General features: G+C 55.1%; 56 protein-coding genes (1 of these 56 cut by a window edge). 39 read left to right on the forward strand and 17 right to left on the reverse strand.

Going from position 1 to position 56,923, the window contains the following annotated elements; translation table 11 throughout:
* Positions 1-36 precede the first annotated feature (36 nt).
* Both PMI17_RS15645 and rsmD read right to left on the reverse strand, forming a co-directional pair.
* Complete coding sequence (locus PMI17_RS15645; RefSeq protein ID WP_008109883.1) at positions 37-306, reverse strand: DUF1145 family protein; 270 nt, start codon at positions 304-306, stop codon at positions 37-39.
* The gene (gene rsmD, locus PMI17_RS15650; RefSeq protein WP_009128516.1) at positions 296-895 is read right to left on the reverse strand and encodes a 16S rRNA (guanine(966)-N(2))-methyltransferase; all 600 of its coding nucleotides are present in this window, start codon (positions 893-895) and stop codon (positions 296-298) included. The genes PMI17_RS15645 and rsmD overlap by 11 nt, the downstream gene beginning before the upstream one ends.
* 231 nt (positions 896-1,126) lie before the next feature.
* Here rsmD and ftsY point away from each other — a divergent pair, with 231 nt between their 5' ends.
* From ftsY to rpoH, 4 genes are all read left to right on the forward strand, one after another.
* Complete coding sequence (ftsY, locus tag PMI17_RS15655; protein ID WP_009128519.1) at positions 1,127-2,578, forward strand: signal recognition particle-docking protein FtsY; 1,452 nt, start codon at positions 1,127-1,129, stop codon at positions 2,576-2,578.
* Positions 2,579-2,583: 5 nt separating this feature from the next.
* Positions 2,584-3,252 carry a cell division ATP-binding protein FtsE gene (gene ftsE / locus PMI17_RS15660; protein ID WP_009128521.1) on the forward strand — a complete coding sequence of 223 codons (669 nt, stop codon included), beginning with the start codon at positions 2,584-2,586 and terminating at the stop codon, positions 3,250-3,252.
* Positions 3,242-4,225 (forward strand): permease-like cell division protein FtsX, encoded by a 984-nt coding sequence (gene ftsX, locus PMI17_RS15665; protein ID WP_009128523.1) that lies wholly within the window; start codon positions 3,242-3,244, stop codon positions 4,223-4,225. Before ftsE ends, ftsX begins: the two co-directional genes overlap by 11 nt.
* A gap of 239 nt (positions 4,226-4,464) precedes the next feature.
* Positions 4,465-5,322, forward strand: a complete 858-nt coding sequence (gene rpoH / locus PMI17_RS15670; RefSeq protein WP_009128524.1) for an RNA polymerase sigma factor RpoH — start codon at positions 4,465-4,467, stop codon at positions 5,320-5,322.
* 173 nt (positions 5,323-5,495) lie between these two features.
* Here rpoH and panM read toward each other — a convergent pair whose 3' ends face one another.
* A complete protein-coding gene (gene panM, locus PMI17_RS15675) occupies positions 5,496-5,882 on the reverse strand; it encodes an aspartate 1-decarboxylase autocleavage activator PanM (protein ID WP_009128526.1) in 387 nt (128 codons plus the stop codon).
* A 401-nt stretch (positions 5,883-6,283) separates the two neighbouring features.
* Here panM and PMI17_RS15680 point away from each other — a divergent pair, with 401 nt between their 5' ends.
* The 10 genes from PMI17_RS15680 (at position 6,284) to ugpQ (ending at position 16,328) form a co-directional block, all read left to right on the forward strand.
* Positions 6,284-7,411 carry a branched-chain amino acid ABC transporter substrate-binding protein gene (locus tag PMI17_RS15680; RefSeq protein WP_009128528.1) on the forward strand — a complete coding sequence of 376 codons (1,128 nt, stop codon included), beginning with the start codon at positions 6,284-6,286 and terminating at the stop codon, positions 7,409-7,411.
* Between the two features lie 66 nt (positions 7,412-7,477).
* Complete coding sequence (gene livH / locus PMI17_RS15685) at positions 7,478-8,404, forward strand: high-affinity branched-chain amino acid ABC transporter permease LivH (protein ID WP_008109897.1); 927 nt, start codon at positions 7,478-7,480, stop codon at positions 8,402-8,404.
* Positions 8,401-9,672: a high-affinity branched-chain amino acid ABC transporter permease LivM gene (locus tag PMI17_RS15690; RefSeq protein WP_009128532.1), complete on the forward strand. Its 1,272-nt coding sequence runs from the start codon at positions 8,401-8,403 to the stop codon at positions 9,670-9,672. The genes livH and PMI17_RS15690 overlap by 4 nt, the downstream gene beginning before the upstream one ends.
* Positions 9,669-10,436, forward strand: a complete 768-nt coding sequence (livG, locus tag PMI17_RS15695; protein WP_009128534.1) for a high-affinity branched-chain amino acid ABC transporter ATP-binding protein LivG — start codon at positions 9,669-9,671, stop codon at positions 10,434-10,436. Before PMI17_RS15690 ends, livG begins: the two co-directional genes overlap by 4 nt.
* Before the next feature lies 1 nt (position 10,437).
* On the forward strand, positions 10,438-11,151 hold the full coding sequence (gene livF, locus PMI17_RS15700; protein WP_009128538.1) for a high-affinity branched-chain amino acid ABC transporter ATP-binding protein LivF: 714 nt from the start codon (positions 10,438-10,440) through the stop codon (positions 11,149-11,151).
* Between the two features lie 252 nt (positions 11,152-11,403).
* Positions 11,404-12,720 (forward strand): sn-glycerol-3-phosphate ABC transporter substrate-binding protein UgpB, encoded by a 1,317-nt coding sequence (gene ugpB / locus PMI17_RS15705; protein WP_009128540.1) that lies wholly within the window; start codon positions 11,404-11,406, stop codon positions 12,718-12,720.
* A gap of 64 nt (positions 12,721-12,784) precedes the next feature.
* Positions 12,785-13,672: a sn-glycerol-3-phosphate ABC transporter permease UgpA gene (ugpA, locus tag PMI17_RS15710; RefSeq protein ID WP_009128542.1), complete on the forward strand. Its 888-nt coding sequence runs from the start codon at positions 12,785-12,787 to the stop codon at positions 13,670-13,672.
* Positions 13,669-14,514, forward strand: a complete 846-nt coding sequence (ugpE, locus tag PMI17_RS15715) for a sn-glycerol-3-phosphate ABC transporter permease UgpE (protein WP_009128544.1) — start codon at positions 13,669-13,671, stop codon at positions 14,512-14,514. Before ugpA ends, ugpE begins: the two co-directional genes overlap by 4 nt.
* Positions 14,515-15,588, forward strand: a complete 1,074-nt coding sequence (locus PMI17_RS15720) for a sn-glycerol-3-phosphate import ATP-binding protein UgpC (protein ID WP_009128546.1) — start codon at positions 14,515-14,517, stop codon at positions 15,586-15,588.
* Entirely contained in the window at positions 15,585-16,328 is a 744-nt protein-coding gene (ugpQ, locus tag PMI17_RS15725; protein ID WP_009128548.1) for a glycerophosphodiester phosphodiesterase, read from the forward strand. Before PMI17_RS15720 ends, ugpQ begins: the two co-directional genes overlap by 4 nt.
* Here the strand turns inward: ugpQ and PMI17_RS15730 are convergent.
* Positions 16,325-16,609 carry a DUF2756 domain-containing protein gene (locus tag PMI17_RS15730; protein WP_009128550.1) on the reverse strand — a complete coding sequence of 95 codons (285 nt, stop codon included), beginning with the start codon at positions 16,607-16,609 and terminating at the stop codon, positions 16,325-16,327. The two genes, ugpQ and PMI17_RS15730, sit on opposite strands and share 4 nt — an antisense overlap.
* Before the next feature lie 206 nt (positions 16,610-16,815).
* On the opposite strand from PMI17_RS15730, the gene ggt reads away from it, so the two are divergent.
* Positions 16,816-18,567 carry a gamma-glutamyltransferase gene (gene ggt / locus PMI17_RS15735; RefSeq protein ID WP_009128553.1) on the forward strand — a complete coding sequence of 584 codons (1,752 nt, stop codon included), beginning with the start codon at positions 16,816-16,818 and terminating at the stop codon, positions 18,565-18,567.
* A 293-nt stretch (positions 18,568-18,860) separates the two neighbouring features.
* Here the strand turns inward: ggt and PMI17_RS15740 are convergent, their stop codons facing one another.
* Positions 18,861-20,432 (reverse strand): AbgT family transporter, encoded by a 1,572-nt coding sequence (locus tag PMI17_RS15740; RefSeq protein ID WP_009128555.1) that lies wholly within the window; start codon positions 20,430-20,432, stop codon positions 18,861-18,863.
* A 173-nt stretch (positions 20,433-20,605) separates the two neighbouring features.
* Between PMI17_RS15740 and gntR the strand changes: the two genes are divergently transcribed.
* From gntR to gntU, 3 genes are all read left to right on the forward strand, one after another.
* The gene (gene gntR, locus PMI17_RS15745; protein ID WP_009128557.1) at positions 20,606-21,601 is read left to right on the forward strand and encodes a gluconate operon transcriptional repressor GntR; all 996 of its coding nucleotides are present in this window, start codon (positions 20,606-20,608) and stop codon (positions 21,599-21,601) included.
* Positions 21,602-21,743: 142 nt separating this feature from the next.
* The gene (gntK, locus tag PMI17_RS15750) at positions 21,744-22,280 is read left to right on the forward strand and encodes a gluconokinase (RefSeq protein ID WP_036621490.1); all 537 of its coding nucleotides are present in this window, start codon (positions 21,744-21,746) and stop codon (positions 22,278-22,280) included.
* Positions 22,281-22,282: 2 nt separating this feature from the next.
* Entirely contained in the window at positions 22,283-23,623 is a 1,341-nt protein-coding gene (gene gntU, locus PMI17_RS15755) for a gluconate transporter (RefSeq protein ID WP_009128561.1), read from the forward strand.
* Between the two features lie 82 nt (positions 23,624-23,705).
* Here the strand turns inward: gntU and PMI17_RS15760 are convergent, their stop codons facing one another.
* The 6 genes from PMI17_RS15760 to PMI17_RS15785 all read right to left on the reverse strand — a co-directional run bounded on the left by PMI17_RS15760 (position 23,706) and on the right by PMI17_RS15785 (position 30,012).
* Positions 23,706-25,331, reverse strand: a complete 1,626-nt coding sequence (locus PMI17_RS15760) for a Na/Pi cotransporter family protein (RefSeq protein WP_009128565.1) — start codon at positions 25,329-25,331, stop codon at positions 23,706-23,708.
* A gap of 110 nt (positions 25,332-25,441) precedes the next feature.
* Positions 25,442-26,434 carry an ABC transporter ATP-binding protein gene (locus PMI17_RS15765; protein WP_009128567.1) on the reverse strand — a complete coding sequence of 331 codons (993 nt, stop codon included), beginning with the start codon at positions 26,432-26,434 and terminating at the stop codon, positions 25,442-25,444.
* Positions 26,435-26,436: 2 nt separating this feature from the next.
* On the reverse strand, positions 26,437-27,222 hold the full coding sequence (locus PMI17_RS15770) for an ABC transporter permease (protein WP_009128570.1): 786 nt from the start codon (positions 27,220-27,222) through the stop codon (positions 26,437-26,439).
* 10 nt (positions 27,223-27,232) lie between these two features.
* The gene (locus PMI17_RS15775; protein ID WP_009128572.1) at positions 27,233-28,078 is read right to left on the reverse strand and encodes an ABC transporter permease subunit; all 846 of its coding nucleotides are present in this window, start codon (positions 28,076-28,078) and stop codon (positions 27,233-27,235) included.
* Entirely contained in the window at positions 28,078-28,887 is an 810-nt protein-coding gene (locus tag PMI17_RS15780; RefSeq protein ID WP_009128575.1) for an alkaline phosphatase family protein, read from the reverse strand. Before PMI17_RS15780 ends, PMI17_RS15775 begins: the two co-directional genes overlap by 1 nt.
* 63 nt (positions 28,888-28,950) lie before the next feature.
* Complete coding sequence (locus PMI17_RS15785; RefSeq protein WP_009128577.1) at positions 28,951-30,012, reverse strand: ABC transporter substrate-binding protein; 1,062 nt, start codon at positions 30,010-30,012, stop codon at positions 28,951-28,953.
* Between the two features lie 224 nt (positions 30,013-30,236).
* On the opposite strand from PMI17_RS15785, the gene PMI17_RS15790 reads away from it, so the two are divergent.
* The 4 genes from PMI17_RS15790 (at position 30,237) to ubiA (ending at position 32,919) form a co-directional block, all read left to right on the forward strand.
* A complete protein-coding gene (locus PMI17_RS15790) occupies positions 30,237-30,935 on the forward strand; it encodes a UTRA domain-containing protein (protein ID WP_009128579.1) in 699 nt (232 codons plus the stop codon).
* 70 nt (positions 30,936-31,005) lie between these two features.
* Positions 31,006-31,416: a phosphate-starvation-inducible protein PsiE gene (gene psiE / locus PMI17_RS15795; RefSeq protein WP_008109934.1), complete on the forward strand. Its 411-nt coding sequence runs from the start codon at positions 31,006-31,008 to the stop codon at positions 31,414-31,416.
* A gap of 92 nt (positions 31,417-31,508) precedes the next feature.
* On the forward strand, positions 31,509-32,027 hold the full coding sequence (gene ubiC, locus PMI17_RS15800; RefSeq protein ID WP_009128583.1) for a chorismate lyase: 519 nt from the start codon (positions 31,509-31,511) through the stop codon (positions 32,025-32,027).
* Positions 32,028-32,034: 7 nt separating this feature from the next.
* Entirely contained in the window at positions 32,035-32,919 is an 885-nt protein-coding gene (gene ubiA / locus PMI17_RS15805) for a 4-hydroxybenzoate octaprenyltransferase (RefSeq protein WP_009128586.1), read from the forward strand.
* A 47-nt stretch (positions 32,920-32,966) separates the two neighbouring features.
* Here ubiA and plsB read toward each other — a convergent pair whose 3' ends face one another.
* Positions 32,967-35,390 carry a glycerol-3-phosphate 1-O-acyltransferase PlsB gene (plsB, locus tag PMI17_RS15810; protein ID WP_009128588.1) on the reverse strand — a complete coding sequence of 808 codons (2,424 nt, stop codon included), beginning with the start codon at positions 35,388-35,390 and terminating at the stop codon, positions 32,967-32,969.
* A gap of 126 nt (positions 35,391-35,516) precedes the next feature.
* Here plsB and PMI17_RS15815 point away from each other — a divergent pair, with 126 nt between their 5' ends.
* From PMI17_RS15815 to PMI17_RS15830, 4 genes are all read left to right on the forward strand, one after another.
* Complete coding sequence (locus tag PMI17_RS15815; protein ID WP_009128590.1) at positions 35,517-35,885, forward strand: diacylglycerol kinase; 369 nt, start codon at positions 35,517-35,519, stop codon at positions 35,883-35,885.
* Between the two features lie 105 nt (positions 35,886-35,990).
* The gene (lexA, locus tag PMI17_RS15820; RefSeq protein ID WP_009128593.1) at positions 35,991-36,605 is read left to right on the forward strand and encodes a transcriptional repressor LexA; all 615 of its coding nucleotides are present in this window, start codon (positions 35,991-35,993) and stop codon (positions 36,603-36,605) included.
* Between the two features lie 136 nt (positions 36,606-36,741).
* Complete coding sequence (gene dinF, locus PMI17_RS15825) at positions 36,742-38,064, forward strand: MATE family efflux transporter DinF (protein ID WP_009128596.1); 1,323 nt, start codon at positions 36,742-36,744, stop codon at positions 38,062-38,064.
* A 163-nt stretch (positions 38,065-38,227) separates the two neighbouring features.
* Positions 38,228-38,440, forward strand: a complete 213-nt coding sequence (locus PMI17_RS15830) for a CsbD family protein (RefSeq protein ID WP_009128598.1) — start codon at positions 38,228-38,230, stop codon at positions 38,438-38,440.
* A 73-nt stretch (positions 38,441-38,513) separates the two neighbouring features.
* Here the strand turns inward: PMI17_RS15830 and zur are convergent, their stop codons facing one another.
* Positions 38,514-39,035, reverse strand: coding sequence for a zinc uptake transcriptional repressor Zur (zur, locus tag PMI17_RS15835; protein ID WP_009128600.1), 522 nt, complete (start codon positions 39,033-39,035; stop codon positions 38,514-38,516).
* A 452-nt stretch (positions 39,036-39,487) separates the two neighbouring features.
* Here zur and traF point away from each other — a divergent pair, with 452 nt between their 5' ends.
* The 3 genes from traF to pspG all read left to right on the forward strand — a co-directional run bounded on the left by traF (position 39,488) and on the right by pspG (position 42,363).
* Entirely contained in the window at positions 39,488-40,738 is a 1,251-nt protein-coding gene (traF, locus tag PMI17_RS15840; RefSeq protein ID WP_009128602.1) for a conjugal transfer protein TraF, read from the forward strand.
* Positions 40,739-40,846: 108 nt separating this feature from the next.
* Complete coding sequence (dusA, locus tag PMI17_RS15845) at positions 40,847-41,845, forward strand: tRNA dihydrouridine(20/20a) synthase DusA (RefSeq protein WP_009128604.1); 999 nt, start codon at positions 40,847-40,849, stop codon at positions 41,843-41,845.
* Positions 41,846-42,096: 251 nt separating this feature from the next.
* The gene (gene pspG / locus PMI17_RS15850; protein ID WP_009128606.1) at positions 42,097-42,363 is read left to right on the forward strand and encodes an envelope stress response protein PspG; all 267 of its coding nucleotides are present in this window, start codon (positions 42,097-42,099) and stop codon (positions 42,361-42,363) included.
* Between the two features lie 196 nt (positions 42,364-42,559).
* Here pspG and PMI17_RS15855 read toward each other — a convergent pair whose 3' ends face one another.
* Entirely contained in the window at positions 42,560-43,543 is a 984-nt protein-coding gene (locus tag PMI17_RS15855) for a quinone oxidoreductase (RefSeq protein WP_009128608.1), read from the reverse strand.
* Positions 43,544-43,616: 73 nt separating this feature from the next.
* Here PMI17_RS15855 and dnaB point away from each other — a divergent pair, with 73 nt between their 5' ends.
* The 7 genes from dnaB to PMI17_RS15890 all read left to right on the forward strand — a co-directional run bounded on the left by dnaB (position 43,617) and on the right by PMI17_RS15890 (position 50,315).
* Positions 43,617-45,023, forward strand: coding sequence for a replicative DNA helicase (gene dnaB / locus PMI17_RS15860; protein WP_036621482.1), 1,407 nt, complete (start codon positions 43,617-43,619; stop codon positions 45,021-45,023).
* Between the two features lie 128 nt (positions 45,024-45,151).
* A complete protein-coding gene (locus PMI17_RS15865) occupies positions 45,152-45,643 on the forward strand; it encodes an Lrp/AsnC family transcriptional regulator (RefSeq protein ID WP_008109951.1) in 492 nt (163 codons plus the stop codon).
* A 228-nt stretch (positions 45,644-45,871) separates the two neighbouring features.
* Positions 45,872-46,486: a YitT family protein gene (locus PMI17_RS15870; protein ID WP_009128614.1), complete on the forward strand. Its 615-nt coding sequence runs from the start codon at positions 45,872-45,874 to the stop codon at positions 46,484-46,486.
* Positions 46,487-46,534: 48 nt separating this feature from the next.
* Complete coding sequence (locus PMI17_RS15875; RefSeq protein ID WP_009128616.1) at positions 46,535-47,728, forward strand: amino acid aminotransferase; 1,194 nt, start codon at positions 46,535-46,537, stop codon at positions 47,726-47,728.
* Between the two features lie 178 nt (positions 47,729-47,906).
* The gene (locus tag PMI17_RS15880) at positions 47,907-49,436 is read left to right on the forward strand and encodes a catalase (RefSeq protein ID WP_009128618.1); all 1,530 of its coding nucleotides are present in this window, start codon (positions 47,907-47,909) and stop codon (positions 49,434-49,436) included.
* Between the two features lie 108 nt (positions 49,437-49,544).
* On the forward strand, positions 49,545-49,961 hold the full coding sequence (locus tag PMI17_RS15885; protein ID WP_009128620.1) for a secondary thiamine-phosphate synthase enzyme YjbQ: 417 nt from the start codon (positions 49,545-49,547) through the stop codon (positions 49,959-49,961).
* A 3-nt stretch (positions 49,962-49,964) separates the two neighbouring features.
* Positions 49,965-50,315 (forward strand): MmcQ/YjbR family DNA-binding protein, encoded by a 351-nt coding sequence (locus PMI17_RS15890; RefSeq protein ID WP_009128623.1) that lies wholly within the window; start codon positions 49,965-49,967, stop codon positions 50,313-50,315.
* Between the two features lie 6 nt (positions 50,316-50,321).
* Here PMI17_RS15890 and PMI17_RS15895 read toward each other — a convergent pair whose 3' ends face one another.
* Both PMI17_RS15895 and uvrA read right to left on the reverse strand, forming a co-directional pair.
* Positions 50,322-51,386, reverse strand: coding sequence for an NAD(P)-dependent alcohol dehydrogenase (locus PMI17_RS15895; protein WP_009128625.1), 1,065 nt, complete (start codon positions 51,384-51,386; stop codon positions 50,322-50,324).
* Positions 51,387-51,604: 218 nt separating this feature from the next.
* Complete coding sequence (gene uvrA / locus PMI17_RS15900; RefSeq protein ID WP_009128627.1) at positions 51,605-54,433, reverse strand: excinuclease ABC subunit UvrA; 2,829 nt, start codon at positions 54,431-54,433, stop codon at positions 51,605-51,607.
* A 224-nt stretch (positions 54,434-54,657) separates the two neighbouring features.
* Between uvrA and ssb1 the strand changes: the two genes are divergently transcribed.
* Positions 54,658-55,212, forward strand: coding sequence for a single-stranded DNA-binding protein SSB1 (ssb1, locus tag PMI17_RS15905; RefSeq protein ID WP_009128630.1), 555 nt, complete (start codon positions 54,658-54,660; stop codon positions 55,210-55,212).
* 101 nt (positions 55,213-55,313) lie between these two features.
* On the opposite strand, the gene PMI17_RS15910 is transcribed toward ssb1, so the two are convergent.
* Entirely contained in the window at positions 55,314-55,841 is a 528-nt protein-coding gene (locus PMI17_RS15910; RefSeq protein ID WP_009128632.1) for an isochorismatase family protein, read from the reverse strand.
* Between the two features lie 89 nt (positions 55,842-55,930).
* Here PMI17_RS15910 and PMI17_RS15915 point away from each other — a divergent pair, with 89 nt between their 5' ends.
* Positions 55,931-56,794, forward strand: a complete 864-nt coding sequence (locus PMI17_RS15915; RefSeq protein WP_369751418.1) for an AraC family ligand binding domain-containing protein — start codon at positions 55,931-55,933, stop codon at positions 56,792-56,794.
* Between the two features lie 72 nt (positions 56,795-56,866).
* A protein-coding gene (locus PMI17_RS15920) for a DMT family transporter (RefSeq protein WP_009128636.1) crosses the window boundary here: on the forward strand, positions 56,867-56,923 show its 5' portion. The gene runs 897 nt beyond the window's last position; 57 of the gene's 954 nt are visible here — the first part of the coding sequence; the start codon lies at positions 56,867-56,869; its stop codon lies off the right edge, out of view.

Below are 56,923 nucleotides of genomic sequence, written 5' to 3' on the forward strand. Positions count from 1 at the left end.
CGCCATTAATGGCGACCTGGTCATAAACCGCACTTTCTACATCTTCGGATAATGCTTTTTTTGCCATGCCAGCAGCTCAAACACGCCAAAGAAGAAGATTTTCGCCTGGGTCACGCCGCTCAGCTTGGGGGCATCTTTCGGCTGAGTGGCGCGCAGTAACACCAGCTGCAAGCCATGCATAATCACCATAAAGAACAGTGCAACATGCACAAAATAGCGCAGCGGTGTCGGGAAGGGTTGCACCAGATTGAGCAGTAAAAAAGCCCAAACGCAAATCATCAGCAAACGTCCTAAATTAAGCCACATCGTGCGTCTCCCGTTGGCGTTGATATAAGCGATACGCAACCTGGCCGGCAATTTTCTCGCGGTACAGATCCCAATTAGCTGGCGCGACGGGCGTGCCGGTTTCCACTTCGCTCTCCACATAAATCAGCGCTTCGGCGGCCAGCCAGCCATTTTGCTCCAGCAGCGTCAATGTTTCCTGTAACAGCCCTTTACGGAACGGTGGATCGACAAAGACCACGTCAAACGGCTCGCCGGGCTGGCTCAGCCACTGCAGCGTATTGGTTTGCACCACGTTAGCTTGAGTGGCGCGCAGCGTTTGCAGGTTCTGTGACAGTTGTTGCGCTACGGAGCGCTCCAGCTCCAGCAGCGTGGCGGATGCGGCGTGACGTGACAGCGCTTCCAGCCCCAATGCGCCGCTGCCGGCGAAGCAATCAAGGCAGCGTGCTTCCTGAATATCCGGCGCTAACCAGTTAAACAGGGTTTCACGCACGCGATCGGTGGTCGGGCGCAAACCTGCGCTATCCGGCACCGGTAATTTACGGCCGCGCCACTGACCGCCAATAATGCGGATCTGGCCTGCAGCGCCGCTGCTGCGGGGGGATTTACTCATTTCGCTCACAACTCGTCATAATTTGTTGCGTAGTTTAACGGGCGTAGCGGGCAGAAGAAACGTTAAAAAAGGGTGCTGTGGTGCGCTGGCTGGAAAGTGTTAGACTACTGAGTTGGTATCGTGCGCGTAATTACCTGATTTTTACGCCGCTCACCCGCTAAAAAATGAATATTTTATCCCCTGGGAACAGCGTGCTACCGGGAATAAGCCATCGAGGAGTAGGGTCACACAATGGCAAAAGAGAAAAAACGCGGCTTTTTTTCCTGGTTAGGCTTTGGCAAAGAAGAAGAGACGCAACAGCCTGCTGAAGAGCAGCAGCAAACTGCCGAGGTGGTCCCAGAGCCCGCCGTTGAAGAGAGTGCGTTAGATCGCGCCGAAGCGCAGGCTGAAGAAACCGTTGCCGTTACCGAACAGGTTGCGGAGCAGCAGAATGAACCGGAAGTCATTGCAGAGCCGGTACTTGAGCAGCAAGAACCTGAGCCGGTTACCGCTATCGAAGAAGAGGTGCTGCCGGAAGCGATTGAACAGCCGGATGTGGCGCCGATCGAAGAAGAGCCGCAGCGGGAAGAGTTAGCCGTCGAGCCAGTCATCGAGGCGGAACCTGAGGACGACGCGCCGTTAAGCGATGAAGAGCTGGAAGCGCTGGCCCTGGCGGAAACCTATGCTGAAGATGCTGAACTAGCAGAAGAAACTCAGGATACCGTGAGCGATTTGCCGCTGGCCGCTGCGCCAATCATTGCGCAGGAGCAGGAGCGTCCTACCAAAGAGGGCTTTTTCGCCCGCCTGAAGCGCAGCCTGGTTAAAACCCGCGAAAATCTCGGTTCTGGCTTTATCAGCCTGTTCCGCGGCAAGAAAATTGATGATGACCTGTTTGAAGAGCTGGAAGAGCAGCTGCTGATTGCTGATGTTGGTGTTGAAACCACGCGCCGTATCATCACCAATCTGACGCAACAGGCCAACCGCAAGCAGCTGCGCGATGCCGAAGCGCTGTACGGCCTGCTGAAAGCCGAAATGTCCGGCATTCTGGAAAAAGTTGATCAGCCGCTGGAAGTGGGCGGTAAAACACCCTTTGTCATCCTGATGGTAGGCGTGAACGGTGTGGGTAAAACCACCACCATCGGTAAGCTGGCGCGTCAGTATCAGGCGCAGGGCAAATCGGTGATGCTGGCGGCGGGTGATACCTTCCGTGCTGCGGCGGTTGAACAGCTGCAGGTTTGGGGCCAGCGTAACGATATTCCGGTGGTGGCTCAGCATACCGGCGCAGATTCTGCTTCAGTGATTTTTGATGCGATTCAGGCTGCTAAATCACGCAACGTGGATGTATTGATCGCCGATACCGCTGGCCGCCTGCAGAACAAATCGCACCTGATGGAAGAACTGAAAAAAATTACCCGTGTGATGAAGAAGCTGGATGAAGAAGCGCCGCATGAAGTGATGCTGACGCTCGACGCCAGTACCGGGCAAAACGCCATCAGCCAGGCCAAACTGTTCCATGAAGCGGTGGGCCTGACGGGCATCACGCTGACCAAACTGGATGGCACCGCCAAAGGCGGCGTGATCTTCTCGGTTGCCGATCAGTTCGGCATTCCGATTCGTTATATCGGTGTTGGGGAAGGCATCGAGGATTTACGGCCGTTTAAGGCCGCAGACTTTATTGAGGCACTGTTTGCCCGAGAGGAATGATTGGGATGATTCGCTTTGAAGAGGTCAGTAAAGCTTACCTGGGAGGACGTCAGGCGCTGCAGGGAGTGGATTTCCATCTGCGTCCCGGCGAAATGGCGTTCCTGACCGGCCATTCCGGCGCGGGGAAAAGTACCTTACTGAAGCTGATTTGTGGCATTGAGCGCCCGAGCGCTGGGCAGATCTGGTTTAGTGGTCACGATATTTCGCGTTTGCGTCACAGCGAAGTGCCATTCCTGCGGCGTCAGATCGGCATGATTTTTCAGGATCACCACTTGCTGATGGATCGTTCGGTCTATGAAAACGTGGCGATTCCGCTGATTATTTCCGGTGCCAGCGGCGAAGATATTCGCCGTCGCGTGTCGGCGGCGCTGGATAAAGTGGGCCTGCTCGACAAAGCGAAAAGCTTTCCGATTCAGCTGTCGGGCGGTGAACAGCAGCGCGTCGGCATTGCCCGCGCGGTGGTGAACAAGCCTGCGGTGCTGCTGGCGGATGAACCGACAGGTAACCTCGACAATGCGCTGTCGGAAGATATTCTGCGCCTGTTCGAAGAGTTCAACCGCGTTGGCGTCACGGTGTTGATGGCAACGCACGATGTCGGATTGATTGCACGCCGAAACTACCGCGTGATGACGCTCAATCAGGGACGTCTGCACGGAGGCCACGATGGTCAATAAACGCAATAAGCGCGCACCTGCGCCGAAAGCGAAGCAGCCTTCTAAAAGCAAAGCGCTGAAGGGCGGCTGGCAGGAGCAGTGGCGCTATGCGCTGCGCGGCACGCTGTCGGATATGTGGCGTCAGCCGCTGGCGACGCTGCTGACGGTGATGGTGATTGCCATTTCTCTGACGCTACCGAGCGTGTGCTACATGGTGTGGAAGAACGTTAGCCAGGCTGCCACGCAGTGGTATCCCGCGCCGCAGTTGACGGTATATCTGGATAAAGCGCTGGATGATACTGCGGCGGAAAACGTCACCGCGCAGCTTAAGCAGCTGGATGGCGTGGATAACGTCAACTACCTGACGCGTGAAGAAGCGCTGAATGAGTTCCGCAACTGGTCAGGTTTTGGTGGCTCGATGGACATGCTGGAGCAGAATCCGCTGCCGGCGGTGGCTATCATCACGCCAAAACTCAACTTCCAGAATTCGGACACCATGGCGAATCTGCGCGATCGGGTAGCGAAAGTGCAGGGCGTGGACGAAGTGCGCATGGATGATAGCTGGTTCGCACGTTTAGCGGCGCTGACCGGCCTGGTGGGGCAGATCGCCTCGATGATTGGTTTGCTGATGGTCGTTGCGGTGTTCCTGGTGATTGGCAACAGCGTGCGACTGAGCATCTTTGCGCGCCGCGACACCATTAACGTGCAGAAGCTGATTGGTGCCACCGATGGCTTTATCCTGCGTCCCTTCCTGTACGGCGGAGCGCTGCTCGGTTTTGGTGGCGCCGTACTGTCGCTGATTCTTTCCGAAGTGCTGGTATTGCGCCTGCAATCGGTGGTGGCGCAAGTCGCCACGGTGTTCGGTACCACCTTTGTGTTGGAAGGCTTTTCCTGGGATGAAGGGCTGCTGTTACTGCTGATCGCGGCCATCATTGGCTGGATTGCGGCATGGCTGGCAACGGTTCAACATTTACGTCGTTTTACGCCGCAGTAACCAAAAGCAACGTTTTTTGATATACTCTTCCTCTGCTGCCGACGACCTGGGAGCAGAGGAATTCTCCTGGTTCCCCCGCCGTCATCTGTGTGTAAAATATTCACTGCTATAATTGAACTTGTGGATAACTTTGTCGTCCAAGTAGCACAGATTGCTTCTGGTTTTCTCGTGACGTTGACATAATGTAACGTCTGCGCAAGGAACTGTGCAGCAAGTCCATTGAATTTGTGAGGGTTTGAATGACCAAAGAAATGCAAACTTTAGCGATTGCTCCTCTGGGTAACCTGGAATCTTACGTCCGGGCTGCCAACAACTGGCCGGTGCTGACGGCAGAAGAGGAAAAAGCATTGGCTGAGCGGCTGCATTACCAGGGCGATCTGGATGCAGCTAAGACGCTGATCCTGTCTCACCTGCGCTTTGTTGTTCATATTGCTCGTAACTACTCCGGTTACGGCTTGCCGCAGGCGGACCTGATTCAGGAAGGTAATATCGGCCTGATGAAGGCGGTGCGTCGCTTCAATCCAGAAGTGGGCGTGCGCCTGGTGTCGTTTGCCGTGCACTGGATTAAGGCAGAGATTCACGAATACGTGCTGCGTAACTGGCGTATCGTGAAAGTCGCGACCACCAAAGCGCAGCGTAAGCTGTTCTTTAACCTGCGTAAAAGTAAACAGCGTCTCGGTTGGTTCAACCAGGACGAAGTGGAAATGGTCGCGCGTGAGCTGGGCGTGAGCAGCAAAGACGTGCTGGAAATGGAATCGCGCATGGCCGCGCAGGATATGACTTTCGACATGTCGTCTGATGACGAAGCGGGCGAAGGCAAACCGATGGCGCCAGTGCTGTATCTGCAGGATAAAACTTCTGACTTTGCCGATGGCATCGAAGAGGACAACTGGGATGCACATGCGGCTGATAAGCTGAGCGATGCGATGCTGAGCCTTGATGAGCGTAGCCAGGACATTATCCGCGCCCGTTGGCTGGACGATGACAACAAAACCACGTTGCAGGAGCTGGCCGATAAATACGGCGTCTCAGCGGAGCGCGTGCGTCAGTTGGAAAAGAACGCCATGAAGAAATTGCGTGTGGCGATTGAAGCCTGATAATTATCAGGCGGAAAAACGGGGCGACTTGATAGTCGCCCTTTTTATTGCCTGAAACACCTTAATTTCATTAGGCAATGACCCGTAGCGGCGCGATTTATCGCGCTGTTTTTATTGCCCATTCCCGATAATGCGCAATAAATTGCGCCGCTACTGATTGAGATTGGCTGGACTTATTTCACCCAACCATCAACCTGCGCGCGAAAACCACAGGCCTGCATAAAAGCAGCCCGCACGCCTTGATCGGCCTCGCCATCATCGGCAATCCACCAATCCGTCAACGCACCATTCTGCGCAATTGTCTCTTCCAGCAAATATTGCCCCACGCCGCGCCGCTGCGTGACTTCACGCACGTTGAGATGGGTGATCTTCCCCTGCGTGTCGCTAAGCGTTAACTGCAATGCCGCCAGCAGCCGATCGTTAAAACGCGCGGCATACAGATGCTGCGTGTCGCTGAGTTGTGCTTCGAGTTGCACAATATCGATTCCGGGCCAGACTTTAGCTAAATCGATGCGATCCTGGGCGGTTAACGATGCTAAGCGCTGGATTGTCAGCTTCATACCTAATACCTGTACTAGTGCAAAGGCGATAGTGTAGCGAATTTAGACAGTCAGAGCGCTGTCACTTTTTTGCGATGAAAATAGGTCAAATGCCAGCCGGTTTGCCAGGATTGTGGAGTAAGCCAGCAACGATCGTTGAAAAACCCAGCATAACGCGCTGCTATCCTGCTGAAAATTCGGCCATAACAACCAGACGATTCTGCTGATCCACTCAGTCAATTCTGAATATGTCAGTTGATTTACAGAAGAAAGTTCCTGTTTAATAACCTGAAAAATAAAGCCTTATTACCAATAAATGCCAGAAAAGCGTGCTAACCCATTATTGCAGAATGAGTTTTCCTCTTTGACTGGCAGAAAATAAAGCAATCACAACACACGACACAACAGATGGGGAAGTTCGCATGAAAATGAGTAAAGGACGCGCATTACTGGCGGGCTGCGTAGCGTTGGCATTGAGCCATGCTGCGCTGGCGAAAGACATCAAAATTGCCATCGTTGGCGCATCAACGGGTCCAGTCGCGCAGTACGGTGACATGCAGTTTACCGGTGCAGCGCAAGCCATTAAGGACATCAACGCCAAAGGCGGCGTGAACGGTGACAAACTGGTTGGCGTGGAATATGACGACGCCTGTGACCCGAAACAAGCGGTTGCGGTTGCCAACAAAGTGGTTAACGACGGCATTAAATACGTTATCGGCCATTTATGCTCCTCTTCTACTCAGCCCGCTTCAGACATCTATAACGACGAAGGCGTACTGATGATCACGCCAGCCGCTACCGCACCCGAGCTGACTGCGCGTGGCTATGCTGACGTGCTGCGCACCACTGGCCTGGACTCCGATCAGGGTCCTACAGCGGCGACGTACATCCTCGATCACATCAAACCAAAACGTATCGCTGTGGTGCATGACAAGCAGCAATACGGCCAGGGCCTGGCGGAATCCGTGCAGAAAACCCTGAAAGCCAAAGGCGGCAACGTGGTGCTGTTTGAAGGTATCACCGCCGGTGATAAAGACTTCTCCACGCTGATTGCGCGTCTGAAGAAAGAGAACGTCGATTTCGTTTACTACGGGGGTTACTACCCGGAGCTGGGCCAGATTCTGCGTCAGGCAAAATCTGCTGGCCTGAATACCGGCTTCATGGGCCCGGAAGGTGTGGGCAACGCCTCACTGTCTAACATCGCGGGTGATGCGTCTGAAGGCCTGTTCGTGACGCTGCCGAAGCGCTATGACCAGCTGCCAGAGAACAAGGCAATCGTTGATGCGATTAAAGCCAACACCGCGTCTAACCGCAAAGATCCAACCGGTCCGTTCGTCTGGACCACCTACGCCGCGATTCAGTCGCTGGTGGCGGGTATCGAGCGCAGCAAGAGCGATGAGCCTGATGCGATTGCGAAGAACCTAAAAGAGGGCGCTGCCGTCCCAACCGTGATGGGCAACCTGAACTGGGATGAGAAAGGCGATCTGAAGGGCTTCGAATTTGGTGTCTTCAAATGGCACAAAGACGGCTCTTCTACCGCAGTTAAGTAATCCCCCCAAATTCCCTCTCCCGCACGCGGGGGAGGGAATTATTCAGCACCAGAGCAGGTCCTCACTATGTCCGAGCAGTTTCTCTATTTCATTCAGCAGATGTTCAACGGGGTTACCCTCGGGAGCACCTACGCGCTGATCGCCATTGGTTACACCATGGTCTACGGCATTATCGGCATGATCAACTTCGCCCACGGCGAGGTGTACATGATCGGTAGCTATGTCTCCTTTATCGTGATTGCCGCCCTGATGATGATGGGCATCGACACCTCGTGGCTGATGATTGCCGCTGGTTTCGTGATGGCGGTAATTATCTCTAGCGCCTATGGCTGGAGCATCGAACGCGTGGCTTACAAGCCGGTGCGATCGTCGAAGCGCCTGATCGCGCTGATCTCGGCCATCGGTATGTCGATCTTCCTGCAGAACTACGTCAGCCTGACGCAAGGTTCGCGCGATCTCGCGCTGCCAAGCTTGATCACCGGGCAATGGACGCTGGGCGAAAGCAACGGCTTTGCCGCCACACTCTCTACTATGCAGCTGGTGATTTGGGTGGTGACCTTCCTGTCGATGCTGGCGCTGACGCTATTCATTCGTTATTCGCGCATGGGCCGCGCCTGTCGCGCCTGTGCGGAAGACCTGAAAATGGCCAGCCTGCTGGGCATCAACACCGACCGCGTTATCTCCCTCACCTTCATCATTGGTGCGGCGATGGCGGCGGTTGCGGGCGTGTTGCTCGGTCAATTCTACGGCTCTATCAATCCGTTTATCGGCTTTATGGCCGGAATGAAAGCCTTTACCGCGGCGGTATTGGGCGGCATCGGCAGTATTCCTGGCGCGATGATTGGCGGCCTGGTGCTGGGCATTGCGGAAGCGCTGACTTCGGCCTATCTGTCGACCGAATATAAAGACGTGGTCTCCTTCGCGCTGCTGATTGTGGTGCTGCTGGTGATGCCAACCGGGATTCTCGGCCGTCCGGAGGTGGAGAAAGTATGAAACGCCTCGGTTTGGTTAACGCCGTCATCTCCACGATGATGTTGCTGGTGCTTGCCACGTTTTTCATGGGCGTACGGCTCGATCTGGATGGCACCAAACTGGTGGTCGCCAACGCGGGCGCGGTACGCTGGAACTGGATCTTCATTGGCTGTGCGGTGGTGTTTGTCTTCCAGCTGCTGCGTCCGCTGGTCCAGGGCAAATTCAAACGCAGCGGCAAAGGTTTTGTGCTGCCGGGTTTTGATGGATCGACGCCGAAGCAGAAGTTGTTGATGGCACTGGTGATTGCCGCGGCAGTGATTTGGCCGTTTCTGGTGTCGCGCGGCAGCGTTGATATCGCCACGCTGACGCTGATCTACGTAATGCTCGGGCTCGGGCTTAACGTGGTGGTGGGATTATCAGGATTGCTGGTGCTGGGCTACGGCGGTTTCTACGCCATCGGCGCTTACACTTTTGCGTTGCTCAACCACTATTACGGCTTTGGCTTCTGGGAAAGCCTGCCGCTGGCCGGTTTGGTAGCGGGAGCCTTTGGTTTGCTGCTTGGCTTCCCGGTGCTGCGCTTGCGCGGCGACTATCTGGCGATTGTGACGCTCGGCTTCGGCGAAATCGTGCGTATTCTGCTGCTGAATAACACGGCGATCACCGGCGGCCCGAACGGTATCGCGCAGATTCCTAAGCCCAGCCTGTTTGGTCTGGAGTTTGGCCGCCGGGTTAGCGAAGGCGGCTGGAGCACCTTCCATGACTTCTTCGGCTTGAAATACGATCCCAGCGACCGCGTGATTTTCCTCTATCTGGTGGCGCTGCTGCTGGTGGTGCTGACGCTGTTTGTCATCAACCGTTTACTGCGCATGCCGCTGGGCCGTGCGTGGGAAGCGCTGCGGGAAGATGAGATCGCCTGCCGTTCGCTTGGTCTGAGCCCAACGCGCATCAAATTGACCGCCTTCACCATCAGCGCCGTGTTTGCAGGCTTTGCGGGTACGCTGTTCGCCGCACGTCAGGGTTTCGTTAGCCCGGAATCCTTTACCTTCGTCGAATCGGCCTTTGTGCTGGCGATTGTGGTGCTGGGCGGCATGGGCTCGCAGCTGGCGGTGATCCTCGCAGCCATTCTGCTGGTGGTCTCGCGCGAGCTGATGCGTGATTTGAATGAGTACAGCATGCTGGTGCTCGGTGGTTTGATGGTGCTGATGATGATCTGGCGTCCGCAAGGTCTGCTGCCGATGAAGCGTCCGCATCTGAAGTTGAAAAGCAGTAAACAAGGAGAGCAGGCATGAGTCAGCCTTTGTTAGCCGTTGAAGGCCTGATGATGCGCTTCGGCGGCCTGTTAGCCGTCAACAATGTGGCGCTGGAGCTGCATCCACAGGAAATCGTTTCGCTGATTGGCCCGAACGGCGCCGGTAAAACCACGGTGTTCAACTGCCTGACCGGTTTTTATAAACCGACTGGCGGCACCATCAAACTGCGCGATCAGCAGCTGCAGGGTTTGCCGGGCCAGAAGATTGCGCGTATGGGCATTGTGCGCACCTTCCAGCACGTGCGCCTGTTCCGCGAAATGACAGTGATTGAAAACCTGCTGGTGGCACAGCATCAGCACCTGAAAAGCGGCGTGTTTTCCGGCTTGTTCAAAACCCCGGCTTTTCGTCGCGGCGAGAGCGAAGCGCTGGATCGCGCAGCGACCTGGCTGGATCGCATCGGCTTGCTGGATCTCGCCAACCGCCAGGCGGGCAACCTTGCTTATGGCCAGCAGCGTCGTCTGGAAATCGCGCGCTGCATGGTGACGCGTCCTGAGATTCTGATGCTGGATGAACCGGCTGCCGGCCTCAACCCGCGTGAAACCCACGAGCTGGATGAGCTGATCGCCGAGCTGCGCGGTGAGCACAAGGTTTCCGTGCTGCTAATCGAACATGATATGAAGCTGGTGATGGGGATTTCTGACCGCATTTACGTGGTGAATCAGGGAACGCCGCTGGCCAACGGTACGCCGGAAGAGGTGCGTAACAATCCGGATGTAATCCGTGCATATTTAGGTGAGGCGTAACATGGCAAACCCGATTTTAACCTTGCAGAGTGTCAGCGCCCATTACGGTCCGATCCAGGCGCTGCACAACATTAATCTGCACATCAATCAGGGTGAAATCGTTACCCTGATCGGTGCCAACGGCGCGGGTAAAACTACGCTGCTCGGCACCTTGTGCGGTGAACCGCGCGCCACCAGCGGCAACATTACCTTTGATGGCAAAGAGATTACCGACTGGCAAACGGCGAAAATCATGCGTGAAGCAATTGCTATCGTGCCGGAAGGCCGTCGGGTATTTTCGCGTATGACGGTGGAAGAGAACCTGGCGATGGGCGGCTTCTTCGCTACGCGGCAGCAGTATCTTGAGCGTATCGATCGCGTCTATCAGCTGTTTTCACGTCTGGCAGAGCGTAAAGCACAGCGTGCGGGCACCATGTCCGGCGGTGAGCAGCAGATGCTGGCGATTGGCCGTGCGCTGATGAGCCAGCCGCGTCTGCTGCTGCTGGATGAGCCTTCGCTGGGGCTGGCGCCAATTATCATTCAGCAGATCTTCGACACCATTGAGCAGCTGCGTAAAGAAGGCATGACCATCTTCCTCGTCGAGCAGAATGCCAACCAGGCGCTGAAGCTGGCCGATCGTGGCTATGTGCTGGAGAATGGCCACGTGGTGCTGGAGGATAGCGGCGAAGCGTTGTTATCCAATGAAGCGGTACGCAGTGCGTATTTAGGCGCGTAACCGCGGTTGCCCTCACCCTAACCCTCTCCCGCAGGCGGGAGAGGGAACCGATCGAGCTTGCATATGGCAGCGTCTCCCTCTCCCGTGGGAGAGGGTCGGGGTGAGGGCACCAGCACGCAGCAGTCCTACCTTATCCCTCTGTCACATCCCCGTCATAAACCTGTTATTAATCCGTCATTTCCCCGTGTCATGTTACGTCGCGAACAAAAAAATGCGCGAATTCGCGCGTAGCTAACAGCACAGGAAAACCTTATGTCCGCTTTTACGCTTCGTCCCCGCCTGATGAGTGTACTGCTCGGTCTGGCGCTCAGCGGTAATGCGCTGGCTGCAACTGAGATCCCTTTCTGGCACTCAATGGAAGGCGAGTTAGGCAAAGAAGTTGATTCTCTGGCACAACGTTTTAACCAGGCTCATCCCGATTACAAAATCGTCCCGACTTATAAAGGTAACTACGAGCAGAGCCTGGCGGCGGGTATTGCCGCTGTGCGCTCTGGCAAAGCGCCCGCGCTGCTGCAGGTGTATGAAGTCGGTACTGCGACCATGATGGCGTCAAAAGCGATCGTGCCGGTCAATGAAGTGTTTAAAAACGCTGGCGTGCAGATGGATCCGCAGCAGTTCGTGCCAGCCGTTGCCGGTTACTACAGCGACAGTAAAGGCCAGCTGATTTCTCAGCCGTTCAACAGCTCAACGCCGGTGCTGTACTACAACAAAGATGCCTTCAAAAAAGCCGGTCTGAACCCGGACCAGCCACCGAAAACCTGGCAGGAGCTGGCGAAAGACGCCGAAGCGCTGCGCAAAGCCGGCCTGACCTGTGGTTACGCCAGTGGCTGGCAGGGCTGGATTCAGATTGAAAACTTCAGCGCCTGGCATGCGCTGCCGGTGGCCACCAAAAACAACGGCTTTGACGGCACCGATGCAGTGCTGGAATTCAACCAGCCGGTGCAGGTGCGCCACATCGAAATGCTGGAAGCGATGAACAAGAAGGGGGATTTCACCTACTTCGGTCGCAAGGATGAATCCACCGCCAAGTTCTACAACGGCGATTGCGGCATCACCACCGCCTCTTCCGGTTCGCTGGCCGACATCAAACACTACGCCAAATTTAACTTCGGCGTCGGCATGATGCCGTACGATGAAACCGTACCGAACGCACCGCAGAACGCCATTATTGGCGGCGCGAGCCTGTGGGTGATGAAAGGCAAAGATGCCAACACCTACAAAGGCGCGGCGGAGTTTATGAAGTTCCTCGCACAGCCGGAAATCGCTGCTGAATGGCACCAGAAAACCGGTTATCTGCCGATCACCACCGCAGCCTATGAGCTGACTAAACAGCAGGGCTTCTACGACAAGAACCCAGGCGCAGACATCGCCACGCGTCAGATGCTGAACAAAGATCCGCTGCCGTTCACCAAAGGTATGCGTCTTGGCAACATGCCGCAGATTCGCACCATCGTGGACGAAGAGCTGGAGGGCGTGTGGACCGGCAAACAGGCACCACAAGCCGCGCTGGATAACGCGGTGAAACGCGGTAATGAACTGCTGCGCCGTTTTGAGCAGCAAGTGAAGTAAACGCTGTTATCTCGGGGCCGACGCCTGGCGTTCGCCCCGATTTCTCTCTTTGATTGAGCCTGCTATGTCCTCATCGCGCCCCGTATTTCGCTCCCGTTTTCTGCCCTATTTGCTGGTGCTACCGCAACTGGTGATTACCGCCATTTTCTTCCTGTGGCCCGCCGGTGAAGCTCTGTGGTATTCGCTGCAAAGCATTGATCCTTTTGGTATCTCCAGCACCTTCGTGGGTTTGGCGAACTTTAAGCGTCTGTTCAATGACGAATACTATCTGGCATCCTTCTGGACCACCATTGAGTTCAGTGCGCTGGTGACGATTTGCGGCATGACTTTTTCCCTGCTGGCGGCGGCGCTGGTGGATTACGTCATTCGCCTGCGCAAGCTATATCAAACGCTGCTGCTGCTGCCGTACGCGGTCGCGCCGGTGGTAGCGGCGGTGCTGTGGATGTTCTTGTTCAATCCGGGCCTCGGTTTATTCAGCCACCTGCTGAACCAAATGGGCTACAACTGGAACTATGCGCAAAACAGCGGTCAGGCGATGTTCCTGATTGTATTGGCGTCGATCTGGCAGCAAATGAGCTACAACTTCCTGTTTTTCTTCGCGGCGGTACAGTCGATTCCCAAATCGCTGGTGGAAGCCGCTGCGATTGACGGCGCGGGTCCGGTGCGCCGCTTCTTCAATTTGTCGCTGCCGCTGATTACGCCGGTGAGCTTTTTCCTGCTGGTGGTCAATCTGGTTTACGCCTTCTTCGATACCTTCCCGGTGATTGATGCCGCCACCGGCGGTGGTCCGGTACAGGCCACCACTACGCTTATCTACAAAATCTATCGCGAAGGCTTCACCGGTCTGGATCTCTCCTCCTCCGCCGCGCAGTCGGTGGTGCTGATGCTGCTGGTGATTGGCCTGACCATCCTGCAATTCCGCTTTGTCGAGCGTAAGGTGCAATACCAATGATTGAGAATCGACGCGGGCTGGATATCTTCAGCCATACCTTGCTGGTGCTGGGCGTGCTGACCATTCTGTTCCCGCTTTATATCGCCTTTGTGGCGGCGACGCTGGATAACGAGGCGGTGTATCAGGTGCCGATGACCTTAGTACCTGGCTCGCATCTGTGGGAGAACATCTCGCGCATCTGGACGCACGGCGTCAACGGCAACGGCCCGGCATTTGGCATGATGATGTTTAATAGCCTGCTGATGGCGCTCGGTATTACCGTCGGCAAAATCACCGTCTCGATGCTCTCCGCTTTCGCGCTGGTGTGGTTCCGTTTCCCGCTGCGCTCGCTGTTCTTCTGGCTGATTTTCATCACCCTGATGCTGCCGGTCGAAGTGCGTATTTTCCCGACGGTGGAGGTGATTTCGACGCTGAACATGCTCGACAGCTACAGCGGCTTAACGCTGCCGCTGATGGCGTCCGCTACCGCCACTTTCCTGTTCCGTCAGTTCTTTATGTCATTGCCGGACGAGCTGATAGAGGCCGCGCGTATCGACGGCGCCAGCCCGATGCGTTTCTTCTGGGACATCGTACTGCCGCTATCAAAAACTAATCTCGCCGCGCTGTTCGTGATCACCTTTATCTATGGCTGGAACCAGTATCTGTGGCCGCTGCTGATCATCAACGATGCCAGCCTCAGCACCGCTGTGGCGGGGGTGAAAAGTATGATCAACACCAGCGGCGGCCCAACGCAGTGGAATGAAGTGATGGCGGCAATGTTATTAACCCTGATTCCACCGGTGGTGGTGGTACTAGTGATGCAACGTGCGTTTGTGCGTGGCCTGGTGGAGAGTGATAAATAAATGGCAGGCGTAACCCTTCAGACCGTTACCAAGTCGTATGACGGCAAAAATCAGATCATTCAGCCACTGAATATCACCATCAATGATGGCGAATTTATGGTGATGGTCGGCCCTTCCGGCTGCGGCAAATCGACACTGCTGCGCATGGTGGCAGGCCTCGAGCGCGTATCGTCTGGCGATATCTATATCGACGACAAACGCGTCACCAATATGGAGCCGAAAGATCGCGGTATCGCCATGGTGTTTCAGAACTACGCGCTCTATCCGCACATGACGGTGGGCGAAAACATGGCGTATGGCCTGAAAATTCGCGGCATGGGTAAAGTGCAGATTGAGCAGCGCGTGATGGAAGCGGCGCGCAGCCTGGAGCTGGATCATCTGCTGCATCGCCGTCCGCGCGAATTGTCTGGCGGACAGCGTCAGCGTGTGGCAATGGGCCGCGCCATCGTGCGTGAACCGGCTGTGTTCCTGTTTGATGAGCCGCTCTCCAACCTCGACGCGCGTCTGCGCGTGCAGATGCGTCTTGAGCTGCAACAGCTGCATCGCCGCCTAAAAACCACCAGCCTCTACGTCACGCACGATCAGGTAGAAGCCATGACGCTGGCGCAGCGTGTGATGGTGATGAACAAAGGCGTAGTGGAGCAGGTGGGTACGCCGGTGGAAGTGTATGAACGTCCGGCCAGCCAGTTCGTTGCCTCCTTTATCGGCGCGCCGGCCATGAACCTGCTGCCGGGACAAATCAGCAGCGACGGCACGCGTTTTACCCTGGATGCGCTTAACAGCTTGCTGCTGGGTGAAAGTAAAGCCAAATGGGCCAACCGTCCGCTGACGCTGGGCATCCGTCCCGAGCATATTCAGCTCAGCAGCCGCGAGGCCGGCGGCATTCCGCTGGTGGTGGAGACGCTGGAGATGCTCGGTGCCGATAATCTGGCGCATGGCCGCATCGGCAACGTGCGCATGGTGGTGCGTTTGCCGCACAGTGAGCGCCCGCAGGCGGGCAGCACCTTGTGGCTGCATCTGCCGTCAGATGCGTTACACTTCTTCGATTCAACCTATGGAAAGCGTCTGGAATGAGTCAACACAACTGGCCTTATCCGCACATTGTCGCGCATCGCGGCGGCGGCAAACTGGCCCCGGAAAATACCCTCGCGGCGATTGATGTCGGCGCGCAGCACGGCCACACCATGATTGAGTTTGATGCCAGGCTCTCGGAAGATAAGCAGATTTTCCTGCTGCACGATGACACGCTCGATCGCACCAGCAACGGCTGGGGCGTGGCGGGTGCGCTGTCGTGGCATAAGCTGTCCCAGCTGGATGCGGGCGGTTGGTTTAGCCGCGATTACGAAGGCGAACCGCTGGCGCTGCTGAGCGAAGTGGCAGAACGATGCCGCCAGCATCAGATGATGGCCAATATCGAGATCAAACCGACGACCGGTCAGGATGTGGAAACCGGGCGCAATGTGGCTCTCGCGGCACGCGAACTGTGGCAAGGACAAACCGCGCCGTTGCTCTCATCCTTCTCTTATGCCGCGCTTGAAGCGGCGATGCAGGCGGCGCCCGAGCTGCCGCGCGGCTTACTGCTGGATGAGTGGCACGACGACTGGCAGGCGCTGACGGCGCGTCTGGATTGCGTATCGATTCATCTGAATCACAGATTACTCGACGCTGAACGTACCGCGCTGCTGAAAGCGGCCGGTCTGCGGATTCTGGTGTATACCGTGAATCAGCCCGCGCGCGCGCGCGAGCTGCTAAGTTGGGGCGTCGACGCCATCTGCACCGATCGTATCGACACTATCGGTGCGGACTTCCGCTAGTTCTGCTGCTTAAGCTGGCCCGGCTGCGATTGAATCACCTGCTGCTGGGCACTGTTACGCTGTTCCTGCACCTTGCGCTGCACATCCTGGCTTTGCTGCTGCTGATCCTGCTGCAGTTTACGCTTTTGCTGTTGCTGCTGATTCTGCATTTGCGACTGCATCCGCTGCTGGCTCGGGTTATAGCCGGGTTGGTTCGGGTCGTTGGTGCTATTCAACATATTCGCCATGCTGCTTAACGGCAGCAAAGCGGCGATCACAATTAGCCATTTGTTTTTGTTCATGGTGTTTCCTCCATCAATGCAGCCTGCTGTGTGGTGTTGTTGCGCAACAGGCAACAACGGCTACTGACATAAGTTTATGCTATATCTCAAACCCCTTATCCAGGAGTGCACCTAATTTAACTTTACTGCTACGCTTTTTACTGTATTTGCAAACACTTGCATCAATTAATAACAAATGTAAATAACGTAAAAAGGGTGGTGACAGGATGAGGATACAAGGCAACGTGCGTCAGTTCGGCTGGGCATTGCTGATGAGTTTTACCGTGGTGCAGGGCGCGAACGCCGCGCCGACCAGTGCACCGCCGGTTTCCTATGGCGTCGATAGCGACACTTTTCACCCGGTTAAGGCCAAACATGGCATGGTGGCATCGGTTGATGCGCTGGCCACTGAAGTGGGTGTCGATATCCTTAAGCAGGGCGGTAACGCCGTCGATGCAGCAGTGGCGGTTGGCTTCGCGTTGGCGGTGACGCATCCGCAGGCCGGTAATCTCGGCGGCGGTGGCTTTATGCTGCTGCGCACCGCATCCGGCCGCACTACCGCTATCGACTTCCGCGAAATGGCGCCGGCGCGCGCATCACGCGATATGTTCCTCGACAAGCAGGGCAACGCTGATAGTAAGTTGTCACTCACTTCTCACTTAGCCTCCGGCACGCCGGGCACCGTGGCCGGTTTTGCGCTGGCGGCGCAGAAATACGGCACCTTGCCGCTCAGCACCTTGCTGGCGCCGGCTATCAAACTGGCGCGTAACGGCATCATAGTGAACGATGCGCTGGCCGACGATCTCGCCACCTACGGCAAAGAGACGCTAATCAATCACGACAATAGCCGTGCGATTTTCTACAAGGCCGACGGCAAGCCATATCAGAAGGGCGAACGTCTGGTGCAAAAGAACCTCGCACATAGCCTGCAGCTGATTGCCCAGCAAGGTCCGGATGCGTTCTATAAAGGCAAAATCGCCGATGAGATTGCCGGTGAAATGGCACAGCATGGTGGGTTGATCGGCAAGCCGGATCTGGCGGCCTACCGCGCGGTGGAGCGTAAACCGGTGAGCGGCACCTATCGCGGCTATGAAGTCTTCTCCATGCCGCCGCCGTCGTCCGGCGGGATTCACATCGTGCAGATCCTCAATATCCTGGAAAACTTCGATCTGGCGAAATGGGGCTTTGGCAGCGCCGATGCGATGCAGGTCATGGCAGAGGCGGAAAAGTACGCCTATGCCGACCGTTCGGAGTACCTGGGCGATCCTGACTTCGTCAACGTGCCGCAGCAGGCGCTTACCAGCAAAGCCTACGCCAAAACGCTGGCGCAGCAGATTGACGTCAACAAAGCGCGTCCATCCAGCGAGATCAAACCGGGTAAACTGGCACCGTATGAAAGTAATCAAACCACGCACTTCTCGGTAGTCGATAAAGAGGGCAACGCGGTAGCGGTGACTTATACGCTGAATACCTACTTCGGCAGCGGCATTGTGGCTGGCCAAAGCGGTATCCTGATGAACAATGAAATGGATGACTTCTCAGCTAAACCGGGCACGCCAAACGTCTATGGCTTAGTCGGCGGGGAGGCGAATGCGGTGCAACCGGCCAAACGTCCGCTGTCATCGATGTCGCCCACCATCGTGGCGAAAGACGGGAAAACCTGGCTGGTTACCGGCAGCCCGGGCGGCAGCCGCATTATCACCACCGTGCTGCAAATGGTGGTCAACAGCATCGATTTTGGGATGAACGTGGCTGAAGCAACCAACGCACCACGCTTCCATCATCAATGGTTGCCGGATCAGCTGCGGGTCGAGAAAGGCTTTAGCCCGGATACGCTACGCCTGCTGGAAACCAAAGGCCAGCATGTGAAAGTGATGCCTGCGATGGGCAGTACGCAGAGCATCATGATTGGGCCGGACGGCACGCGCTATGGCGCATCCGATCCGCGTTCGGTGGATGATTTAAGCGCGGGATACTAATCACCCTGCTTTGTAGGGTCGCCACTCATGGCGACCAGGTTTGCAGGTGCGCATCAATGCGCACCCGACATTGATAATCAGCAAAATGGTGAAAATCCCCTTTAACATCAAGGGATTCTATCTTGCCATCAATGCAAAAAAATTCGCTAAAAGGGTTTACAGACGCGAATGATAATGATTATTATTGTCATGCGAGCTCGGAAACGTCTCCTGACATCTGGGTAAGCACGACATTGCTCACATTGCTTCCAGGTATTATTTAGCCAGCTCGGGTGCTGGCTTTTTTTTTGCTTTCACATGGTGTACCAGGTTGCCGCTCCGGGCCCAACCGGCAGATTGAACACGAACACCCACAGCACAAACAGCAGCGTCCAGCCAATCATAAACACCACCGAATACGGCAACATCATGGCCACCAGCGTACCGATGCCCATGTCACGACGATAGCGCGCCGCCACCGCCATAATCAGACCAAAATAACTCATCATCGGCGTTATCACGTTGGTCACAGAATCGCCAATGCGGTAAGCCGCTTGAATCACTTCTGGCGCAAAGCCCACCAGCATCAGCATCGGCACAAAGATCGGTGCGGTAACCGCCCATTGCGCCGAGGCGGAGCCAATCATCAAATTGATAAAGCCGCAGATCATGATGAAGCAAACAAACAGTAGCGGTGCGCCCATATCCAGTGATGCCAGCAGATTGGCGCCTTTCACCGCCACCACGGTGCCGAAGTTGCTCCAGTTAAAGAACGCCACGAACTGCGCAGCAAAGAATACCAGTACGATGTACATGCCCATGCTGCTCATGCTGGCAGACATGGCGTTGATCACATCACGATCGTTGCGCATATTGCCGATGAGTCGGCCATACACCATGCCTGGAATAGCGAAGAAGACAAAGATAAACACCACAATGCCTTTCAGGAAAGGCGAGCCCGCCAGCGTGCCGGTTTTCGGATTGAGCAATACGCCGTAACCCGGAATGACGGTTAGTATCAGCAGCATTGTGACGCCCAGTACCGCCCAGCCGGCACCTTTCAGCGCCCGACGTTCAGTTGCTGTGAGCGCGCCCATATCGCCACGCACCGCATCGCCCTCGCTATCCTGATATTTGCCCAATTTCGGTTCGACGATGCTGTTGGTAATCCATGTACCCAGAATGGAAATCACGAAAGTGCTGACAAACATGAAGTACCAATTCACTTCCGGGCCAACATGGTAGTTCGGATCGATAATCTGTGCGGCGCTTTGGGTAATACCCGACAGCAGCGGATCGATGGTGCCGAGCAATAAATTCGCGCTGTAGCCGCCTGAAACCCCAGCAAACGCTGCAGCCAGGCCCGCCAATGGATGACGGCCCAGCGAGTGGAAAATCATGGCTGCCAGTGGAATCAGCACCACATATCCCAGCTCCGAAGCCGTATTGGAGATAATACCGGCGAAGACGACAGTGAAGGTGATGAGCTTTTTCGGTGCGTTAAACACCAGTGCGCGCATTGCTGCCGAGAGCAGCCCCGAATGTTCGGCAATGCCCACGCCGAGCAAGGCAACCAGCACGGTGCCGAGTGGTGCGAAGCCGGTGAAGTTGGTAACCAGATTGCTGACAATACGCTGCAGACCTTCGGCACTCATTAGGCTAACCACGTGAATCACCCCATCCGGCGCGCGGCCCGCCGCCCCAATAGGGCGCGGATCCATGACGCTGACACCGAAGGCGGCAGCAACGGCTGATGCGACAATAATAAAGAGCGCAAAGATCGCGAACAGCGTTATTGGATGGGGCAGCAGGTTGCCGAGCCACTCAACGGTATTCAGAAAGCGTTCAATAGGACGCCTGGTGGATGCAGAAGTTTGGTCCGTCATGATTGTCCTTGTTATGTCTTTAGGTGCTAATTTGCAGGACTGCCGATGCTCTTTGTTCTCACTCTGATTAGCTACAAGACCCTTCTCGTTAGTTCAGCCGTAAGGTTTCCCACAAAACCTGAACCTGACAAAAAATGATAAACTCGGGTTACCTTTGATCTCAGGCGCACACGATGAAGAAGAAAAGACCGGTATTACAGGACGTTGCCGATCGCGTCGGCATCACAAAAATGACCGTCAGCCGCTACCTGCGCAATCCTGATCAGGTCTCAGCGGCGCTGCGCGACAAAATCGCTGTGGCGCTGGATGAGCTCGGTTATATCCCCAATCGCGCCCCCGACATGCTCTCTAACGCCACCAGTCGCGCTATCGGCGTGCTGCTGCCTTCGCTGACCAACCAGGTTTTTGCAGACGTGCTGCGCGGGATTGAAGCCGTCACCGATGAAGCGGGTTATCAAACGCTGGTGGCGCACTTTGGTTACAACGCGCAGAAAGAGGAGCTCCAGCTGCGTTCGCTGCTCGGCTGGAACATCGACGGCGTGATTCTCACCGAGCGCACTCACACGCCAGGCACGCTGCGCATGCTGGAAGTGGCGGGCATTCCGGTGATTGAAATGATGGATTCGGTAACGCCTTGCCTCGATATGGCGGTAGGCTTTGATAACGTCGAGGCGGCACGTCAGATGACGCATGCTATCCTGAAAAAAGGGCATCGCCACACCGTTTATCTCGGCGCACGCCTTGATGAACGTACCCTACAGAAACAGCAAGGTTATGAAAAAGCGATGCGCGAAGCCGGGCTGACGCCGCACAGCGTGATGATGGAAGATGCTTCTTCATTCAGCGCCGGCGCGCAGCTGCTGTGCGAAGCGCAGAAGCGTTATCCTGAGACCGATAGCCTGTTCTGTACCAACGATGACCTGGCGGTTGGCGCGATGTTTGAGTGCCAACGCCAGGGATTGCGCGTGCCGCAGCAGATGGCGATTGCCGGTTTTCACGGTCACGACATTACGCAAGTGGTGAATCCGCGCCTCGCCACGGTGTTAACGCCGCGTGAGCGCATGGGTCGTGAATCGGCGGCGATGCTGCTGGCGCGCATTGGCGGCGATCGCAGCGTCACGCAACCATTGGATGTCGGTTTCGAAATTGCCGAAGGTGACAGCATCTGATTTTGGCGAATTTATGAGTCAGTTCACACTTTCGTGCTTTTCCGCCTAACAAGGGTTGCCAGCCTTTGAGTGGGCTCCGACAATGATGACTGAATTTGTTATCGGTAACATTGGGCAGAAATCACTGCCGGAGCGCAAAACAATGACTACGCCATCTCCATCGCACCACGTCTTTATCCTGATGGGCGTTTCCGGCAGCGGAAAATCTGCCGTCGCCAATCAGGTCTCTCACCAGTTAAACACTGCGTTTCTCGATGGCGATTTCCTCCATCCGCGCAGCAACATCATGAAAATGGCCGATGGTCATCCGCTGGACGACAACGATCGCCAGCCGTGGCTGCAGGCGCTGAATGATGCGGCGTTTGCCATGCAGCGCACCCAGGAAATCTCTATTATCGTCTGCTCGGCGCTGAAAAAGTCCTATCGTGACATCCTGCGTCAGGGCAACGAGAACCTGAAATTTATTTATCTGCAGGGCGATTTCGAGACCATCGAATCCCGTCTGAAGGCGCGTAAAGGTCACTTTTTCAAACCGCAGATGCTGGTGACGCAGTTCGCTACGCTGCAGGAACCCGGCGCGGATGAGCCCGATGTACTGGTGGTTGATATCAATCATTCACTGGATGAGGTAGTTGCGGCCACGGTTGCGACCATTGAGGGTGCAATCAACAAGGGTTAGTCATGAGTACCGCAACGCTAGTGTTAACCGCAGCAGGCTCTGTCCTGCTGCTGCTGTTTTTGGTGATGAAAGCGCGTATGCACGCCTTTGTTGCCCTGATGTTAGTCTCCATTGGTGCCGGTCTGTTTTCCGGCATGCCGCTCGATAAAATCGCCGAAACCATGGAAAAAGGCATGGGCGGAACGCTCGGCTTTCTCGCCATTGTGGTGGCGTTGGGCGCGATGTTCGGCAAAATCCTGCATGAAACCGGCGCGGTCGATCAAATTGCCATCCGCATGTTGAAAACCTTTGGTGAAAGCCGCGCGCACTATGCGATGGGCGTCGCCGGGTTAATCTGCGCGCTGCCGCTATTTTTCGAAGTGGCGGTGGTGTTGCTAATTAGCATTGCGTTCGCGGTGGCGCGTCGCACCAAAGGCAATTTAGTCAAGCTGGTGATTCCGCTCTTTGCCGGGGTGGCGGCGGCGGCGGCGTTTCTGTTGCCTGGACCGGCGCCGATGCTGCTGGCTTCGCAAATGCACGCCGATTTTGGCTGGATGATCCTGCTGGGCCTGTGCGCGGCAATCCCGGGCATGCTGATTGCCGGTCCGCTGTTTGGTAACTTTATCGCGCGTCACGTCAGCTTTAGCGCCCCGCCGGAAGATCACCAACCGGAAGTGGAAGAGGGCAAACTGCCGTCGTTTGGCTTTAGCCTGGCGCTGATTCTATTCCCGCTGCTGTTGGTCGGTCTGAAAACCATCGGCGCGCGCTTCACCACGCCGGGTACGCATTTGTATGAGTGGCTGGAGTTTATCGGCCATCCGTTCACGGCGATTCTGCTGGCCTGTCTGGTGGCGATTTATGGCCTGGCGTACCGTCAGGGCATGGATAAAGAGAAGGTGATGCAGGTGTGCGGCAGCGCGCTGCAGCCGGCGGGCATTATTCTGCTGGTGATCGGTGCGGGCGGCGTGTTTAAGCAGGTGCTGGTGGATTCGGGTGTGGGCCCGGTGCTGGGCCACGCGTTGACTGGCGCAGGTATGCCGATTGCGCTGGCGTGCTTCATTCTCTCCGGTGCGATCCGCGTGATTCAGGGCTCGGCTACCGTGGCGTGTTTAACCACCGTGGGTTTGGTGATGCCGGTGATTGAACCGCTGCACTACAGCGGCGCGCAGCTGGCGGCGCTGTCGATCTGTATCGGCGGCGGCTCGATCATTATCAGTCACGTGAATGATGCCGGCTTCTGGCTGTTTGGCCGCTTTACCGGCGCCACCGAAGCCGAAACGCTGAAGACCTGGACGCTAATGGAAACCATCCTCGGTACCACTGGCGCGATTGTCGGAATGATTGCGTTTAGTTTGCTGTCGTGATGTAAAACCCGCGCAATAAATTGCGCCGCTACGGAATGCAAATGTTTGTAGCGGCGCGATTCATCGCGCGTTTTTGAACTTATCAATCCTCATCCCGCTCGTCATCCGGCTGATCTAACACCGTGTACGCCACGGCGCAGAACAGCGAATTCAAACGTTTCATATCGCCCAATAATCCAAGATGCAGCGAGCTGGTTTCAATGCTTTGCACATTTTGCAGATGCAAACGCTCGACGTGCGCGTGGGAGAAGCGGCGAATCAGAATGCGGAAACGATGTTTAGAGCGGCGCAGGCGTTTGGCGCTGGTCACATCGTGCGACAGAAACACCGACAAACTCAGGCGCAGGTTATACAGCACCTGCTCCTGCAAGGTTTGCAGCTCCTCCAATCCTTCCGCTGAGAAGGCGCGGCGCGCGGTCAGCGACTTATCCGCTACGTCGGCGCACATGCGTTCAATAATATCGCCCGCCTGTTCCAGATTGAGCGCCATCTCAATGATCTCCGCCCAGCGGCGGGAATCATCCTCCGGCAAATCCTCTTTCGGCATGCGCGCCAGATAGAGTTTGATCGCGGTGTAGAGCACATCCACATCATCATCCAGCCGCCGCACCGCGCGCTCTTCACGCAGGTCGCCGTGCACCACTTTATTGAATGACTCAATCATCTGCTCGACCACGTCGCCAATACGCAGCGTTTCGCGCGAGGCATTTGCCAGTGCTAACGCCGGCGTATCCAGCGCGCTACTGTCGAGATGTTTGGGTTTCAGATGGGTTTCATTCTCCGCATCGTCATCAATCATGTGGCGGCACAGACGCGCCATCGGCTCGGCAAACGGCACCATCACTAAGCAGCGAATCAGGTTGTAGAACACGTGGAAGAAGATCACCAGCTCCTCATCATTGACCGGTAATTTGTCGAGGATGTCGGCGACGAAATTGACGAACGGTAAAATGGCGATGCTGCCAATCAGCTTGAACAGCAGGCTGCCGAGTGCAACACGTTTGCCGGCGGCGTTGGAGCCGCTGGCGTTGATCATTGCCAGTAAGCCGCTGCCGAGGTTGGCGCCTATCACCAGGCAAAGCGCGACTTTAAACGAGATGACGCCGGTTGCCGTCAGCGTAGCGGTAATCAGCACCGCCGCGAGGCTGGAGTAACTGATGATGGCAAACACCGCGCCAATCAACGCATCGAGCATCACATCGCCAGTTAGCGTCGAGAACAGCACCTGCACGCCTGCCGCCTGGGTAATCGGTTTGGCGGCGGCGACAATCAGCTGCAACGCCAGCAAAATCAGCCCCAAACCTATGCTGGCGCGGCCCAGCTGACCGCCGCGCGTCTGCTTGCGGCTGAGGAAAAACACTACGCCAAAGAAGATGAACAGCGGCGAAAGCCACGTCAGATCAAAGGTCAGGATGCGCGCCATGATGGCGGTACCGACATCGGCACCCAGCACCACGACCAGCGCGGGCGTGAGGCTCACCAGATTCTGCGCGACAAAAGAGGTGACGAGCAGCGTGGTGGCGTTACTGCTTTGCACCAGCGCTGTGACGCCAATCCCGGCGAGAAACGCCATCGGTTTTTTTTCGACGCTGCGGCTGAGTACACGACGCAGATCGGCACCGTACACGCGCATGATACCGGTACGCACGATGTGCGTGCCCCACACTAGCAGCGCAACGGCAGAGAGTAGATTAAGCAGAGTTAACACGGTTAAAGGCTCCTCATCCGTCAGGCGCAAACAACACCGATTGCCAGCCTGACGGTGAGCGCAACCGGTAAAACCTTCGCCGCGTTGCGTTGCCCATTTTTTCGTTAAAATTAAGCGACCTGGCGCAACGTCGACATCTCTAACTGTAGCCCAATCTGCATGCCAGCGGGGTGCAAATCTGCCACGCTACGGTTGAGGACATCAATCGAGAGCTCGACGTTTTGTGCGCACACGCGATAGCGGATCACGTTGCCGAGCAAGCTGTGGCTGAGGATGGTGGCGGGAATGCCATCCTGTGGCGCACATAGCCGAATTGACTCGGGACGAATCGCCACCTGGCCGCTAAATGTTTGGCCGGTAAGCTGCAATGCCTGCTCGGCGCTCAGCAGGTTGTAGTTGCCAATAAATCCGGCGGCGAACAGATCGGCTGGCTCGGTATACAGCCTCTCAGCATTGCCGTTCTGCACGATCTTGCCACGATTCATCAACACGATGCGATCGGACATCGTCAACGCTTCTTCCTGATCGTGGGTGACGAACAGGGTAGTGAGTTTTAGTTCTTTTTGAATATTACGGATCTGTTCGCGCAGATGACGGCGAATACGCGCATCCAGCGCCGACAGCGGTTCGTCCAGCAGCAGCAAGCGCGGACGTGTCACCAGCGAACGTGCCAGCGCCACGCGCTGACACTGTCCGCCCGAAAGCTGATGCGGATAGCGGCGCGCGAAATCGGTGAGTTCGACCAGCGCCAGCACTTCCATCACGCGTTTTTGAATATCGCCGCTGGCCAGCTTCTGCATCTTCAGACCAAACGCCACATTCTTCTCAACCGTCATATTCGGAAACAGCGCGTAGCTCTGGAACACCATGCCAATGGTGCGCTTCTGCGGCGGCAGCGGCACGATATCCTGACCTTGCAGCAGCACTTTACCGCTATCAACGTCAGTCAATCCGGCGATGCAGCGCAGCAGCGTGGATTTACCGCAGCCGCTTGGGCCGAGCAGGGTGACAAACTCGCCCTCTTCGGCGCTAAAATCGATGTTTTCAAAAATGGCGGTCGGGCCGTAGCTTTTATTCAACTGAGTGACGTTCAGATAACTCATGGTCAGCCTCGTTCAGGATTGAGGGCATTCGCCAGCCAGGTGACCAGCAAAACGACGGCAAAATAGGAGATCACCAGCGCACTGGTGAAGTGGCCGCTGCCGTTGCGCATGTTAAACAGATAAACCTGCAAGGTTTCATAGCGGGTGCCGACCAGCATGTTAGCGAAGACGAATTCACCAATCAGGAAGGAGAAGGAGAGCAGCACCGCGATAAACACCCCTTTACGCAGGTTTGGCAGCACCACAAACAGCGCAGCCTGCCAGGTGCTGGCGCCGAGCAGCTGGGCGGCATCAATCAGCTCTTTCAGGTTGATCGCCTGCATGTTGTTGGAGATGGCGCGGTAGATAAACGGCAAAGCGATGGTGAAGTAGCAGCCGATCAAAATCCACGGCGTGCCGGTCAGCATCAAGGGTGACGACGAATAGAGCTGCAGCAGACCGACCGATGACACCACCGGCGGCACGGCGAACGGCATCAGAATCAGCACATTCATTACCGCATCCAGCTTCGGATAGTAGTAAGCGATCACAAACATGGCGGGCAGCACCAGCACCAGCGAGAATAGTAGCGCACCGAAGCAAACCAGCAGCGAATGTCCCAGCGCCGTCAGGAAACGTGGATCGCTCCACAGCGCAGTCAGCCATTTAAGCGTAAAGCCCTGCGGCAGAATAGTGTCGCTCCAGCTGGTGGAAATGCCGTACAGCAGCGTCGCCAGCAGCGGCGCGGCCAGGATGCACAGCAGCAGCCAGACAATCAGGCGATGGTAAAATTTTTCCGCGCGAGACACGTGTGGCTCCTTAAGACGCTTTGGCGTTGAGATAGCTGCGGCGCACCAGATATTGCTGCACCACGGTAATCAGCGCCATGATCAGCACCAGCAGCATCGCCAGCGCACCGCCGGTATTGGGATCGAGTGAGATATCGCCGGATACCAGCGCCGCGATGCGCACCGGCACCACGTTAAAGTTGCCGGTTGTCAGCGCGTAAATGGTGGCGTAAGCACCGAGCGCGTTAGCCAGCAAAATAACGAAGGTGCCGAGTAGCGCCGGGAACAGAATCGGTAAACCGATATGCCACCAATAGCGCCCGCGCCCCGCGCCCAGCAGCGCGGCGGACTCCTGCCAATCCTGCCGCAAGCCATCAAACGCCGGATAGAGCAGCAAAATGCCAAGCGGGATTTGGAACCAGGTGTAAACCAGCACCATGCCGTCGCGCGAGAACAGCTTAAAGCCCTCCAGCACGCCGTAATGGCGCAGCAGCAGCGTCAGGCAGCCGTTCAGGCCAAGCAGGATGACAAAGGCAAACGCCAGCGGCACGCCGGCGAAGTTGCTGGTCATGTTGGTAAATGACATTAAAAAGCGCTGAAAACGCCCGCTGCCGAGTTGATGTAACGAATATCCAGCAATCAGCGAGATCAGCAGACCATAAATGCTTGACCAGATGGAGATATCCAGCGACAGGCGAAAGGCCTGTAAATAGAACGGCGAAGTGAGAATATCGCTATAGTTATCAATGCCCCAACGCTCATTCATGTCGCTCCAGAAGCTGTTGATAGCAATCCACAGCAGCGGTGCGAGCTGAAACGCCACCCAGAACAGGGCAAAAGGCAGCAGCAGCAGGGAAGCGAGCGTTTTTCCCTTCATTACTGCGGCTCCGCCAGTAACGCGCGGCAAACCGGCTTATCATGCTCAACGCCGAGTAAGGTGCAAACGATACCGCATAGCTCGGTCTGCAGGGGTTTGAGATCCGGCTGCAGTGAAAAACCGCCGCCAAATACAAACAGCGGCACCTGCGTCTCTTCGGGCAAAATGCCGCCGTGCGAGCGGTCATCGTTCATGCCGTGATCGGCGGTGACAATCACCTGATATCCGGCGGCCAGCCAACCGGGCATCCACTGCGACAGGTAACCATCGGCCATGCGCGCGCGGTTGCGATATTGCGGCGATGACAAACTGTGTTTGTGCCCGGCATCGTCAATGTTCATCGGGTGGATTAGCAGGAAGTCCGGATCGTGGCGCAGGCGCAGGCTTTCCGCGTCCTCAAACAGATGGGAATCCGGATAGCCGTCGTCCCAGTAAAAGTGCCCATACTGAATCGGCAGGTCGGGTGCGATCGTATGCCGGTCGCGCGCCGTATTGAACGGGGAGTGATTGTAGAGTTCACTCACCCAGTGATAGGCGGCCGCAGCGGTGGTAAGACCGGCTGCACGCGCATAATGGAAGATGCTGCGCTGATTACTCAAGCGGCTGACGCCATTATGAATAATGCCGCTGCGTACCGGTGGAATGCCGGTGAGAATACATTCATACAGCGGACGCGACAGCGAAGGCAGCTCGCAGGTCAGCGTGTAATACTGGCCGTTGCCCTGCGCGCATTCGGCAAATAGATAGCCCATCGCGTGCTGCGCTACCTGGTTACTCAGGCCATCCAACACCACCAGGATTGTTTTCATCCCTTCTCCTTTATGGCAATCGTTAATCCAGGTGCGCATAAATGCGCACCCTACAAAACAACGTTACTGTTTCATATTGATGATGACGTTCTCCTGCCACAGGCGCGGCAGCATTTTCGACGTCTTATCCCATGCCGCCTGGTCTTTGATTGGACGGGCATTTTTATACTCAGACTGCGGTAACAGTTTGGCCTGCACGTCAGCCGGCAGGGTTAAATGCTCAGCACGAATCGGACGCGCATAGCCTTTCGCCAGGTTGATCTGGCCTTCATCAGACAAGATGTATTCACGCGCCAGCTTGGCGGCATTTGGGTGTTTAGCGTACTTGTTGATGATGGTGCTGTAGCCCGAGGTGACGGAACCATCGGAGGGGATCACCACTTCGTAGCGATTTTTGTCGATTTGATCGCGATAGTTCAGACCGTTGAAGTCCCACACCACGGCAACCTGAATTTCGCCTTTCTCGATGTTGGCAATCACCGGATCGGTTACGCCAAGACGGCCCTCTTTCGCCAGGTCACCGAAGAAGCTCAGCGCCGGTTTAACGTTCTTCTCGTCACCGCCCATGGCGTAGCTGGCCGCCAGTACACCGTTGGCCGCTTGAGCTGCAGTACCGACGTCGCCGATAGTGACCACATACTTACCTTTCTTTAAATCGGCCCAGCTGTGTGGCACATCTTTCACCTGCTGCTTATCGACCAGGAAGGCGATGGTGCCGGTGTAGGCCAGCATCCAGTTGCCATCCTGATCTTTCGCCCAGCTCGGAATTTGATCCCAATGCGTTGGCTTGTAAGGTTGTGCTACGCCTTTCGCGACGGCAATCGGACCGAAAGCGGCGCCCACATCACCGATATCGGCGCTGGCGTTCTCCTTCTCTGCAGCAAATTTTGCCAGCTCTTGCGCAGAAGACATGTCAGTGTCGCTGTGCTTCAGACCATATTTGCTGCTGAGATCACTCCAGGTATCTTTCCAGTTGGCCCAGCTATCTGGCATGCCGACGCTGTTAACCTGGCCTTCAGCGCGCGCGGCTTTTTCTAACGCGGCGAGGTCATTATCTGCAGCTTGCGCGGCAGGCAGCGCAAGCAGTACGGCACTGGCTACTACAGAGGCGATAAACGCTTTCATCTCGATTGCTCCCGGTATATGTTGTGGGACTTCTTGGTCTAGTCCAGCAAGAACCGAGCCAATGTAGCCCGAGTAGATGAAGGTTTTATGACCATGGTGGTGAAATGTGGTGTGGCGCGACGATCCACATGCGGTTACAGCGCGCTAAAGCGTGGGTTGACTCTTGTCACAGTGTAGTCATCGAACTGTCATAGTGCAGATTTGCCCCAAAATGAGGCTGAAAAATGTTGTCAAAAACGGCGGATATGATTGCGGCAGGCGTGCGGGAACGCATTGAAAACGGTGAATTTGCCAGCGGTCGTTTGCCTGCGGAGCGCGCGTTAAGCGAACACTATTCCACCACGCGCATCACGCTGCGTGAGGCGTTGGGTTTGCTGGAAGCGCAGGGCATAATTTATCGCGAATTGCGCCGTGGCTGGTTTCTCGCACCGCCGCGCCTGGTTTATAACCCTTCGCATCACAGCCATTTTCATGCGATGGCGGCCGAGCAAGGTCGCGTTGCCAGCACCGAAGTGCTTGAAGCGCGTGAAGTGCCAGCCCAGTTGGCGATTGCGCATCATCTGCAGCTGCTGGAGGGCGACAAGGTGTACCGCATTCGCCGTTTGCGCCGCATTGATGGCCGCGCGGTGTTGTATGTTGAGCATTACCTTAATCCAGCCTATTTCCCGGGTTTGCTGGATGAAGATCTCACGCGTTCACTCACCGATCTCTATGACCAGCGCTACGGCATCCGCTACGGTGGCGCGCGCTTTACTATTTTGCCGGGGCCACTTCCGGTGCGCGCTGCGCCTGCGCTCAATGTCGCCAGCGGTACGCCGGGCTTACTGATTACCCGCATCAACCGCGATCAGCACAAGCGAGTGATTGATTGTGACTGCGAGTTCTGGCGCTACGACGCGCTGTGCGTGGATGTTGAAGTATAAATATTGTGATTTTGATCACGCTACAGCATGATAGCGTCAGAAAGTTCTTGAGAGACTAAGGCGCGAAAAAATGACAATAAAAACAGGGGTTGGGCAGTACATTTCATTAGCATTGCAGTGGGTGCTCAACATTGGCCTGATTATTCTGGCCATTATTCTGGTGGTGTTTCTCGGTAAGGAAACCATTCATCTGGCCAATGTGTTGTTCAGCACCGGTGAGCAGACCTCTTCTTATCTGCTGATTGAAGGCATCGTGATCTATTTCCTCTATTTCGAATTTATCGCGTTGATTGTGAAGTACTTTCAGTCGGGCTATCACTTTCCGCTGCGCTATTTTATCTACATCGGTATCACCGCCATTATTCGCCTGATCATCGTCGACCATAAAAACCCGTTTGATACGCTCTATTATTCAGCGGCGATTTTGATTCTGGTGGTGACGCTGTGGCTGGCAAACAGTAACCGCCTGAAGCGCGAGTAATTACCCTTCTTTATCTGCCGTGGCACAACGAGCCGTGCCACGCATTCTCCTCTGCGTTAAACTAGGGCAACTTTTTTTCCGGAGATGTCCTGATGTCGCATGACGCGCTGCGCCAGTTACGCGCACTGCACTGGCTGCCAGCCTCTTCCCCACGGCTTTCTGCCCCTTTACTCGACTGGTTACTTGAAGAAGATTCCATGACGCGTCGCTTTGAGCAGCATTGCCAGCAAGTGACGGTAGAACTCATTCGTGAAGCGTTTATTGGTGCCGATGAGGTAACGGATGAAGCTGAATTTCTGCCAGCTGATCAACGCTTTTGGCTACGCGAAATTGTGCTGTGCGGCGATGGAGAACCCTGGCTGATTGGCCGCACCGTGGTGCCGGAAAGTACCCTTCACGGCCCGGAGCAGATGCTGCAACAGCTGGGTACGCGCCCGCTTGGTCGCTATCTGTTTTCTTCATCGACCCTGAGTCGCGATTTTATCGATCCTGGCCAGATAGACGATTTGTGGGGACGTCGTTCCCGCCTGCGTTTATCAGGCAAACCGCTACTGCTAACCGAACTGTTTTTACCGGCGTCGCCGCTGTATCGCGCGCTGGAGCAAGGATAAAACCACTGTGCAAAACACCTTACCCATGACCAAATGGCAGGCTTACTGCCGCCTGATGCGTATCGATAAACCAATCGGCACCGTTCTACTGTTGTGGCCGACGATGTGGGCGCTGTGGCTCTCGGGCATGGCGATTCCGCCGCTACCGGTGCTGCTGGTGTTTGTGCTCGGCGTCATCGTGATGCGTGCTGCAGGCTGCGTCATCAATGACTATGCTGACCGAAAAATTGATGGCCATGTCAAGCGTACCGCATCACGTCCGCTGGCCAGCGGCGCGGTAACGGAGAAGGAAGCCAAACTGCTGTTTGCCGGGCTGGGAATAGTGGCGTTTATGCTGGTACTGACCATGAACACCATGACCATTTTGCTGTCGTTTGGCGGTCTGGCGCTGGCATGGGTCTATCCGTTTATGAAACGCTACACGCACCTGCCGCAGGTAGTTCTGGGGGCGGCATTTGGCTGGGCTATTCCGATGGGGTGGGCGGCAGTTAGTGAGTCCTTACCTTTGGTGTGTTGGTTGGTATTCATCGCTAACATCTGCTGGACGGTGGCCTATGATACGCAATATGCGATGGTGGACCGCGATGATGATCTGAAGATTGGCGTGAAATCCACGGCGATCCTGTTTGGTCGCTATGACAAACTGATTATCGGTTTACTGCAGCTGGCGACGCTGGGCCTGATGGTACTGGTGGGCATGATGCTCAATCTGAATGGGGCATTTTACTGGGCGCTACTGCTGGCGGCAGGCTTATTTGTGCATCAGCAGAAGCTGATTGCTCAGCGCGAGCGCGATGCTTGCTTCCAGGCGTTTCTGAATAACAACTATGTGGGCATGGTGCTATTTATCGGCATTTTGCTCAGCACCGTACCGTTCGCCGATTTGCTGTAAACAAAAAAGGCGCACCGAAGTGCGCCTTTTTATCGCTGGTCGCCAGGTTAATCGTGCGCGACTGCGCTCTCAATCGTCAGACGCACATCGCTGGTCACTAACTCCGCCAGCATTTGCCACATCATATGACTCCGTTCTGCATCAGCATCGCCTTTATCACTGATGTAACCTTCATCACGCAGCGTTAGCACCAGCGCAGTAAATACCGCTTTATCAAAGAACTCTGGCGCGTTAATGCCGTGCAGCACTGACAGGCGTTGAGCCAACGTGCGGCTCTCCTTCTCCAGCGTGCCGCGGTTAATGGCCGGTTTTGCGCTGAGAATGGCGAAGGTAATCGCAAAGCGCTGCAGCGTTTCACGAATACCTGCCGCCAGCAGCTGCAGCGAACGGTGACGCGCCGGTGTCATTTTCAGCATGCCGTCTTGCAGTGTGATCAGCCCCTGACGCGCCATCTCGGCGCACAGGGCGTTGAGCACCGCAGGCAATTCCGCTTTATCCCAACGCAGGAACAGCTCGCTCTTCAACATCGGATACACCAGGCTAACCTGGCGCAGCAGCTCAACATCGCTGATTTCCCGATGCTGCTGCACAATGGCGGCAATCAGCGACGGCATCACCAGCATGTGATGAATGTTGTTGCGATAGTAGGTCATCAGCACCGCCTGCTCGCGCGGCAGAATGATGATGTCGCCAATGTTGTCTTGCTCGGTCTCGAACTTGTTCATGCCCATGGCGTGATCAAGCAGCGCTTCGGCGCTCATATCCGGTACCGTAGCTTCCGGTGAGTACGGTACATTGCGCAGCAGTTGGGTGTAACACTCAAGCTGCTCAATCAACTGTTCGCGCGTCAATGAACGCTGACGTGAGGCCAGCAGCGCGGTGACGCACAGGTTCATGGCGTTCGCCGCACCCGCTTCGTTGATGCGTACCATCAGCTTCGCCGCAATATCATTCACGGCTGGCGTCATCCAGGCAGGACGTTGTGGTTCGATCGGATCGATCGCGTCACGCCATTCCGGCACGTTTTTGTTGAGGTAATTCATCAACGGCAGCGGTTCGCCAAAGTTGACATAGCCCTGACCAAGATTGCGCAACTTACGTAAGCCGCGCACCATCTGCAGGAAGCTCTCTTTCTCTTTGGCGGCGCCACGCAACTCTTTAGCGTAAGTACCCACTTCCATCACGTGCTCATAACCAATGTAAATCGGCACAAAAGTGATGGGACGACTGCCGCCACGCAGCATCGCCTGCAGCGTCATCGATAAGGTGCCGGTTTTCGGGTCCAGCAAACGTCCGGTGCGTGAGCGTCCGCCCTCAACAAAGTACTCAACCGAGTAACCACGGCTAAACAGCTCGCCAAGGTATTCACGGAACACCGTGGAGTACAGCTTGTTGCCCTTGAAGGTACGACGAATAAAGAACGCGCCCAGACGACGGAAAATCGGGCCTGCTGGCCAGAAATTCAGGTTGATACCTGCGGCAATGTGCGGCGGCACCAGGCCCTGGTGATAGAGCACATAAGAGAGCAGCAGGTAGTCCATGTGGCTGCGATGGCAGGGCACATAGACAATCTCATGGCCATCCTGCGCCAGCTGACGCACGCGCTCGCCACCGTGGACGGTGATGCCCTGATAAAGGCGGCTCCACAGCCAGCCCATTACGCGGTCGGTCACTTTAATCGCTTCGTAAGAGAAGTTTGCCGCCACTTCTTCCATCATTTCGATGGCATTCTGCTGAGCTTTCTCATGCGAAATCTTTTTACTGCGCGCTTCATCTTCGACTGCTTTTTCAATCGCTTTGGATTGCAACAGCTTATTGAAGAGGTCCTGACGCGCGGGCAGACGCGGTCCGACAGCGGCCAGGCGCTGACGGGCAAAGTGAATGCGCGCGACACGTGCCAGTTTCTGCGCAATCGACTTGTCGGTGCCGTGTTCGGTCGCCATTTGGCGCAGCGAAACGGTTTGCGAGAAGCGAACGAAGCTATCGCGGCCGTGCCACAAAATGGCGAAGAACTTCTGCACGCCATTAAGGATACGCAGATGCGGTGTCGCTTCTCCCTGAATTTCACGTCCCGGCGCACGACCAAACATCACCGCAACGGGTAACATCTGGACATCGAGCTGTGGGTTGCTGCGGTGCAAATCGAGATAGTCGTGGAATAGCTTTACTGATTCCGGATTCGCCACGAAATAGGGAATAACGCGCGGACCATCGTGAATAAACACGTGGCGCGGTAGCAAGGTGCCATCGATCTCAAGCGGAGCCAGCGGATCGGGCAGATCATGTTTCAGACATTGCGCCCGTAGCGTGAGCAGGTCAGCCTTTGAATCATAAGGCAAAACATACATCACTGGACGTGTCGGATCGATCCCGTGTTCAGAGACGGGATCGGTCGGAATGACCTTACTTTTTACCAAAATAGAGAGTGGTAAATTCAATAATTTGTAATAGAGTTTACGCCAACCTGACATAGACAACTTAAAGCCTCTTGTTAGCAAAGCGCGGCAAGCATACCAGAAAGCGCAGCGAAGATCTGTGGCTCTGCCACCTCCCACTGCCACACATTGACGTCAAAATAGTTCAAGGGTTCCATAAACATGGCAAATAACGTCACCGGTCTTGTAAGAATAGTGAAAGCAGCCGGTTATTCCTGGCAGGGCCTGCGTGCCGCATGGCAGCATGAAGCCGCATTTCGCCAGGAGGCGATTGCCGCGCTGGTGGCTATTATCGTGGCCTGTTGGCTGGATGTTGATGCCATTTCCCGCGTGTTAATGATTGGTTCGGTAGTGCTGGTGGTCATTGTTGAAATCCTTAATAGCGCCATCGAAGCGGTGGTAGACCGCATCGGTCAGGAGCAGCATCCGTTAGCCGGGCGTGCCAAAGATATGGGATCGGCTGCCGTGTTGCTGACTATCTTACTGGCTCTGTTTGTCTGGATCGCGCTGCTCTGGACGCATTTGAGATAGGGATTCCAGATTCATCAATGCGCTGATTTTTCCCTCTGTTACGGTTTTCATTTCGCGAATACCTGTATATACTCACAGCGACTGTATAAACAACCAGGGGGCGGGATGAAAGCGTTAACTGCAAGGCAGCAACAGGTCTATGACCTGATTCGCGACCATATTAACCAGACGGGCATGCCGCCAACGCGTGCGGAAATTGCTGCGCAACTGGGTTTTCGCTCGCCCAATGCTGCTGAAGAGCATCTGAAAGCGCTGGCGCGAAAAGGCGTGATTGAAATTGTTTCTGGCGCATCGCGCGGGATACGCCTGCTGATGGAAGAAGAGCCGAGCGAAGGTTTGCCATTAATTGGCCGCGTCGCTGCTGGCGAGCCGCTGCTGGCACAAGAGCACATTGAAGCGCACTATCAGGTTGATGCCAACCTGTTCAAACCCAGCGCCGATTTCCTGCTACGCGTTAGCGGTATGTCGATGAAAGATATCGGCATTATGGATGGCGATCTGTTAGCGGTGCATAAAACTCAGGAAGTGCGTAACGGCCAGGTTGTGGTGGCGCGCATTGATGATGAAGTCACCGTGAAACGCTGGAAAAAGCAGGGCGCGATTGTGCATCTTCTGCCGGAAAATAACGATTTCCAGCCGATTATCGTTGATACCCGCGAGCAGTCACTGACCGTTGAAGGTTTGGCTGTGGGTATTGTGCGCAACGGCGAATGGCTCTGATCAATTTCTGAACCTCCCCAACTGCGGCGGCGTATGCTGCGCTGACCGCAGTCTGCTATTTTATTTCTCTGTGACATTTTCTGCGGCACTGTCGGGCGCATTATCACGCTGATACCGCAAACAACGGAATGCGCTGATGCAGCTGTTTTCCCCTTCAGATAAAGCACTCTGGCGGCTGGCGCTGCCAATGATCCTCTCCAACATCACCGTTCCGCTGCTGGGCGTGGTGGATACTGCCGTCATTGGTCATCTTGATAGCCCCATTTATCTCGCTGGCGTCGCCGTGGGTACCACGGCAACCAGTTTCATCTTCATGCTTCTGCTGTTTTTGCGAATGAGCACCACCGGACTGACCGCGCAGGCTTTTGGTGCGAATGATAAAAGCGCACTGGCGCGCGCCTTGACGCAACCGCTGCTCATCGCTTTAGTCTTCGGACTCTTGTTTATGCTGTTGCGCACGCCAGTAAGCAGTTTGGCGGCAGCACTGATGGGCGGCAGTCCGGAAGTGCAGCAGCAGGCGAAAATATTTATTGAGATTCGCTGGCTGAGTGCGCCGGCTACCTTGGCTAATTTGGTGATTCTTGGCTGGCTGCTGGGCGTGCAGTATGCGCGTGCGCCGATGGTGTTATTGATCGTCGGTAATCTGGTGAACATCCTGCTCGACCTGCTGTTTGTCCTCAAGCTGCACTGGGGTGTGGCGGGAGCGGCGGCGGCTACGGCGTTGGCCGAATATGTCACGCTGGGTGTGGGTTTGTGGATGGTAGCGCGGGTACTTAAATTGCGCGGTATCCACTTCACGCTGCTAAAAAATAGCTGGCGCGGTGATGCGGCGCGGTTGTTTCGCCTTAATCGCGACATTATGTTGCGTTCCCTTATGCTGCAAATCTGCTTCGCGTCGCTCACCATTCTCGGTGCGCGCATTGGTCCGGATGTCGTGGCGGTCAATGCGGTGCTGCTGATGTTCCTCACCTTTACTGCCTACGCATTAGATGGCTTTGCCTATGCGGTTGAAGCCTGTTCCGGTGAAGCGGTCGGCGCTAAAGATCGCAGCCGGTTATTGCTGATCTGGCACGCTGCTTGTCGACAGGCCTGTTTTGTGGCGGTGATATTTGCGCTGATTTATGCCTTCACTGGCCCGCAGATTGTAGCGATGCTGACTTCACTGGAAGCACTACGCGACATGGCCGATCGCTACCTCATCTGGCAGGTGATACTGCCGCTGATTGGCGTCTGGTGTTATCTGCTGGATGGCATGTTTATCGGCGCGACGCGCGGGCGAGAGATGCGAAACAGCATGGTAATAGCGGCCATTGGTTATGGCGTAGCGCTGTTGACGCTGCCGTGGCTCGGTAACCACGGTTTATGGTTGGCGGTTACGGTATTCCTGGCGTTACGTGGGCTGACACTATGGCTAATCTGGCGGGGTCACTGGCAACGTGATAGCTGGTTTAACGCCTGATTAAGCGAAGCGTAACCTACAGATTAATCTGTAATTCTCTGCAAACTTCGAAGCGGCTACTACAATTACCTTATACGGCGCACATGAGTAGCGCGTTGTCTGGGTATATTGCCAGATAGACAGGCGATATATCTATCTCACTCAGGATGAAGTGGAGGATTATATGAACAAAGACGAAGCGAGCGGAAACTGGAAGCAGTTTAAAGGGAAAATGAAGGAAAAGTGGGGCAAGCTTACGGATGATGATATGACCGTGATCGAAGGTAAACGCGATCAGCTTGTCGGCAAAATCCAGGAACGCTACGGCTATGCGAAAGATCAGGCAGAGACCGAAGTGAAAGACTGGGAAAGCCACAACAAAGATTACCGCTGGTAGTCGACGACCCCTATTAAGGATGATGCTCCTACCCACCGGTCATTATGATCGGGTCGGCACAAGGATGTGCCCATTATGCTTTTCTCACCCGCTTTTTCCCCTCAACCTGGTGGTCATGCTCGCAGCTTTCGTGATGCGTACAAGCCGCAACCTCAGCGCAATTCTCACACAAGCCATGTGCTTCAATCACCGTATGACGCAGTGAAAATCCCGCTTGGTCTGCCAGTGCCGCGATAGTTTTTTCCACGCCATGAGCATGCTTTTCGCTGACCGCTGCACAACCATCGCACACCAGCATCACCGAAGTGTGTGCCGGCTCATCGAAATGGTGACAAACCACATAACTGTTGTTCGACTCCACGCGATGAATAAATCCCTGTTCCAGCAAAAAATCCAGTGCACGATAGATGGTGGGCGGTTTGGCTTGCGGCTCACTCACGCGCAGCTGATCCAGCAAATCGTAAGCGCTTATCGAACCGTTTTGCTCTGCCATTAAGCGCAGCACTTCGGCGCGTTGAGTGGTGAGACGCACGCCGCGGTCGAGGCAAAGTGATTCTGCCTGAGTAAGCAGTTGTTCGGGCGTGAGGTTTGACATAAGCATTCTCCAGGTCGCAGGTGATGTTATTTTATCACACAAATTTTTACCCTGCTGTGATTGCTTATTCCCCTTAAAAATGGCCAGAAAACTCTCGCCAATCAATAAATTATCCTAAGAATCCTCCCCACGATTTTTCTGCAATGATTTTACCTGAGAAATGCGGACCGCCAGACAGCGCAACGGCGCGCGGGTTTTTGCTTTGCAACTCACCGGGTTAGCGTCTATGGTTCAAAAGGTCTTAAGTAATTTCTGGTATCAATTTACTCACTGTTAATTTTTCTGCATAAAAACACAGCGGAATGGCGCTTATGCATCCAATTCTGCGAATAGCAGTGCTATTTCCTTTTAATTCACAGCAATGAAGCGTTAGCCAGGGTTCAGAATAGCGGCTAACTAAACTGTTCCGTCGGTGAGTGGCTCAGCGACATTTTAAAGGTGATGGCAGACTCATGGTGAAGACATTATTCAGGCACAAAAAAGTAGCTTATCTTGTTGGTTTGAATGCGGTATTTCTCTCCTCGTCGGCTCTGGCAGCAGGAACATGGTATGACGCGCGTAATGATGCGATGGGCGGTACGGGGGTAGCTTCTTCTACCTGGAGTTCAGCGGTGCTGGCGAACCCAGCATTGATGACCAAAGCGCAGCCTGAAGATAACGTCAGCATTATTATCCCTTCAGCAGGGGCGCAGGTGACTGACAAAGACAAATTACTGGATCGCGTTGATGACATCACCGATACCGTCGATCGTTATCAGAATGTCATCGATAACCTGACCTTTGCAGATTACCTTAATGGTTATCCACAACTTAAAGCGGCAGCGGGCGATGTGGCTAATCAGCTCAGCGATCTACGCGGTAATAAAGCGAATGCCACCGCGGGTGTGGCGCTGGCAGTCACCGTGCCAAATGAAACGTTGCCCTTTGCCTTTATCACCAAAGCATACGGAACGGCGCATGTGCGAGCCAACGTAGCTGATAGCGATATTGCCTACCTACGCGGTGTTGCTAATGGCACCATCATTCCCGTACCGGGAGATGAAGATAATTTGCGTTCCAGCGCCAACGGCCTGGCCGCGTTAGTCACGGATTATGGTGTTGCAGTTGCGCATGAATTCTCGATTGCTGGCCATCCGGTTTCAGTCGGCGTGACGCCAAAACTGCAGAAAACCTGGTTGTATAACTACACCGCCAGTATTTATAACTACGACAAGAGCGACATCAACAGCAGCCGGTATCGCAGCAGCGATACCGGTTTCAACGTGGATGCCGGCGTGGCCACTGATTTTGGTGACAACTGGACCTTTGGCGTGACCGGTCAAAACCTGATTTCGCGCGATATCGACACCAAAGAGGTCAACGGCTACCGCGATACCTATCAAATTCGTCCGCTGGTGACTACCGGGCTCTCCTGGAATAACGGACCGTTCACGTTGGCGGGTGATGTTGATCTGACCGAAACCAAGCGCTTCAAATCGGAAGAGTCCAGCCAATATGCGGGCGTGGGCGCAGAGTATCGTGTGCTGGATTGGCTGGCGCTGCGCGCCGGTTATCGCGCCGATCTGAAATCGAATGATACCGATGTCTTTACCGCTGGTTTGGGCGTGTCACCGTTCAACAATACGGTCCATCTGGATCTGGCCGGTTCGGTCGGCAAAGACAATACCGTGGGTGCGATGTTGCAACTTGGATTTAACTTCTAATCCCGGCAAGGTTTTAATCCTGCAAACGGGCGGCTGTGTCGCCCGTTTTGCTGTGGTATCATTGCGCAGTTTCTCATCACTTAACTCACTGCGGATTTACTGCGTTTCATGACCGATACTTTCTCCTCGCAACGTTTTTCTATCGCCCCCATGCTCGACTGGACCGATCGCCACTGTCGCTATTTCCACCGTAAGTTAAGCGGCAATACGCTGCTGTACACCGAAATGGTGACGACCGGCGCAATCATTCACGGTAAGGGCGACTATCTGGCCTACAGCGAGGATGAACATCCGCTGGCGCTGCAACTCGGCGGTAGCGATCCCGCTGCGCTGGCGCAGTGCGCCAAACTGGCTGAAGAGCGTGGCTACGATGAGATCAACCTGAATGTAGGTTGTCCGTCCGACCGTGTTCAGAACGGCCGTTTTGGCGCCTGCCTGATGGCTGATGCCGCGCTGGTTGCCGATTGCATTAAAGCGATGCGCGACGTCGTGAGCATCCCGGTCACGGTAAAAACCCGTATCGGCATTGACGAGCAGGATAGCTATGAATTTTTGTGTGATTTTATTGGCACCGTGGCGCAACAGGGCGGCTGCGAAACCTTTATTATCCACGCGCGCAAAGCCTGGTTGTCAGGTTTAAGCCCGAAAGAGAACCGTGAAATTCCGCCGCTGGATTATCCACGCGTCTATCAGCTGAAGCGCGATTTTCCAGCACTGACCATGGCGATAAACGGCGGTATCAAGACGCTGGAAGAGGCCAAACTGCATCTGCAGCATATGGATGGCGTGATGATGGGGCGTGAGGCCTATCAAAATCCCGGCATTCTGGCGCAGGTGGATCGCGAGCTGTTTGGACGCGATACGCCAACTGTCGATCCTGTGGCAGTGGTGCGCTCGATGTATCCCTATATCGAAGCGGAGTTATCGAAAGGCATGTATCTCGGCCACGTTACACGTCATATGCTTGGCCTGTTCCAGGGAATTCCCGGTGCTCGCCAGTGGCGCCGCTACTTGAGTGAGAATGCCCACAAGCCCGGCGCAGATGTGCGCGTGGTAGAAGCGGCGCTGGCGCTGGTTGTGGATAAAATCCCGCAGGAAGCGCTGTAATCATCAGGGGTTGGTTCGCCATGAATGGCGATCCTAAGCAAGCCAGTTCTAGGGTGCGCATTGATGCGCACCGGAACCACTGCACAATAATCCCTTACAGTTGGTTTTTTCTGCGCCACAAGTTAGCAATTTCCACTACGTCTCAGGCATCGCCATTCTGGCGCTATCAATTATTTCAACATGTTAGCTGAATTTCTTACCTGGCACGCATCTTGTAATACTCCTGATGTTACTTACACAGGAGAACCTTCGTGGAAATTCTATTTGTTCTCGGCTTTTTTCTCATGCTGCTGTTTACCGGCGTTTCGCTGCTGGGCGTTATCGCGGCATTGGTCGTTGCCACTGCTTTGATGTTCTTCGGCGGGTTACTGGCAATTGTTATCAAAGTGTTGCCATGGCTCGTATTGGCGGTCATTGCCGTGTGGCTTTATCGTGCATTTACTACGCCATCAGGCGAGGCAAAGTTACGCAGGCTGAAAAGAAAAATCAGTGACTTAGAGAGAAAGAGCTGGCGCTAAATGCGGTGACGATCACAGACTCGAAAATTGCTTAGATCAATTCCGCAATTAAACATATTTTTTACTTATGTTTTCTGTCAGGATGATTGGCGTTGTTACAAACGAATTCATCGCCGCTGTCCCTACACCAGCGCGAACTATAAAAAAGAAAGAAAAAGGGGCTTCCTAATGGGAAGCCCCGTTTGCTTTTAGCCGATCAGGGAATCAGCAGGCTCGAACCTTGCGTTGCCCGGCTCTCCAGCACCTGATGCGCGCGCACCGCATCGCTCAAGGCAAATTTCTGCTGCTCCGGCACGTTTAGCTGAATCGCCCGGCTGGCAATCAGTGAGAACAACTCGTTGCTGGCGGCATCCAGTTCTTCACGATTGGTGATGTAGCCAAACAGTGAAGGTCGGGTGACAAACAGCGAGCCTTTCTTATTCAGAATACCCAGGTCGATGCCCGTTACCGGGCCCGATGCATTGCCAAAGCTCACCATTAATCCGTGACGACGTAGGCTATCCAGCGAAGGTTCCCAAGTATCTTTCCCCACCGAGTCATACACAACTGCGACTTTCTCACCGTTGGTCAACTCGCTGACGCGCTTAGCGATATCCTCTTCGCGATAGTTAATCGTCGCCCATGCACCCGCATCTTTGGCGATTTGCGCTTTTTCCGCGCTCCCCACGGTACCAATCAGATGCGCGCCCAGCGCCTTGGCCCATTGGCAGGCAATCAAACCGACGCCACCGGCAGCGGCATGGAACAGGAAGATTTCATCGGCTTTCACTTTATAGGTTTGGCGCAGCAGATACTGCACGGTTAAACCCTTAAGGAACGAGGCTGCGCCTTGCTCAAAGCTGATGCTATCCGGCAGGATCACTAATCGATCTTCGGCCACATTATGCGCTTCGCTATAAGCTCCCAGCGCGGCCTGGCAATACACCACGCGATCGCCCGCTTTAAAGCGCGTCACTGCCGATCCCACACGCTTAACCACGCCGGCGGCTTCCGTTCCCAGACCTGATGGGAATGCGCTTACCGGATATAAGCCGCTGCGCACGTAGGTATCAATGTAGTTAATACCAATCGCTCTGTTCTCAACCTGTACTTCGTGTTCAGCAGGATCGGCTAACTCGAAATCGGCCCATTGCAGTACTTCGGGGCCGCCGTGTTGGTTGAACTGAATACGCTTTGCCATTCTGACTCCTGTGATTGTTCATCCTGGGACGGTATACTTGCGCGTCCCTTTCACGATCGGTAATGCATTCACTATGGCAGGAAATAAACCCACCAACAAATCGAACGAACCCCGCGATCGGCAGCTGGAAGGCGTGAAAATGCCGCCGCATTCCATAGAAGCGGAGCAGTCGGTGCTCGGTGGGTTGATGCTGGATAACCAGCGCTGGGACAACGTCTCTGAACGCGTCGTCGCCAACGATTTCTTCAACCGCTCGCACCGCATGATTTTCACAGAGATGCAGCGTTTGCTGGAGGCGGGCCAACCGATCGACCTGATAACGCTGTCTGAATCACTGGAAACGCTGGGTGAATTAGAGATGGCGGGCGGCTTCGCCTATCTGGCCGAACTGGCGAAAAACACGCCAAGTGCGGCGAATATCGGGGCCTATGCGGATATCGTGCGAGAACGTGCGGTCGTGCGCGAAATGATCTCGGTGGCGAACCAAATCGCCGATGCGGGTTACGATCCGCAGGGACGCAGCAGCGAAGACCTGCTCGATTTCGCCGAATCTAACGTCTTCAAAATCGCTGAGCAGCGCGCCAATAAAGATCAGGGGCCGCAGAACATCGAGCAGATTCTGGAAGCCACGGTATCGCGCATTGAGGCGTTGGTCTCCACGCCGCACGACGGCGTCACCGGCGTCGATACCGGTTATCAGGATCTGAACAAAAAAACTGCCGGATTACAGGGCTCGGATCTGATTATCGTCGCGGCGCGTCCGTCGATGGGTAAAACCACGTTCGCCATGAACCTGTGTGAAAACGCCGCCATGTTGCAGGATAAGCCAGTACTGATTTTCAGTCTGGAGATGCCCAGCGAACAGCTGATGATGCGTATGCTGGCGTCGCTGTCGCGCGTGGACCAGACGCGTATTCGTACCGGTCAGTTGGAAGATGAGGATTGGGCGCGCATCTCTGCCACCATGGGGATTTTGCTTGAGAAGAAAAACATGTTTATTGATGACTCTTCTGGCCTGACGCCAACCGAAGTGCGTTCGCGCGCGCGACGCATCTTCCGAGAAAACGGTGGATTGAGCTTAATCATGATCGACTACCTGCAGCTGATGCGTGTACCGGCGCTGTCGGATAACCGTACGTTAGAGATCGCCGAGATCTCACGCTCGCTCAAAGCGCTGGCCAAAGAGTTGAATGTGCCGGTCGTCGCACTTTCACAGCTTAACCGCTCGCTGGAGCAGCGCGCCGATAAACGCCCGGTCAACTCGGATCTGCGTGAATCCGGCTCGATCGAGCAGGATGCCGACTTGATCATGTTCATCTATCGTGACGAGGTATATCACGAAAACAGCGATCTGAAAGGCATCGCCGAGATCATCCTCGGTAAGCAGCGTAACGGCCCGATCGGTACGGTACGTTTGACCTTTAATGGTCAATGGTCGCGTTTTGATAACTATGCTGGCCCGCAATACGACGACGAATAATCCTCTCCCCGCAGATGCATGCACGATTTGTGCATGCATTTCACGTCATCAGAAAATAGTGTTGGACAACCCCGGCGTTAATCAGGTTATCTGTAACAAAGCGCACTCAATAACGCTGTGGAAGCAGAATGACTCAGGTAGACGATCACGACCTTAAGATATTGACTCTATTACAATCTAATGGACGCCTCACCAATCAAGAACTCAGCGATTTAGTCGGACTTTCGGCGTCACAATGTTCACGTCGCCGCATTAATCTTGAGCAGGCAAATCTCATTCTTGGCTATCACGCTCGCCTGTCGCCAGACGCGGTTGGCTTGGGCATGGTGGGATTAATTGAAGTGAGATTGAAAAACCATACGCCGGATTATGAAGAGAGCTTCCATCGCATGGTGGAAGAGGAAGCGGCGATTGTTGATGCCTTCAAAACGACCGGCGATGCCGATTATCTGCTGAAGGTGGCGGTCGCCGATTTAGCCTCACTCAGCGCGTTGATCAGCCAGTTAGTGGCCGGCCATCAGAGTGTCGCCCACGTAAAAACCTCCGTGGTTTTAAGCCGTCTCAAAGAGAACGGTTTGATGATGATTCCCCAGCACAAAACGCGCCAAAAAAGTGCATGATGTGCTAATCTGGTGCAATAATTGCCGTATTAATGCAAAAAACGCGCACCAGATAACGGATTTGTGCATAAGTTGATGGTTTGAGTCCTAATTGATGCACAAAAACCTGCAATAAAGCGCCTTAGTTATCAATTGGATAATCACTGGCACCCATCGGCGGCTAACATAGGTCGCCGATGTGGTGCGTTTTTTGCATTTGAAGGGCATCATTTGCAATGAGATTAACCCATGGATAACGTTGTACAACCCACTAAAGTTCCTCACTCACTCGTTGAAGATGCGCTGGCGATCGTACTCGGCACGCTGATGGTGTCGTTTGGTGTCATCATGCTGAAACAAGCCGGCGCGTTGACCGGCAGCTCAGCGGGTATTGCCTTTTTGATTAGCTATTTGTCGCCGCTCTCCTTTGGTAGCGCGTTCTTCCTGATCAACCTGCCATTTTACTGGCTGGCGGTACGCCGCATGGGCTGGGAATTCACCCTGAAAACCTTCTGCGCGGTGGGTTTGGTTTCGCTGTTTACCCATCTGCACCCGCTGTTTGTGCATTTTTCTGCGCTAAATCCGTTTTATGCGACACTGTTCGGTAACGTGGTGATGGGCGTTGGGTTTATAGTGTTGTTCCGTCACAAAGCCAGCCTCGGCGGCATCAATATTCTGGCGCTCTGGTTGCAGGACCGCATCGGTCTGCGTGCCGGAAAACTGCAGATGGCGGTCGATACCTGCGTGGTGTTAGCCTCGCTGTTTGTGGTGTCGTTACCCATGCTGTTGGCCTCAATTGCGGGCGCGGTGATCCTTAATCTCATCATCGCAATGAATCATCGTCCCGGCCGTTACCTGGTTTAATGACGCCTCTTTACCTCTTATTTATGACCAATCATGGAGATCTGCACCGTGTTTCAAAACGTTGATGCTTATGCCGGCGATCCGATTCTGTCGCTGATGGAAACCTTCAAACAAGATCCGCGCGATAACAAAGTAAACCTAAGCATTGGTCTCTATTACAACGAAGCGGGCATTATTCCTCAGCTACAGGCCGTTGCCGCCGCGGAAGAGCGTCTGCAGGCGCAGCCGCATCAGGCGTCACTGTATCTGCCGATGGAAGGTTTGAACGCTTACCGTAACGCGATTGCACCGCTGCTGTTTGGTAAACAACATCCGATGCTGCAAGCGGGTCGCATTGCATCCATCCAGACGCTGGGTGGTTCGGGCGCACTGAAAGTCGGTGCCGATTTCCTGAAGCGCTACTTCCCTGCTTCAAACGTGTGGGTGAGCGATCCAACGTGGGAAAACCACATCGCGATCTTCAACGGTGCGGGTTTCGATGTGGATACCTATCCGTGGTACGACGCTGAGACCAACGGCGTGAAGTTTGATGCGTTCATTGCCAAACTGAAAACGTTGCCGAAGCAATCCATCGTGCTGCTGCATCCGTGCTGCCACAACCCAACCGGCGCCGATCTGACTAACGCGCAGTGGGATGAAACCACCGAAGTCCTGAATGCACAGGAGCTGATTCCGTTCCTCGATATCGCCTATCAGGGCTTTGGGGCGGGCATGGAAGAAGATGCTTATGCGATTCGCGCGATTGCGGCAGCCGGTTTGCCTGCGCTGGTCAGCAACTCATTCTCTAAAATCTTCTCGCTGTACGGCGAGCGCGTCGGCGGACTTTCTATCGTGTGCGACAGTGCAGAAGAGTCGGCGCGTGTCCTCGGCCAGCTGAAAGCTACCGTACGTCGTAACTACTCCAGCCCGCCAAACTTTGGTGCTCAGGTTGTTTCCTGCGTGCTGAATGACGAGGCGTTGCTGAACAACTGGCTGGCCGAAGTGGAAGCCATGCGTCTGCGTATTATTGAGATGCGCCAGGCGCTGGTGAAGGTGTTGAGCACTAAGCTGCCAGGGCAAAACTTTGATTACCTGCTGAAGCAGCGCGGTATGTTCAGCTACACCGGTTTGAGCGCACAGCAGGTTGATCGCCTGCGCGATGAGTTCGGCGTGTACCTGATCGCCAGCGGCCGTATGTGCGTAGCTGGCCTGAACAGCCGTAACGTTAATCAGGTTGCTGAGGCGTTTGCTGCGGTGATGTAACTCTTTTTGCGCGCCGCTGTTTAACTGAACCACCCAGCTTTAACGCGGGTGGTTTTTTTATGCGTATGATTAAGACGGTTCTTGTGGGGAGCGGTGGGATGCGACGTTAGTTTTGGCGGGCTTTTATCTGGTCGGAAGCCGCCAGAAGCCAGGAAGTCTAACAATAAGGAATCGCCCCATGAACCATTTCTCTACCGCACTGAAACCCCTCTGTTATGCCATGACATTGGCCCTCTCATTGCCTGCCTTTGCGACTGAATTGACGCGTGACAATGGCGCACCGGTCGGTGATAACCAGAATTCGCAAACCGCGGGTGAGCACGGCGCCGTGTTGCTGCAGGATGTGCAGCTGATTCAAAAGCTGCAGCGTTTTGACCGTGAACGTATTCCGGAGCGCGTAGTGCACGCGCGCGGCACCGGCGCACACGGTGAGTTCCGCGCCAGCAAAGACATCAGTGATCTGACGATGGCAGACGTGTTCAAGCCAGGCAGCGTGACGCCGGTGTTTGTGCGCTTCTCGTCGGTGGTGCACAGCAAACATTCGCCGGAGACGCTGCGCGATCCGCGCGGTTTTGCTACCAAGTTTTACACCAGCCAGGGCAACTGGGATTTAGTCGGTAACAACCTGCCGGTGTTCTTCATCCGCGATGCGATTAAGTTCCCGGACATGGTGCATGCCTTTAAGCCCGATCCGCGCACCAACCTGGGCAATGATGCCCGCACCTTTGATTTCTTCTCACACGTGCCAGAAGCCACGCACGGTCTGACCATGCTGTTCTCCAACATGGGCACACCCGCTAACTATCGCCAGATGGATGGCAACAGCGTGCACGCCTACAAATTCGTTAACGCGAAAGGCGAAGTGCACTACGTGAAGTTCCACTGGAAAACGCTGCAGGGCGAGAAAAATCTCGATCCTGCTGAAGTCGCAGCGATCCAAAGCGGCACCTTTAGTCATATGACCGAAGATTTGGTGGCGGCGATCAACAATAAAGCCTATCCGAAATGGGATCTCTACATTCAAACCATCAAAGCCAGCGATATCGATAAGTTCGACTTCAATCCACTGGATGCGACCAAAATCTGGCCGGGCATTGCCGAAGTGAAAGTGGGGCAGATGGAGCTCAACCGCAACGTCGATAACTTCTTCCAGGAGACCGAGCAGGTAGCGATGGCGCCATCGAATCTGGTGCCGGGCATTGAGGCATCGGAAGATCGTCTGCTGCAAGGGCGTTTGTTCTCGTACGCTGATACCCAGATGTATCGCATCGGCGCTAATGGGCTAAGTTTGCCGGTCAACGCGCCGCGCGTGCTGGTCAGCAATGGCAATCAGGATGGCGCCATGAACAGCGGTAAGGCCGACGATCATGGTGTGAACTATCAGCCCAGCCGCATCTATCCACGTGAAGAGCTGCAAAGTGCGCGTTATAGCCACAGCCCGCTGAGCGGCGTGACGCAGCAGGCCACCCTCGCCAAAACGCAGAACTTCAAGCAGGCTGGCGAGCTGTATCGTTCCTTTAACGATAAAGAGAAAAGCGATCTGATTACCTCGCTGGGCGGGGCGCTGAAAGGTGTCGATGTGCAAAGCCGCGCCATCATGCTGTCGTATTTCTATAAAGCCGATAAAGAGTATGGCGAGCGTCTGGCCGCGATGACTAAAGATGATGTGGGCAGCATCAAATCGATGGCCGCTAAGCTGAACGACTAACCTTCAGGCGGCAGACTTCACGCTCTGCCGCTTTTTCCTTGTCATAGGGTTTACCTTTCGCCGACATGCTGCACACTTAAACGGTGTGTTTCATTTTAGGATTCTGGCATGTGGCATCAACAAACTCTGACGCTGGGCGCCAAAGCGCGCGGTTTTCATCTCATCACCGACGAGATTGTCGGCCAGCTTAACGGCTTAACCGATGTGCGCATTGGTCAGCTGCATCTCCTGCTACAGCACACTTCGGCGTCACTGACGCTGAATGAAAATTGTGATCCCACGGTGCGCAGCGATATGGAGCAGCACTTCTTACGTCATGTTCCGGAAAATGCACCTTATCAGCACGACTACGAAGGGGCCGATGACATGCCCGCTCACATCAAATCGTCGTTACTGGGTGTTTCACTCCTGATTCCGGTAAGTCGCGGGCGCTTGTTACTGGGCACGTGGCAGGGAATCTGGCTGGGTGAGCATCGCGTACATGGCGGCGCGCGGCGCATTGTTGCGACCTTACAAGGGGAATAAAACATGAACACTTCGGATTTACTGACTTATTGCATGGGCAAGCCAGGCGCAGAGCAGAGCTACAAAGACGTGTGGCAAGCGACGCAAATTAAAAGCGAAGGCGTGCTGTTTGCCATGCTGTATGAGGTGAAAGGGCGGCCAGCATTATCGCTGAAAGCGTCACCCGCACTGGCGGATTTACTGCGAGAGGAACATAGCGATGTGTTTCCCAGTGAGCATTTAAATAAGTCGCACTGGAGCACGCTGTGGCTGGATGGTTCACTGAAGGATTCGCAGATTTACTATCTGGTGGATGCCTCCTGGCAACAGGCTGACGCCACGCGCGCGGCGGGCGTCAACCATGATGAGAACTGAGGCCGGTTAAGCCGCAGACTCTTCGCGCAGGGTGTTGATATCAATCACGAAACGATATTTTACGTCGCTTTTCAGCATACGTTCGTAGGCTTCGTTGATTTGGTTCATCGCGATCAGCTCGATATCCGAGGTGATGCCGTGCTTGCCACAGAAATCCAGCATCTCCTGGGTTTCTGCAATGCCGCCAATCAGTGAACCGGCGACGCTACGACGTTTAAAGATCAGGTTAAATACCTGCGGTGCCGGGTGATCGTGCTCCGGTGCGCCAACCAGCGTCATGTTGCCGTCGCGCTTCAGCAGGGTGATGAACGGGTTGAGATCGTGCTGCGCCGCAACGGTATTCAGTATGAAGTCAAAGCTATTGGTATGCTGTGCCATCTGATCGGCATCTTTCGAGATCACCACTTCATCTGCGCCGAGGCGCTTACCGTCTTCAATTTTGGACGGTGACGTGGTGAACAGCACCACATGCGCACCCATAGCATGGGCCAGCTTCACGCCCATGTGGCCAAGACCGCCGAGGCCGACGATACCCACTTTTTTACCCGGACCCACGTTCCAGTGGCGCAGCGGTGAGTAAGTCGTGATACCGGCACACAGCAGAGGTGCAACACCTGCCAGATCGAGGTTTTCCGGCACGCGCAGTACGAAGCTTTCATCTACCACCATGTTGGTGGAGTAGCCGCCGTAGGTGATGGCGCCGGTTTCGCGGTCTTCACCGTTATAGGTGCCGACAAAACCATTTTCGCAATACTGCTCCAGTCCTTCCTGGCAGCTAGGACAGCTGCGGCAGGAATCAACCATACAACCAACGCCGACCAGGTCACCCACTTTATAGTTGTGTGTGTGAGCGCCAACGGCAGTCACGCGGCCCACGATTTCATGGCCAGGTACCACTGGGAAAATGGTGTTGCGCCATTCATTGCGCGCGGTATGCAAGTCTGAGTGGCAAACGCCACAGTACAACACTTCAATCTGCACATCATGAGCGCGCAGTTCGCGTGGCTTAAAGTCGAACGGGGCGAGTTTTGCTTTCGCGTCCTGTGCGGCATAGGCATGCGTAATATTCATGGTGTCTCCAGTCGGATGTGTCGTGAGTTTTATGCGGGATCCCGTTCAGCGGACTGAAGGGATAAAGGGCGTATGGACGCCAAAAGGAACGCTGTAAGGATAGTCAGCAGGATGAAATGCGTATATGCCTGAAGTTGTCTGATTCTTGCCTGTTCCTGCATTTCGCTGTGGGAATTGGCAGTAAAAATAAGGCCCGCATTAGCGGGCCTGAGAGAAAATCACTTTTTCAACATTGGCTTAAGGAAACGTGCCGTGTGTGATTTTTCACACTCTGCCACCGTTTCTGGCGTGCCGGCAATCAGGATTTCCCCGCCGCCGCTGCCACCTTCCGGACCAAGATCGACAATCCAGTCAGCGGTTTTGACCACGTCGAGATTGTGCTCAATCACCACGATGGTGTTGCCCTGATCGCGCAGCTGATGCAGCACTTCCAGCAGTTGCTGAATATCCGCAAAGTGCAGACCGGTGGTCGGCTCATCAAGGATATACAACGTCTGGCCTGTGCCGCGTTTTGACAGCTCACGCGCCAGCTTAACGCGCTGGGCTTCACCGCCTGACAGCGTCGTCGCCGACTGGCCGAGGCGGATATACGACAGGCCAACATCGATCAGCGTTTGCAGCTTACGCGCTAGCGCTGGAACGGCATCGAAGAACTCACGCGCCTCTTCGATAGTCATATCCAGCACTTCGTGGATGCTCTTGCCTTTGTATTTAATCTCCAGCGTTTCGCGGTTATAGCGTTTGCCTTTGCACTGGTCGCACGGCACGTAGATGTCAGGCAGGAAGTGCATCTCTACCTTGATCACGCCATCGCCCTGACAGGCTTCACAGCGTCCGCCGCGTACGTTAAAGCTGAAGCGGCCAGGATTGTATCCACGTGAACGCGCTTCCGGCACACCGGCGAACAGCTCGCGCACCGGCGTGAAAATGCCGGTATAGGTCGCGGGGTTAGAGCGCGGGGTACGGCCAATCGGGCTCTGATCGATATCGATCACTTTATCGAAGTGTTCGAGACCGGCGATCTCACGATAAGGCGCGGCTTCGATGGTGGTAGCACCGTTGAGCTGGCGCTGCGCAATCGGGAACAGCGTATCGTTAATCAGCGTCGATTTACCCGAGCCGGACACGCCGGTAATACAGGTAAATAAGCCGACCGGAATCGTCAGCGTGACGTCTTTGAGGTTGTTGCCGCGCGCACCCGTCAGTTTCAGTACTTTGGCGGGATCGCCTTTGACGCGCTCTTTTGGAATCGCGATCTCACGCTTGCCGCTAAGGAACTGGCCGGTGAGTGAATTTTCATTCGCCATGATCGCGTGCACATCGCCTTCCGCCACCACCTGACCACCATGCACGCCAGCGCCTGGCCCGATATCGATCACATGGTCAGCCGCGCGAATCGCATCTTCATCGTGCTCTACCACAATCACCGTATTACCGAGATCGCGCAGGTGAATCAGCGTACCTAACAGGCGTTCGTTATCGCGCTGATGCAGACCGATGGAGGGTTCATCCAGTACATACATAACGCCCACCAAGCCAGCACCAATCTGGCTGGCCAGACGAATACGCTGCGCTTCACCGCCGGAGAGCGTTTCTGCCGAGCGTGACATCGACAGGTAGTTCAAGCCGACGTTGACCAGGAAGCTCAGGCGATCGCCGATCTCTTTCAGGACTTTCTCGGCGATCTGTGCGCGTTGGCCGCTCAGCTTCATATTGGCGAAGAACTCCATCGCATGCCCGATGCTCATCTCAGAGATGGTCGGCAGGTTGGTGTTTTCGACAAAGACATGACGTGCTTCACGACGCAAACGGGTGCCTTCACAGCTGGCACAAGCGCGGTTGCTGATAAATTTCGCCAGCTCTTCGCGTACCGCGTTGGATTCCGTCTCTTTATAACGGCGCTCCATGTTGTGCAGCACGCCTTCAAACGGATGGCGGCGCACCGAAGTATCACCCCGATCGTTGATGTATTTGAATTCGATATTCTCTTTGCCGGAGCCGTACAGAATCACGTTGCGCGCATTGTCGCTCAGGCTGTTAAACGGAGCTTCAACATCGAATTGCAGATGCTCTGCCAGCGAGCGCAGCATCTGGAAATAGTAGAAATTACGGCGATCCCAGCCGCGGATGGCGCCACCGGCCAGCGACAGCTCGGGATTCTGCACCACGCGATCGGGGTCGAAATATTGCTGCACGCCCAAACCATCGCAGGTCGGGCAAGCGCCGGCTGGGTTGTTGAACGAGAACAGGCGCGGTTCGAGTTCGCGCATGCTATAGCCACAAATTGGGCAGGCAAAGTTCGCCGAGAACAGCATCTCTTCGGCATTGGTGTCGTCCATATCGGCGACGATCGCCGTACCACCGCTGAGTTCCAGCGTGGTTTCAAAAGATTCCGCCAGACGCGTTGCCAAATCCTCGCGCACGCGGAAGCGGTCAATCACCACTTCGATGGTGTGTTTCTTCTGTAATTCCAGCTTCGGCGGATCCGACAGGTCGCACACTTCGCCGTCAATGCGCGCACGGATATAACCCTGTGCGGCGAGATTTTCCAGCGTTTTGGTGTGTTCGCCTTTGCGATCTTTCACCACTGGCGCCAGCAGCATCAGGCGACGGCCCTCTTCCTGCGACAATACCTGATCGACCATCTGGCTAACGGTTTGCGCGGCCAGCGGAACGTCATGATCCGGACAGCGCGGCTCGCCGACGCGTGCAAACAGCAGGCGCAAGTAGTCGTGAATTTCGGTTATGGTGCCGACGGTGGAACGCGGGTTATGCGAAGTCGATTTCTGCTCAATGGAGATGGCGGGCGAAAGACCTTCAATGTGGTCAACGTCCGGTTTCTCCATTAATGAAAGAAACTGGCGCGCATAGGCCGAAAGCGATTCGACATAGCGACGCTGGCCTTCAGCATACAGCGTATCAAACGCCAGCGAAGACTTACCGGAACCTGACAGACCGGTGACCACAATGAGCTTATCGCGAGGGATGATCAGGTTGATGTTCTTCAAATTATGGGTGCGAGCACCGCGGACTTCGATCTTATCCATTCACCTTTCCCGGATTGAACAACACTCGCCATGCCTTGCCAGCACGACCAGCAGAAACGCTCCATTATGGCACAAAAAATAACCTGAATAAATATCCAGTGTTTTTTGCTATTCTGCTTGCTGGAAAAAAATTGGAATCCCGCTCTAAAGTGGGCACACGCCAATGTGACGTGATACAATTTTTCGCTTAGACTTTTAGCATCAACTCATCGGGAGACAGCAACATGGCCAGTCGTGGCGTAAACAAAGTGATTCTAGTCGGGAATCTGGGTCAGGATCCGGAAGTGCGCTACATGCCAAATGGTGGCGCGGTAGCCAACATTACGCTGGCCACGTCAGAAAGCTGGCGCGATAAAGCCACCGGTGAAAACAAAGAGATCACGGAATGGCATCGTGTTGTGCTGTTCGGCAAACTGGCGGAAGTGGCGGGTGAATACCTGCGTAAAGGTTCCCAGGTTTACATCGAAGGCCAGCTGCGCACCCGTAAATGGACCGACCAGAGCGGCCAGGAAAAATACACCACTGAAGTGGTTGTGAACGTTGGCGGCACCATGCAGATGCTGGGTGGACGTCAGCAGGGCGCGAACGCAGGTGGCGCACCGGCGGGCGGTCAGGGCGGCGGCAATAACAACGGTTGGGGCCAGCCACAGCAGCCACAACAGCAGCCGCAAGGCGGTGGCAACCAGTTCAGCGGCGGCGCGCAGCAGCGTCCACAGCAGCAGAGCGCACCGGCGAACAACGAACCGCCAATGGATTTTGACGACGATATTCCGTTCTGATTATTCGCCTGAACACTCGGGCGCTTTGTCAATGAATCCAGAGCTGCCATTCCGTGAGGAGTGGCAGTTTTTTTTCGACTGGAGCTGAACCTATTCCTGCATTAATGCGGTCGCCATTCCCGCAGCAACGCTTCCGTTTCGCGAACCAACACCGGATTGCCCGGCATAATCAAATCTGCCCATACTTCGTTATGCTGATTGATCTGCTGCTGTGCCGAAGCATAAGTACGGTCCGCGGTGGTATGCGCATCGGCGGCGACCGTGATGTGATAGCCGAGGCTGGCGCCGACTTTAATCGTGGTATCGACACAGTAATCGGTCGCGCAGCCACAAATCACAAAGCTTTTAATCTCGAGCTGATCGAGGTGGGCGGCGAGATCGGTTTGCCAGAAGCTGTCGCAGGCGGTTTTGTTGACGAAGATGGCGTTGGCTGGCTGGTGTAATTCGGGCACGATTGCCCAGCCTGCGGAGTTAGCCTCTAAACCGGGACCAACGTGCTGGATGAAGATCACCTGATCGGCTGCGGCGGTTAACTGATTGATTCGCTCACAACGTCCGGCGCGATCAAAACGCGGCGTTGCCAGCACGCCATTTTGCATATCCACTACCACAACCACGCGATTGGCCATATTTATCTCCTTTTTAAGTCGTTTTAGTGTCCAGTGAATACGCGATGAGGTAAAGCAAATCCGCTTTGCATTTATCGCTACTGCCGCGCATGCTTACAGAGGTTTTAATCTGGAGGTGTGTGGTGAAGGTGGTTCCTGAAGTCTTTCCTTGCGAGCAAGATCGTGCGCAGTTTCAGCATTTCGCTGAGCTGCCGGGCATTGAGCTTTACCAGGCGCACATCTCCCGCTACGCCTTTGAACCCCATACGCATGAAGCCTTTGGTATCGGGACGATTGAATCCGGTGCTCAGCGTTTTCGCTATCGTGGTGCCAACTACACCGCGCCGCAGCATTCGCTGGTGATGATGAATCCTGACGAACTGCATACCGGCGAATCGGCCTGCGACGAAGGCTGGCGCTATCGCATGATCTATATTGATCCGCACGAAATGGATCGTCTGACGGGCGATCGTCATTGGTGGTTCAATGAAGCACTGCGCACCGATGCGCGTCTGGCGCAGCCGTTTTCTCAACTGCTGGCGCAGATGTGGCAGGCGCAAACTGCGCTGGAGCGCGAAAGCATTCTGCTTGAACTGCTGGAGTTAATGCGGCCGCTGGCACGGCAGGGACAGCAACGACCGATCGAAGGCGCACACCGCTTTGATGCGGTAAGAGACTATTTACGGGAAAACCTCGCCGAACCGGTGCGCCTCGAAGAGCTTGCTGCGCTGGCGTCACTGTCGCCATGGCATTTCCTGCGCAGCTTCAAACAACACTTCCACGTTACCCCGCATCAAATGCTGATGGCGTTTCGCTTGTTTGCCGCCAAACAACTGCTGGCGCGTGGTGAGAGTGCCGCCACGGTTGCAGCTTCGGTCGGCCTGACCGATCAGGCGCATCTCACGCGCGCCTTCGCGCATCGCTACGGCATCACACCCGGCCGCTATCAAAAACAAGTCTTCCCACTGCGCTAACCGCAATCTGCTACAAGCCTTTAACGCCAGGCTGCGTCACACTGCAGCGGAATGCCTATAAAGGAAGAGTTTATGTTTGCTGGAATACTGTTTGCCCTCGCTGCGGGGCTGATGTGGGGATTGATCTTT

It is taken from the genome of Pantoea sp. GM01 (assembly GCF_000282675.1).
GTDB classification, from domain to species: Bacteria; Pseudomonadota; Gammaproteobacteria; order Enterobacterales; family Enterobacteriaceae; genus Pantoea; species Pantoea nemavictus.

Coding starts and splice junctions, on each gene's coding strand:
- PMI17_RS15870 (WP_009128614.1), top strand. CDS start 45,872: ATGGATAACGTTGTACAACCCACTAAAGTTCCTCACTCACTCGTTGAA.
- lexA (WP_009128593.1), top strand. CDS start 35,991: ATGAAAGCGTTAACTGCAAGGCAGCAACAGGTCTATGACCTGATTCGC.
- PMI17_RS15645 (WP_008109883.1), bottom strand. CDS start 306: ATGTGGCTTAATTTAGGACGTTTGCTGATGATTTGCGTTTGGGCTTTT.
- PMI17_RS15720 (WP_009128546.1), top strand. CDS start 14,515: ATGGCAGGCGTAACCCTTCAGACCGTTACCAAGTCGTATGACGGCAAA.
- PMI17_RS15865 (WP_008109951.1), top strand. CDS start 45,152: ATGACTCAGGTAGACGATCACGACCTTAAGATATTGACTCTATTACAA.
- dinF (WP_009128596.1), top strand. CDS start 36,742: ATGCAGCTGTTTTCCCCTTCAGATAAAGCACTCTGGCGGCTGGCGCTG.
- ssb1 (WP_009128630.1), top strand. CDS start 54,658: ATGGCCAGTCGTGGCGTAAACAAAGTGATTCTAGTCGGGAATCTGGGT.
- livF (WP_009128538.1), top strand. CDS start 10,438: ATGGCAAACCCGATTTTAACCTTGCAGAGTGTCAGCGCCCATTACGGT.
- PMI17_RS15880 (WP_009128618.1), top strand. CDS start 47,907: ATGAACCATTTCTCTACCGCACTGAAACCCCTCTGTTATGCCATGACA.
- PMI17_RS15690 (WP_009128532.1), top strand. CDS start 8,401: ATGAAACGCCTCGGTTTGGTTAACGCCGTCATCTCCACGATGATGTTG.
- zur (WP_009128600.1), bottom strand. CDS start 39,035: ATGTCAAACCTCACGCCCGAACAACTGCTTACTCAGGCAGAATCACTT.
- ugpE (WP_009128544.1), top strand. CDS start 13,669: ATGATTGAGAATCGACGCGGGCTGGATATCTTCAGCCATACCTTGCTG.
- uvrA (WP_009128627.1), bottom strand. CDS start 54,433: ATGGATAAGATCGAAGTCCGCGGTGCTCGCACCCATAATTTGAAGAAC.
- PMI17_RS15895 (WP_009128625.1), bottom strand. CDS start 51,386: ATGAATATTACGCATGCCTATGCCGCACAGGACGCGAAAGCAAAACTC.
- PMI17_RS15740 (WP_009128555.1), bottom strand. CDS start 20,432: ATGACGGACCAAACTTCTGCATCCACCAGGCGTCCTATTGAACGCTTT.
- livH (WP_008109897.1), top strand. CDS start 7,478: ATGTCCGAGCAGTTTCTCTATTTCATTCAGCAGATGTTCAACGGGGTT.
- PMI17_RS15890 (WP_009128623.1), top strand. CDS start 49,965: ATGAACACTTCGGATTTACTGACTTATTGCATGGGCAAGCCAGGCGCA.
- PMI17_RS15680 (WP_009128528.1), top strand. CDS start 6,284: ATGAAAATGAGTAAAGGACGCGCATTACTGGCGGGCTGCGTAGCGTTG.
- panM (WP_009128526.1), bottom strand. CDS start 5,882: ATGAAGCTGACAATCCAGCGCTTAGCATCGTTAACCGCCCAGGATCGC.
- gntU (WP_009128561.1), top strand. CDS start 22,283: ATGAGTACCGCAACGCTAGTGTTAACCGCAGCAGGCTCTGTCCTGCTG.
- gntR (WP_009128557.1), top strand. CDS start 20,606: ATGAAGAAGAAAAGACCGGTATTACAGGACGTTGCCGATCGCGTCGGC.
- PMI17_RS15910 (WP_009128632.1), bottom strand. CDS start 55,841: ATGGCCAATCGCGTGGTTGTGGTAGTGGATATGCAAAATGGCGTGCTG.
- PMI17_RS15765 (WP_009128567.1), bottom strand. CDS start 26,434: ATGAGTTATCTGAACGTCACTCAGTTGAATAAAAGCTACGGCCCGACC.
- traF (WP_009128602.1), top strand. CDS start 39,488: ATGGTGAAGACATTATTCAGGCACAAAAAAGTAGCTTATCTTGTTGGT.
- dnaB (WP_036621482.1), top strand. CDS start 43,617: ATGGCAGGAAATAAACCCACCAACAAATCGAACGAACCCCGCGATCGG.
- PMI17_RS15815 (WP_009128590.1), top strand. CDS start 35,517: ATGGCAAATAACGTCACCGGTCTTGTAAGAATAGTGAAAGCAGCCGGT.
- livG (WP_009128534.1), top strand. CDS start 9,669: ATGAGTCAGCCTTTGTTAGCCGTTGAAGGCCTGATGATGCGCTTCGGC.
- ggt (WP_009128553.1), top strand. CDS start 16,816: ATGAGGATACAAGGCAACGTGCGTCAGTTCGGCTGGGCATTGCTGATG.
- ugpB (WP_009128540.1), top strand. CDS start 11,404: ATGTCCGCTTTTACGCTTCGTCCCCGCCTGATGAGTGTACTGCTCGGT.
- ftsE (WP_009128521.1), top strand. CDS start 2,584: ATGATTCGCTTTGAAGAGGTCAGTAAAGCTTACCTGGGAGGACGTCAG.
- psiE (WP_008109934.1), top strand. CDS start 31,006: ATGACAATAAAAACAGGGGTTGGGCAGTACATTTCATTAGCATTGCAG.
- dusA (WP_009128604.1), top strand. CDS start 40,847: ATGACCGATACTTTCTCCTCGCAACGTTTTTCTATCGCCCCCATGCTC.
- PMI17_RS15790 (WP_009128579.1), top strand. CDS start 30,237: ATGTTGTCAAAAACGGCGGATATGATTGCGGCAGGCGTGCGGGAACGC.
- gntK (WP_036621490.1), top strand. CDS start 21,744: ATGACTACGCCATCTCCATCGCACCACGTCTTTATCCTGATGGGCGTT.
- PMI17_RS15785 (WP_009128577.1), bottom strand. CDS start 30,012: ATGAAAGCGTTTATCGCCTCTGTAGTAGCCAGTGCCGTACTGCTTGCG.
- ugpQ (WP_009128548.1), top strand. CDS start 15,585: ATGAGTCAACACAACTGGCCTTATCCGCACATTGTCGCGCATCGCGGC.
- ftsY (WP_009128519.1), top strand. CDS start 1,127: ATGGCAAAAGAGAAAAAACGCGGCTTTTTTTCCTGGTTAGGCTTTGGC.
- rpoH (WP_009128524.1), top strand. CDS start 4,465: ATGACCAAAGAAATGCAAACTTTAGCGATTGCTCCTCTGGGTAACCTG.
- PMI17_RS15855 (WP_009128608.1), bottom strand. CDS start 43,543: ATGGCAAAGCGTATTCAGTTCAACCAACACGGCGGCCCCGAAGTACTG.
- PMI17_RS15780 (WP_009128575.1), bottom strand. CDS start 28,887: ATGAAAACAATCCTGGTGGTGTTGGATGGCCTGAGTAACCAGGTAGCG.
- ubiC (WP_009128583.1), top strand. CDS start 31,509: ATGTCGCATGACGCGCTGCGCCAGTTACGCGCACTGCACTGGCTGCCA.
- ftsX (WP_009128523.1), top strand. CDS start 3,242: ATGGTCAATAAACGCAATAAGCGCGCACCTGCGCCGAAAGCGAAGCAG.
- ugpA (WP_009128542.1), top strand. CDS start 12,785: ATGTCCTCATCGCGCCCCGTATTTCGCTCCCGTTTTCTGCCCTATTTG.
- PMI17_RS15775 (WP_009128572.1), bottom strand. CDS start 28,078: ATGAAGGGAAAAACGCTCGCTTCCCTGCTGCTGCTGCCTTTTGCCCTG.
- PMI17_RS15730 (WP_009128550.1), bottom strand. CDS start 16,609: ATGAACAAAAACAAATGGCTAATTGTGATCGCCGCTTTGCTGCCGTTA.
- PMI17_RS15830 (WP_009128598.1), top strand. CDS start 38,228: ATGAACAAAGACGAAGCGAGCGGAAACTGGAAGCAGTTTAAAGGGAAA.
- PMI17_RS15885 (WP_009128620.1), top strand. CDS start 49,545: ATGTGGCATCAACAAACTCTGACGCTGGGCGCCAAAGCGCGCGGTTTT.
- plsB (WP_009128588.1), bottom strand. CDS start 35,390: ATGTCAGGTTGGCGTAAACTCTATTACAAATTATTGAATTTACCACTC.
- PMI17_RS15915 (WP_369751418.1), top strand. CDS start 55,931: ATGCTTACAGAGGTTTTAATCTGGAGGTGTGTGGTGAAGGTGGTTCCT.
- rsmD (WP_009128516.1), bottom strand. CDS start 895: ATGAGTAAATCCCCCCGCAGCAGCGGCGCTGCAGGCCAGATCCGCATT.